This window comes from Streptomyces sp. NPDC037271, assembly GCF_055603605.1.
The window spans coordinates 122,796-180,466 of sequence record NZ_JBVJVN010000013.1 but is presented as its reverse complement, the minus strand read 5'-3'; the positions used below and the strand labels follow the sequence as shown (position 1 = coordinate 180,466).

The 57,671-nt window shown below is 72.0% G+C and carries 41 protein-coding genes, 1 tRNA gene and 2 pseudogenes (2 of these 44 cut by a window edge); 28 read left to right on the top strand and 16 right to left on the bottom strand.

Going from position 1 to position 57,671, the window contains the following annotated elements; all coding sequences use genetic code 11:
- A protein-coding gene (locus ACZ7G3_RS22685) for a class I SAM-dependent methyltransferase (protein ID WP_470927896.1) crosses the window boundary here: on the top strand, window positions 1-133 show its 3' end. Its footprint begins 791 nt before the window's first position; the window shows 133 of its 924 coding nt (coding positions 792-924); its start codon lies off the left edge, out of view; its stop codon occupies window positions 131-133.
- A 279-nt stretch (window positions 134-412) separates the two neighbouring features.
- Here the strand turns inward: ACZ7G3_RS22685 and ACZ7G3_RS22680 are convergent, their stop codons facing one another.
- The 3 genes from ACZ7G3_RS22680 to ACZ7G3_RS22670 all read right to left on the bottom strand — a co-directional run bounded on the left by ACZ7G3_RS22680 (window position 413) and on the right by ACZ7G3_RS22670 (window position 4,336).
- The gene (locus ACZ7G3_RS22680; protein WP_426597436.1) at window positions 413-1,249 is read right to left on the bottom strand and encodes an aldo/keto reductase; all 837 of its coding nucleotides are present in this window, start codon (window positions 1,247-1,249) and stop codon (window positions 413-415) included.
- Window positions 1,250-1,332: 83 nt separating this feature from the next.
- On the bottom strand, window positions 1,333-3,159 hold the full coding sequence (locus ACZ7G3_RS22675) for an AMP-dependent synthetase/ligase (RefSeq protein WP_470927894.1): 1,827 nt from the start codon (window positions 3,157-3,159) through the stop codon (window positions 1,333-1,335).
- 295 nt (window positions 3,160-3,454) lie between these two features.
- Complete coding sequence (locus ACZ7G3_RS22670; protein ID WP_470927892.1) at window positions 3,455-4,336, bottom strand: LysR substrate-binding domain-containing protein; 882 nt, start codon at window positions 4,334-4,336, stop codon at window positions 3,455-3,457.
- 180 nt (window positions 4,337-4,516) lie between these two features.
- Here ACZ7G3_RS22670 and ACZ7G3_RS22665 point away from each other — a divergent pair, with 180 nt between their 5' ends.
- Entirely contained in the window at window positions 4,517-5,668 is a 1,152-nt protein-coding gene (locus ACZ7G3_RS22665; protein ID WP_470927890.1) for a bile acid:sodium symporter family protein, read from the top strand.
- Window positions 5,669-5,684: 16 nt separating this feature from the next.
- On the opposite strand, the gene ACZ7G3_RS22660 is transcribed toward ACZ7G3_RS22665, so the two are convergent.
- The 3 genes and pseudogenes from ACZ7G3_RS22660 to ACZ7G3_RS22650 all read right to left on the bottom strand — a co-directional run.
- On the bottom strand, window positions 5,685-7,559 hold the full coding sequence (locus ACZ7G3_RS22660; RefSeq protein ID WP_470927888.1) for an exo-alpha-sialidase: 1,875 nt from the start codon (window positions 7,557-7,559) through the stop codon (window positions 5,685-5,687).
- Between the two features lie 335 nt (window positions 7,560-7,894).
- A complete protein-coding gene (fdhD, locus tag ACZ7G3_RS22655) occupies window positions 7,895-8,743 on the bottom strand; it encodes a formate dehydrogenase accessory sulfurtransferase FdhD (protein ID WP_470927952.1) in 849 nt (282 codons plus the stop codon).
- Between the two features lie 66 nt (window positions 8,744-8,809).
- Window positions 8,810-9,020 (bottom strand): annotated as a pseudogene (locus tag ACZ7G3_RS22650) (2Fe-2S iron-sulfur cluster-binding protein); the annotation flags it as partial.
- A gap of 108 nt (window positions 9,021-9,128) precedes the next feature.
- On the opposite strand from ACZ7G3_RS22650, the gene ACZ7G3_RS22645 reads away from it, so the two are divergent.
- From ACZ7G3_RS22645 to ACZ7G3_RS22550, 20 genes are all read left to right on the top strand, one after another.
- A complete protein-coding gene (locus ACZ7G3_RS22645) occupies window positions 9,129-10,472 on the top strand; it encodes an OFA family MFS transporter (protein WP_426597426.1) in 1,344 nt (447 codons plus the stop codon).
- Window positions 10,441-10,584 (top strand): MFS transporter small subunit, encoded by a 144-nt coding sequence (locus ACZ7G3_RS22640; protein ID WP_398131410.1) that lies wholly within the window; start codon window positions 10,441-10,443, stop codon window positions 10,582-10,584. The genes ACZ7G3_RS22645 and ACZ7G3_RS22640 overlap by 32 nt, the downstream gene beginning before the upstream one ends.
- A 218-nt stretch (window positions 10,585-10,802) precedes the next feature.
- Window positions 10,803-11,750 (top strand): beta-ketoacyl-ACP synthase III, encoded by a 948-nt coding sequence (locus ACZ7G3_RS22635; protein WP_426517615.1) that lies wholly within the window; start codon window positions 10,803-10,805, stop codon window positions 11,748-11,750.
- A gap of 280 nt (window positions 11,751-12,030) precedes the next feature.
- Window positions 12,031-13,212, top strand: coding sequence for an ROK family protein (locus tag ACZ7G3_RS22630; protein WP_426597425.1), 1,182 nt, complete (start codon window positions 12,031-12,033; stop codon window positions 13,210-13,212).
- A 148-nt stretch (window positions 13,213-13,360) separates the two neighbouring features.
- Window positions 13,361-14,878, top strand: coding sequence for a sugar ABC transporter ATP-binding protein (locus tag ACZ7G3_RS22625; RefSeq protein ID WP_470927885.1), 1,518 nt, complete (start codon window positions 13,361-13,363; stop codon window positions 14,876-14,878).
- Window positions 14,875-15,894, top strand: coding sequence for an ABC transporter permease (locus tag ACZ7G3_RS22620; RefSeq protein ID WP_426597423.1), 1,020 nt, complete (start codon window positions 14,875-14,877; stop codon window positions 15,892-15,894). Before ACZ7G3_RS22625 ends, ACZ7G3_RS22620 begins: the two co-directional genes overlap by 4 nt.
- Window positions 15,895-15,911: 17 nt before the next feature.
- The gene (locus ACZ7G3_RS22615) at window positions 15,912-16,958 is read left to right on the top strand and encodes a substrate-binding domain-containing protein (RefSeq protein ID WP_470927883.1); all 1,047 of its coding nucleotides are present in this window, start codon (window positions 15,912-15,914) and stop codon (window positions 16,956-16,958) included.
- Window positions 16,959-17,043: 85 nt separating this feature from the next.
- Entirely contained in the window at window positions 17,044-18,321 is a 1,278-nt protein-coding gene (locus tag ACZ7G3_RS22610; protein WP_426597421.1) for a Gfo/Idh/MocA family protein, read from the top strand.
- A gap of 16 nt (window positions 18,322-18,337) precedes the next feature.
- The gene (locus ACZ7G3_RS22605) at window positions 18,338-19,336 is read left to right on the top strand and encodes a sugar phosphate isomerase/epimerase family protein (RefSeq protein WP_426597420.1); all 999 of its coding nucleotides are present in this window, start codon (window positions 18,338-18,340) and stop codon (window positions 19,334-19,336) included.
- 264 nt (window positions 19,337-19,600) lie between these two features.
- A complete protein-coding gene (locus ACZ7G3_RS22600) occupies window positions 19,601-23,314 on the top strand; it encodes a ThuA domain-containing protein (protein WP_470927881.1) in 3,714 nt (1,237 codons plus the stop codon).
- A gap of 131 nt (window positions 23,315-23,445) precedes the next feature.
- Window positions 23,446-24,654: an inositol-3-phosphate synthase gene (locus ACZ7G3_RS22595; RefSeq protein ID WP_470927879.1), complete on the top strand. Its 1,209-nt coding sequence runs from the start codon at window positions 23,446-23,448 to the stop codon at window positions 24,652-24,654.
- Window positions 24,651-25,772, top strand: coding sequence for an SCO3242 family prenyltransferase (locus ACZ7G3_RS22590; RefSeq protein WP_470927877.1), 1,122 nt, complete (start codon window positions 24,651-24,653; stop codon window positions 25,770-25,772). Before ACZ7G3_RS22595 ends, ACZ7G3_RS22590 begins: the two co-directional genes overlap by 4 nt.
- Complete coding sequence (locus ACZ7G3_RS22585; RefSeq protein WP_470927875.1) at window positions 25,769-26,683, top strand: sugar phosphate isomerase/epimerase family protein; 915 nt, start codon at window positions 25,769-25,771, stop codon at window positions 26,681-26,683. The genes ACZ7G3_RS22590 and ACZ7G3_RS22585 overlap by 4 nt, the downstream gene beginning before the upstream one ends.
- A 14-nt stretch (window positions 26,684-26,697) precedes the next feature.
- Window positions 26,698-27,468, top strand: a complete 771-nt coding sequence (locus ACZ7G3_RS22580; protein WP_470927873.1) for an EboA domain-containing protein — start codon at window positions 26,698-26,700, stop codon at window positions 27,466-27,468.
- On the top strand, window positions 27,468-28,316 hold the full coding sequence (locus ACZ7G3_RS22575) for a TatD family hydrolase (protein ID WP_470927871.1): 849 nt from the start codon (window positions 27,468-27,470) through the stop codon (window positions 28,314-28,316). Before ACZ7G3_RS22580 ends, ACZ7G3_RS22575 begins: the two co-directional genes overlap by 1 nt.
- 3 nt (window positions 28,317-28,319) lie before the next feature.
- Window positions 28,320-29,546 carry a metabolite traffic protein EboE gene (eboE, locus tag ACZ7G3_RS22570; RefSeq protein ID WP_470927869.1) on the top strand — a complete coding sequence of 409 codons (1,227 nt, stop codon included), beginning with the start codon at window positions 28,320-28,322 and terminating at the stop codon, window positions 29,544-29,546.
- A 167-nt stretch (window positions 29,547-29,713) separates the two neighbouring features.
- Window positions 29,714-31,066: a nucleotide pyrophosphatase/phosphodiesterase family protein gene (locus ACZ7G3_RS22565; protein ID WP_470927950.1), complete on the top strand. Its 1,353-nt coding sequence runs from the start codon at window positions 29,714-29,716 to the stop codon at window positions 31,064-31,066.
- 114 nt (window positions 31,067-31,180) lie between these two features.
- Window positions 31,181-32,398, top strand: a complete 1,218-nt coding sequence (locus ACZ7G3_RS22560; protein WP_470927867.1) for a sugar phosphate isomerase/epimerase family protein — start codon at window positions 31,181-31,183, stop codon at window positions 32,396-32,398.
- A gap of 344 nt (window positions 32,399-32,742) precedes the next feature.
- Window positions 32,743-32,827, top strand: a tRNA-Leu gene (locus ACZ7G3_RS22555).
- 795 nt (window positions 32,828-33,622) lie between these two features.
- Window positions 33,623-34,567 (top strand): serine/threonine-protein kinase, encoded by a 945-nt coding sequence (locus ACZ7G3_RS22550; protein WP_470927865.1) that lies wholly within the window; start codon window positions 33,623-33,625, stop codon window positions 34,565-34,567.
- Window positions 34,568-34,600: 33 nt separating this feature from the next.
- Here ACZ7G3_RS22550 and ACZ7G3_RS22545 read toward each other — a convergent pair whose 3' ends face one another.
- Window positions 34,601-36,868 carry a UvrD-helicase domain-containing protein gene (locus ACZ7G3_RS22545; RefSeq protein ID WP_470927863.1) on the bottom strand — a complete coding sequence of 756 codons (2,268 nt, stop codon included), beginning with the start codon at window positions 36,866-36,868 and terminating at the stop codon, window positions 34,601-34,603.
- Complete coding sequence (locus ACZ7G3_RS22540) at window positions 36,865-43,707, bottom strand: DEAD/DEAH box helicase (protein WP_470927861.1); 6,843 nt, start codon at window positions 43,705-43,707, stop codon at window positions 36,865-36,867. The genes ACZ7G3_RS22545 and ACZ7G3_RS22540 overlap by 4 nt, the downstream gene beginning before the upstream one ends.
- A gap of 351 nt (window positions 43,708-44,058) precedes the next feature.
- Between ACZ7G3_RS22540 and ACZ7G3_RS22535 the strand changes: the two genes are divergently transcribed.
- On the top strand, window positions 44,059-44,352 hold the full coding sequence (locus tag ACZ7G3_RS22535) for a WXG100 family type VII secretion target (RefSeq protein ID WP_470927859.1): 294 nt from the start codon (window positions 44,059-44,061) through the stop codon (window positions 44,350-44,352).
- A 2-nt stretch (window positions 44,353-44,354) separates the two neighbouring features.
- Window positions 44,355-44,663, top strand: a pseudogene (locus ACZ7G3_RS22530) (contact-dependent growth inhibition system immunity protein); the annotation flags it as partial.
- 101 nt (window positions 44,664-44,764) lie between these two features.
- Here ACZ7G3_RS22530 and ACZ7G3_RS22525 read toward each other — a convergent pair.
- Together ACZ7G3_RS22525 and ACZ7G3_RS22520 are read right to left on the bottom strand one after the other, a co-directional pair.
- Window positions 44,765-45,361 carry an ATP-binding protein gene (locus ACZ7G3_RS22525; protein WP_470927857.1) on the bottom strand — a complete coding sequence of 199 codons (597 nt, stop codon included), beginning with the start codon at window positions 45,359-45,361 and terminating at the stop codon, window positions 44,765-44,767.
- A gap of 536 nt (window positions 45,362-45,897) precedes the next feature.
- On the bottom strand, window positions 45,898-47,016 hold the full coding sequence (locus ACZ7G3_RS22520) for a serine hydrolase domain-containing protein (protein ID WP_470927856.1): 1,119 nt from the start codon (window positions 47,014-47,016) through the stop codon (window positions 45,898-45,900).
- A gap of 171 nt (window positions 47,017-47,187) precedes the next feature.
- On the opposite strand from ACZ7G3_RS22520, the gene ACZ7G3_RS22515 reads away from it, so the two are divergent.
- Window positions 47,188-47,847: a TetR/AcrR family transcriptional regulator gene (locus tag ACZ7G3_RS22515; RefSeq protein ID WP_470927854.1), complete on the top strand. Its 660-nt coding sequence runs from the start codon at window positions 47,188-47,190 to the stop codon at window positions 47,845-47,847.
- A gap of 45 nt (window positions 47,848-47,892) precedes the next feature.
- Here ACZ7G3_RS22515 and ACZ7G3_RS22510 read toward each other — a convergent pair whose 3' ends face one another.
- The 3 genes from ACZ7G3_RS22510 to ACZ7G3_RS22500 all read right to left on the bottom strand — a co-directional run bounded on the left by ACZ7G3_RS22510 (window position 47,893) and on the right by ACZ7G3_RS22500 (window position 50,428).
- Window positions 47,893-48,723, bottom strand: a complete 831-nt coding sequence (locus ACZ7G3_RS22510) for an SAM-dependent methyltransferase (protein ID WP_470927853.1) — start codon at window positions 48,721-48,723, stop codon at window positions 47,893-47,895.
- A gap of 619 nt (window positions 48,724-49,342) precedes the next feature.
- Window positions 49,343-49,810, bottom strand: a complete 468-nt coding sequence (locus ACZ7G3_RS22505; RefSeq protein WP_470927852.1) for a hypothetical protein — start codon at window positions 49,808-49,810, stop codon at window positions 49,343-49,345.
- A gap of 177 nt (window positions 49,811-49,987) precedes the next feature.
- On the bottom strand, window positions 49,988-50,428 hold the full coding sequence (locus tag ACZ7G3_RS22500; RefSeq protein ID WP_470927850.1) for a nuclear transport factor 2 family protein: 441 nt from the start codon (window positions 50,426-50,428) through the stop codon (window positions 49,988-49,990).
- 194 nt (window positions 50,429-50,622) lie between these two features.
- On the opposite strand from ACZ7G3_RS22500, the gene ACZ7G3_RS22495 reads away from it, so the two are divergent.
- On the top strand, window positions 50,623-52,149 hold the full coding sequence (locus ACZ7G3_RS22495; RefSeq protein WP_470927848.1) for a hypothetical protein: 1,527 nt from the start codon (window positions 50,623-50,625) through the stop codon (window positions 52,147-52,149).
- 234 nt (window positions 52,150-52,383) lie between these two features.
- Here the strand turns inward: ACZ7G3_RS22495 and ACZ7G3_RS22490 are convergent, their stop codons facing one another.
- Window positions 52,384-55,179: a tetratricopeptide repeat protein gene (locus ACZ7G3_RS22490; protein WP_470927847.1), complete on the bottom strand. Its 2,796-nt coding sequence runs from the start codon at window positions 55,177-55,179 to the stop codon at window positions 52,384-52,386.
- Window positions 55,176-55,601, bottom strand: coding sequence for a hypothetical protein (locus ACZ7G3_RS22485; protein WP_470927846.1), 426 nt, complete (start codon window positions 55,599-55,601; stop codon window positions 55,176-55,178). The genes ACZ7G3_RS22490 and ACZ7G3_RS22485 overlap by 4 nt, the downstream gene beginning before the upstream one ends.
- Before the next feature lie 460 nt (window positions 55,602-56,061).
- On the opposite strand from ACZ7G3_RS22485, the gene ACZ7G3_RS22480 reads away from it, so the two are divergent.
- Together ACZ7G3_RS22480 and ACZ7G3_RS22475 are read left to right on the top strand one after the other, a co-directional pair.
- On the top strand, window positions 56,062-56,880 hold the full coding sequence (locus tag ACZ7G3_RS22480; RefSeq protein WP_470927844.1) for a helix-turn-helix domain-containing protein: 819 nt from the start codon (window positions 56,062-56,064) through the stop codon (window positions 56,878-56,880).
- On the top strand, window positions 56,877-57,083 hold the full coding sequence (locus tag ACZ7G3_RS22475) for a DUF397 domain-containing protein (RefSeq protein ID WP_470927842.1): 207 nt from the start codon (window positions 56,877-56,879) through the stop codon (window positions 57,081-57,083). The genes ACZ7G3_RS22480 and ACZ7G3_RS22475 overlap by 4 nt, the downstream gene beginning before the upstream one ends.
- Window positions 57,084-57,155: 72 nt before the next feature.
- On the opposite strand, the gene ACZ7G3_RS22470 is transcribed toward ACZ7G3_RS22475, so the two are convergent.
- Window positions 57,156-57,671: the 3' portion of a class I SAM-dependent DNA methyltransferase gene (locus tag ACZ7G3_RS22470; protein ID WP_470927840.1), read on the bottom strand. Its footprint extends 4,551 nt past the window's final position; only the last 516 of its 5,067 coding nucleotides appear in the window; its start codon lies off the right edge, out of view — the gene reads right to left on this strand; the stop codon is at window positions 57,156-57,158.

Here is a 57,671-nt window from a genome sequence, read left to right as displayed (position 1 = left end):
CGGCCTCGACGCCGTCGACCGGACCACGCTCGACCGGCTGCTCGACCCCGGGGACGAGGCGAGCGCGCACCGGCGTCAGGACCTTTTCCTGCTGGTGGCGCACACGGTCTACACGGCCCAGCGGCCTTCCTGAGCCGCCCCGCCGCCCCGACCCGGGTACTGACTTCGAGAGCGCTCCAGGTGACGGACTCCCCACCGCCGGGGGGCCGTCACCGGGTTCTGGGACGCCACCGGCGGCATGCCGCCCGGCGATTCACCGCCGACGAGATCGCCGACCCGGTCGTCCGGGCCATGGCGCGGCCCGCCGGTGCCGACGTCGACACCGTGGCCGTACGGCCGCCGGGGCAGCCCGACCGGGACACGCGAAGGGGTCCGGTCGCACCGACCGGGCCCCTTCGCGCGGGGCTGAAGGTCATTCCCCGTTGAACTCCGCCGGGTCGGGGCCCAGCCGCCGGTCCTCGTTCAGCGCGCTGATCGCCGCGAGGTCCTCGTTGTCCAGGGTGAAGCCGAACACGTCGATGTTCTCCTTGATCCGGGACGGCGTCACGGACTTCGGGATCACCACGTTGCCGGTCTGGAGGTGCCAGCGCAGCACGACCTGGGCCGGGGTGCGGCCGTGCTTCTGGGCGATCGCCACGATCGCCGGGATCTCCAGGATGCCCTTGCCCTGGCCGAGCGGGGACCAGGCCTCGGTGGCGATGCCCTGCTCCGCGTGGTACTCGCGGGCGGCGTGCTGCTGGAGGTGCGGGTGCAGCTCGATCTGGTTGACGGCCGGGATGACCGACGTCTCGCCGATCAGCCGTTCCAGGTGCTCCGGCAGGAAGTTGGAGACGCCGATGGCGCGGACGCGGCCGTCGGCGTGCAGCTTCTCGAACGCCTTGTACGTGTCGACGTACCGCTCCTTGGCGGGCATGGGCCAGTGGATCAGGTACAGGTCCACGTACTCCAGGCCCAGCTTCGCCATCGACGTGTCGAAGGCGCGGAGGGTGGAGTCGTACCCCTGGTCCGTGTTCCAGAGCTTGGTGGTGACGAAGAGGTCCTCACGGGCGACGCCGGAGGCGGCGAGCGCCTTGCCGGTGCCCTCTTCATTGCCGTAGATCGCCGCTGTGTCGATGCTGCGGTACCCGGCCTCCAGCGCCTGGGCGACGGCCGTCTCGGCCTCGTCGTCCGGCACCTGCCAGACGCCGTAGCCCAGCTGGGGCATCTCGACGCCGTTGTTCAGGATGATCGGGGGGACCTTGCTGCTCACGAGCTCTTGATCCTTCGGTTGTGGTCAGGTGGTACTCATATCGTCAACGATCACGGCGCCCGCCGCATTCCTGACCGGCGAATTCATGCCGAGTACAGTGCTTCGACCTCGCCGCGGTAGGCCTTCTCGATGGCCTTGCGCTTCAGTTTCAGCGAAGGTGTCAGCAGCCCGTGCTCCTCGGTGAACGGCTGTGCGAGGATGCGGAACGTGCGGATGGACTCGGCCTGTGACACCAGCGTGTTGGCCGCGACGACCGCGCGCCGCACCTCCGTCTCCAGGTCGGCGTCGTGCACCAGCTCGGCCGCAGGGAGCCGGGGCTTGTTGCGCATCGTCAGCCAGTGGTCGACGGCCTCCTGGTCGAGGGTGATGAGGGCGGCGACGTAGGGCCGGTCGTTGCCGACGACGATGCACTGGCTGACCAGCGGGTGGTCCCGGACGCGCTCCTCCAGCAGCCCCGGGGAGAGGCTCTTGCCGCCGGAGGTCACCAGGATCTCCTTCTTGCGGCCGGTGATGGTGAGGTAGCCGTCCTCGTCCAGTGCGCCGAGGTCTCCGGTGGCCAGCCAGCCGCCCCGCAGGGTCTCGCCGGTGGCCTCCGGGTTGTTGAGATAGCCCTGGAAGACGTTGTCGCCGTTCAGCCAGATCTCGCCGTCGTCGGCGATGCGCACGGTGACGCCGGGCACGGGCACCCCGACGGTGCCGAAGCGGGTGCGTTCGGGCGGGTTGGCGGTGGCCGCCGCCGTGGACTCGGTCAGGCCGTACCCCTCGTAGATCCGCACACCCGCGCCCGCGAAGAACAGGCCGAGCCGCCGGTCCATCGCCGAGCCGCCCGACATGGCGTTGCGGATGCGTCCGCCCATCGCCGCCCGCACCTTGGCGTAGACGAGCTTGTCGAAGAGCTGGTGCTGCACGCGCAGCCCCGCCGACGGGCCGGGGCCGCTGCCCCAGGCCTTCGCCTCCACCGCCTCCGCGTACCTCACCGCCACGTCGACGGCCTTCTCGAAGGGACCGGCCTTACCCTCCTGCTCGGCCTTGCGCCGGGCCGCGTTGAACACCTTCTCGAAGATGTACGGCACGGCCAGGATGAACGTCGGCCGGAAGGCGGCCAGATCGGGCAGCAGCGCGGCGGCGTTCAGCTGCGGCTGGTGGCCGAAGCGGACCCGGCCGCGGATCGCCGCGACCTCCACCATGCGGCCGAAGACGTGGGCGAGCGGCAGGAACAGCAGGGTCGCCGCCTCGTCGCCCTTCCGGGAGTGGAACACCGGCTCCCAGCGCTCGATGACGGTGTCCGCCTCGTACATGAAGTTGCCGTGCGAGATGACGCAGCCCTTGGGCCGGCCGGTGGTGCCCGAGGTGTAGATGACGGTGGCGGGCGTGTCGGGTGTGACCGCCTTCCGGTGCCGGTGCACCACCTCGTCGTCCAGGTGGGCGCCCGCGTCGTACAGCTCCTGGACGGCGCCGGAGTCGAGCTGCCACAGGCCCCGCAGGTGCGGCAGCCGGTCGATGACGGTGGCGATCGTCATCGCGTGGTCCTCGTGCTCGACGACCGCCGCGGTCACCTCGGCGTCGTGCAGCATCCACAGGCACTGCTCGGCCGACGAGGTCGGGTAGACGGGCACCACCTGGGCGCCGATCGTCCACAGGGCGAAGTCGAGGAGGGTCCACTCGTAGCGGGTGCGGGACATGACGGCGACCCGGTCGCCGAAGCGGATGCCCTGGGCGAGGAGCCCTTTGGCGAGGGCCAGCACCTCGTCGCGGAACGCGCCGGCGGTCACGTCCCGCCACCGCCCGGCGTCGTCCTTGCGGCCGAGCGCGATGTGGTCCGGGTCCTCCTGGGCATGCCGGAAGACCACGTCGGCCAGACCGCCCACCGGTGGTGGCAACGTCGACGGAGGACTGGTGAACTCGCGCAAACCCCGCTCCCCGCTTCTGGTGGCCCCCCGCACAGCGCGGTGAAAGCTACCCCACGCGGGGCCGGGGCGGGAGGGCCGCAAAAATCGAACAGCGCTCATGTTCGCGCTGGTCAGCGAGAGGAAATGCGCTCACATGGGGAAGGGTCGGGCACGTTCCCGGCCGTTGGGCGGGTTTCGGCTCCGCAATCTCCACCGAATCTGTACGACACACTTACCGTCGGTACGCGGCCGCGGTCGCCCACTCCTCCTTCAGCGCGGGCGCCGCGGATTCCGTCACACCCGCACCCCGGCCCGCCTATCCGAGGCCCGTGCGCCGAGGCCGCTGCAACCGGTCGCCGCCCGCCAGGACCGCCGACGCGAGGGCGTCCGCCGCGCCCTGCGCCGAGGGGCGGCGCCGGCCGTGCACCAGCACGAAGTCGACCCGGCCGAGCTCCGGCAGCCCGGCCCGGTCCGGCACCCGTACCAGGCCGGGCGGGATCAGTCCGCGTGAGTGCGCCATCACGCCGAGGCCCGCGCGGGCCGCCGCGATCAGCCCGTTGAGGCTGCCGCTGGTGCACGCGACGCGCCACTCGCGGCCCTGGCGCTGCAGGGCGTCGAGAGCGAGCGCGCGGGTGATGCCCGGCGGCGGATAGACGATGAGCGGCACCGGGCGGTCCGGGTCGAGGCGCAGCCGCTCCGCGCCGATCCACACCAGACGGTCGCGCCAGACCGGCTCGCCCCGCGGGTCCTCGGGCCGCCGCTTGGCCAGCACCAGGTCGAGCTTCCCGGCGGCCAGCCGCTCGTGCAGCGTCCCCGACAGCTCCACCGTCAGCTCCAGGTCGACCTCGGGGTGATCGTGCCGGAAACCCTCCAGGATCTCCGGCAGCCGGGTCAGCACGAAGTCCTCGGAGGCCCCGAACCGCAGCCTTCCGCGCAGCCGGGTGCCCGTGAAGAAGGCCGTCGCCTGCTCGTGCACCTCCAGGATCCGGCGCGCGAACCCGAGCATCGCCTCGCCGTCCTCCGTCAGCTCCACGGAGTGCGTGTCGCGGCTGAAGAGCTGCCGGCCGGTGGCGTCCTCCAGCCGCCGCACGTGCTGGCTCACGGTGGACTGGCGCAGTCCGAGCCGCCGGGCGGCCTGCGTGAAGCTCAGCGTCTGGGCCACCGACAGGAACGTACGCAGGTGAGAGGGGTCGTACACCCTCCCACGCTATCGCGGTACGTGATGACAGTCAGAGCGGTATACCGGTTTCCCGATCGCTGAGCGAGGGAGCAGGATGATGGAGCCGGGGCCTGGGAGCCCCGCGAACGCGATGAAAGCACGACGAGCAAGACGAATGAGCACGACGAGCAAGACGAATGAGCACGACGAGCAAGACGAATGAGCACGACGAGTAAGTGGAGCACCGTGAGACGCCTGCGACGGCCGCGTCGGCTGCCGATCGACCCGTACATCCTGCTGCTGCTCGGGACGGTGGGCCTCGCGGCGCTGCTGCCGGCCCGCGGCACGGGCGCGGACATCGCCTCCGGTGCCTCCACCGCCGCGATCGCGTTCCTCTTCTTCCTCTACGGCGCCCGGCTCTCCACCCGTGAGGCGATGGACGGAGTGCGCCACTGGCGGCTCCACGTCACCGTGCTGGCCTGCACCTTCGTCGTCTTCCCGCTGCTCGGCCTCGCGTCCCGCGGCCTCGTCCCGGTCTTCCTGACCGACCCCCTCTACCAGGGCCTGCTCTTCCTCACCCTGGTCCCGTCGACCATCCAGTCCTCGATCGCCTTCACCTCCATCGCGCGCGGCAACGTGCCCGCCGCGATCTGCGCCGGGTCCTTCTCCTCCCTGGTGGGCATCGTCGTGACGCCGCTGCTGGCGGCAGCCCTGCTCGGCGGCGCGGGCGGGGGCGGGTTCTCGGCCGACTCGGTGGTCGAGATCGTGCTGCAGCTGCTGGTGCCGTTCGTCGCCGGGCAGGCGCTGCGCCGCTGGATCGGTGGCTTCGTCGCCCGGCACAGGAAGGCCCTCGGGCTCGTCGACCGCGGCTCGATCCTCCTCGTCGTCTACACCGCGTTCAGCGAGGGCATGGTTCAGGGCATCTGGCACCAGGTCAGCCCGGTCCGGCTGGCCGGGCTGCTGGCGGTGGAGGCCGTGCTGCTGGCCGTGATGCTGCTGCTCACCTGGTACGGGGCGAAGACGCTGCGCTTCGGCCGCGAGGACCGGATCGCGATCCAGTTCGCCGGGTCGAAGAAGTCGCTCGCCGCCGGACTGCCGATGGCGAGCGTCCTGTTCGGCGCCCAGGCCTCGCTGGCCGTGCTGCCGCTGATGCTCTTCCACCAGATCCAGCTGATGGTGTGCGCGGTCATCGCCAAGCGCCGGTCACGCGATCCGGAGGCGATCGCCTCCGAGGAGGCGGAGGAGGCGGAGGAGGCGGAGGAGTCGGAAGGGGCGGAGAAGTCAGTGGGGTCAGTGGGGGTGGAGGGGGCAGAGGGGTCAGAGGGGTCCGCCGCCCCGGCGCGCACCACGGTTCGCACCAGGAGGCGGTGAGCGGGCGGTGGCACCCTCAGCCGCCCGCCTGCACTCCGTCCATGGGCAGGTACAGGACGGTGTTCCCGATGGCCGACCGCGGGTTCCCGGCGGCGATCTCCTCGTCGGTCAGCGCCCGGTCCCAGACGTGCACCTCGTCGATCGCGCCGGTCAGCCGGGCCCGGCCGTCCACGCGCTCCCCGATGTGCACCCCGAAGGGTGAGTTCCGGCTGACCGAGCCGGGCACGTCCGCCGCGCCGACCGCCGTACCGTCGACGAACAGCGTGAGCCGCCCCCCGCCGCGGCGCAGCGCCAGATGATGCCACTGCCCGTCGTTGTGGGCGCGGTCGGTGCGCACCCACGCCGAGCGCGGGGCCGCCCCGCCGTCGCGCGTGGTGATCAGCCCCTGGATCCGGCCGTTGCCGGGCTCGGCGCGCAGCCACACCTGGGGTTGTGCGGTGCCGACCCCGCCCATCCACAGCAGCGGCTGCTCCCCGCCGTCCGCCGTGTACCGGAACCACAGCGACGCCGTGAAGTCCCCGGCCCCGAGCGGAAGCCGCTCGTCGTACGGCAGCCGTACGGCGTCGTCGGCGCCGTCGAAGGAGAGGGCGCCATCCACCGCGCCGTCGGTCGTCCCGGCGCCGCCGAGCACGGCCGCGGGCGCGGCACCCGCGGCGAGGTCCGGGGTGGTGGGATCGGCGCCCCGGCGCGGTTGGAGCCAGTCCTCGGTGAAGCGGGCGAAGCGGATCTCGTCGCGGGCGTCCACCGCCCCGGCCTCGTACAGCAGGCCCACCGCCGCGTCGTCGACGGCCACCAGGTCGGAGTAGCCGGACCAGTCCCGGGTGACGACCGTGCCGCGGTCCACGCTGTCCCAGGTCGCGCCGCCGTCGTAGGAGGAGCGGATGGTCATCGTCCGGCGCCGGTCGGGATCGGCGGGCGCGGACAGCAGCATCCGGTCGCCGCGGCGGAGCACGGCCCCCTGTACCTGCGGCGTATACAGGTCCGGGAGGGCCCGGAAGGGCCCTGCGAAGCTGTCGCCGCCGTCGCGGCTGACGGCCTGGGTGCGGTGGCCGAGGTCGGTGCCGTGCTCCTCCCGGCCGCTGACCAGGAGCGTGCCGTCGGCGCGTTCGGTGAGGGTGACCTCGGACGGCTTCTGCCGGAAGGTGCCGTCGGCGGCGACGGGCCAGGTGTCGGTGGCACCCACCCTCCAGTGCTCGCCGCCGTCGTCGCTGACCACCAGCGCCGCGTGGTTGGCGGTGACCCTCTCGCCGTCCCAGGTCTCGGCGTTGACGCCGGCCACGAGCCGCCCGGCGTGGCTGCCGCCGGTGAGCTGGACGCCGTGCACGGGGCCGGTGGCGTACCAGGAGTTCCAGCCGGGCGGCTGGATGTCGGCACTCAGGTCGCGGGGCGTGGACCAGGTGCGGCCGTCGTCGTCGCTGTACTGGAGGTGCGGGGTGCGGGCACAGGGCACCGCGCAGCCGGCGGCGTCCGTACGGCCGGCGTTGTACGTCTCGAGCAGCAGGATCCGGCCGGTGGTGCGGTCCACGACCGGGGCCGGGTTGCCGTGGGTGTCGCCGCCGCCGGCGTTGACGACCTGGAGCGGGCCCCAGGTGCGCCCGCCGTCGGTGGAGCGTTTGACGACGATGTCGATGTCACCGGCGTCTCCGCAGTTCAGGACGCGGCCCTCGGCGAAGGCCAGCAGGGTGTCGTCCGTCGTCCGCACGATCGCCGGAATGCGGAAGCAGGCGTAGCCGCCGGGGTCCCGGTCCGCTCGGAAGAGGACCTGCTGCTCGAACTCGGGCGCCCGGGTCCTGGCTTCGGCGTGGGCGGGGAGCGAGGCGGCGGCCAGGGCGAACAGTGAGGCGAGGGCGAGCAGGGGGGAGCGCGGACACGTGCGGGAGGGTGACGGCATGGAACGGTCTGCCCTTCGGGCGGCTGGTCGGGAGGGAGCCGATCATCAGGACATCACTACATCAGGACATGCCGTGCCTGGTACGTCCCCTACAGTTTGCGCGCGTGTCGCCCGACGGAGCCGAGGAGGACACGCGGGAACCCGGCGTCGCAGGGGCCCGGGAGCGGGGGGCATGGGATCGAGGAGGCCCCGGTACTGAGGAGGCCCCGGGATCGAGCAGGCCCCGGGATCCAGGAGGCCCCGGGATCCGCCCGGGATCGAGCCGGAGCCCGCTGCGGCGCAGGGAGGCGCTCCCCGCCGGTCGGGCCCGGCCGCCGTGTCCGCGGAGGGCCGGGTCAGCCCTGGGCGGCCTCGGCCCGCAGGGCGACGCGGTCCTCACCCGCGTACACGTTCATGGAGCTGCCCCGCAGGAAGCCCACCAGCGTCAGCCCCGTCTCGGCGGCCAGGTCCACCGCGAGCGAGGACGGCGCCGACACCGCGGCCAGCACCGGGATGCCCGCCATCACGGCCTTCTGCGCCAGCTCGAAGGAGGCCCGGCCCGACACCAGCAGGACCGACCGGGACAACGGCAGGTCCCCGTTCTGCAGGGCGCGGCCGATCAGCTTGTCGACCGCGTTGTGCCGGCCCACGTCCTCCCGTACGTCCACCAGCTCACCGTCCTCCCGGAACAGGGCCGCCGCGTGCAGGCCGCCGGTCCGGTCGAAGACCCGCTGGGCGGCGCGCAGCCGGTCGGGCAGGCCCGCCAGGAACTCCGGGGTGACGCGGACCGGGGGAGTGTCGGCGATGGGCCAGCGGGCCGTCGTACGCACCGCGTCCAGGCTGGCCTTGCCGCACAGACCGCAGGACGAGGTCGTGTAGACGTTCCGCTCCAGCGTGATGTCGGGGACCGGCACGCCCGGGGTCGTCCGCACGTCGACGACGTTGTACGTGTTGGCACCGTCGGCCGTCGCGCCCGCGCAGTAGACGATGTTCTGCAGGTCTCCCTGCTCGGCGAGCACGCCCTCGCTGACCAGGAAACCGGCGGCGAGCGCGAAGTCGTCGCCCGGAGTGCGCATCGTGATCGCGAGGGGTTTGCCGTTCAGCCGGATCTCCAGCGGTTCCTCGGCGACGAGGGTGTCCGGGCGGGTGGAGACCGCGCCGTCCCGTATCCGGATCACCTTGCGTCGTTCCGTGACTCGTCCCATGTCGCGTGTCCCGATTCCCGTGTGGCGTGTGGCGTGTGGCGTGTGCCGTTTTCCGTGTGCCGGTCGGTCCCGGTTCTGTACGTGCCGGTAGCCGAAGCGGCCCTCGATTGCACAGGTTGCCGCGGGTCACCGGGTTGTCGTGCGGCGAGGCGACCTTCACGGTCTCATTGTCCTGCACGTATGGGGTGAGGTCGCAGCCCGCTCCGCGGTACGCGCACGCCGTGGTCGTCTCGCTCCGCCACTCCTCGTCCCAGGTGCCGGCCGCGCGCACGTCGAACCGCGGCGGCTCCCGTGCGGTTGCCTCGGCAAGGCTTTGTGCACGCTCGGTGGTTGTCTGCTCAACCATCTTCTCAATCGCGTCCCCGCTCCCTACGGTTGGGGACCCATGAGTAGTCCCCCCGTCGCGCCCCCGGGCTGGAGCCGCTGGCTCGTTCCCCCCGCCGCCCTCTCGGTCCACCTCTCCATCGGCCAGGCCTACGCCTGGTCCGTGTTCAAACCGCCCCTGGAGTCCGCGCTCGGCCTCAGCGGCACACAGAGCGCGCTGCCCTTCCAGCTCGGCATCGTCATGCTCGGGCTGTCGGCCGCGTTCGGCGGCACCCTCGTCGAACGCCACGGGCCGCGCTGGGCGATGACCGTCGCCCTGGTCTGCTTCTCGTCCGGCTTCCTGCTCTCCGCGCTGGGCGCGGCGGCGGAGCAGTACTGGCTGATCGTCCTCGGTTACGGCTTCGTCGGCGGGATCGGCCTCGGCATCGGCTACATCTCACCCGTCTCCACGCTGATCAAGTGGTTCCCGGACCGGCCCGGCATGGCCACCGGCATCGCCATCATGGGCTTCGGCGGCGGCGCGCTCATCGCCTCGCCCTGGTCGGCGCAGATGCTGAAGTCCTTCGGCACCGACAACTCCGGGATCGCCCTCGCCTTCCTCGTGCACGGACTCGCGTACGCCGTCTTCATGCTGCTGGGCGTGCTGCTGGTCCGGGTGCCGCGCCCGAGACAACGGGCGGACGGCGGCCCGGTCGCCCTCGAAGGCGTCCAGGTCTCGGCGCGCAGCGCCGTGCGCACCCCGCAGTTCTGGCTGCTGTGGGTCGTGCTCTGCATGAACGTCACCGCCGGCATCGGCATCCTGGAGAAGGCCGCGCCGATGATCACCGACTTCTTCGCCGACACCTCCACGCCGGTGTCGGTGACCGCCGCCGCGGGATTCGTGGCCCTGCTGTCGGCGGCCAACATGGCGGGCCGGATCGGCTGGTCCACGACCTCCGACCTGATCGGACGCAAGAACATCTACCGCCTCTACCTCGGCGTCGGCGCGCTGATGTACACACTGATCGCCCTGTTCGGCGACTCCTCCAAGCCGCTGTTCGTCCTGTGCGCCCTCGTCGTCCTCTCCTTCTACGGCGGCGGCTTCGCCACGGCCCCCGCCTACCTCAAGGACCTCTTCGGCACCTACCAGGTCGGTGCGATCCACGGGCGGCTGCTCACCGCCTGGTCGACGGCCGGTGTCCTCGGTCCGCTGATCGTGAACTGGGTCGCCGACCGGCAGGAGGAGGCCGGCCGGCACGGCGCGTCCCTGTACGGGACGTCGTTCGTCATCATGATCGGCTTGCTGGTCGTCGGTTTCGTCGCCAACGAACTCGTCCGTCCGGTCCACGCCCGCCACCACGTATCCGCCGCCCCGGCACCGAAGGAGGCCACCGATGTCCGACGACAGCAGCCAGAGTCCGCCTGACCTTCCCGGCCGGCGGCCGCTGATCACCTTCACCTGGCTGTGGGTGGGCGCACCGCTCGCCTACGGGCTGTACGAACTCGTCCGGAAGGCGACCCAGCTGTTCACCGGGTGAGGGGCGGCCGTTCACCGAGTGGGCGTGGGCCGGGGCGGGGAGGACGCGGGCGGGGGCGGGGGCGGGGGCGGGGGCGGGGACGCGGGCAAGGGCACCGGGGATGCTGACCGAAGCCGACAAGGCGTGCGGCCGTTTCCTGTCGCATCACCTGCCGTCGTACCCGTCGGTCACTCATCACACTGGTGGATCCCGTACCCGAGGCAGCGAGGTCTCCACCCATGCACGGCTCCCGCATCACCGCCGTCGGTCATTACCAGCCCGCCAAGGTCCTTACCAACGAGGACCTGGCGGGCATGGTCGACACCAGCGACGAGTGGATCAGGAGCCGGGTGGGCATTCACTCCCGCCGTATCGCCGGCCCCGACGAGCCGGTCGACGAGCTGGCCGGCCACGCCGCGGCGAAGGCGCTCGCGGCGGCCGGACTGACCCCCGCCGACGTGGACTTGGTCGTGGTCGCCACCTCCACCGCGATCGACCGCTCCCCGAACACCGCCGCCCGCGTCGCGGCCCGCCTCGGCATGCCGGAACCCGCCGTGCTGGACGTCAACGTCGTGTGCGCGGGGTTCCCGCACGCCCTGGCCACCGTCGACCACGCCGTGCGGGCCGGCTCGGCGAGCCGCGCACTGGTCATCGGCGCGGACAAGATGTCCGAGGTCGCCGACTGGACCGACCGCACCACCTGCGTGCTCGTCGGCGACGGGGCGGGAGCCGCCGTCGTGGAGGCCTGCGCGCCGGGTGAGGAGGCGGGGATCGGCCCCGTGCTGTGGGGGTCGGTGCCCGAGATGGGCAACGCGGTCCGCATCGAGGGCACGCCGCCCCGCTTCGCGCAGGAGGGGCAGAGCGTCTACCGCTGGGCGACCACGCGGCTGCCCGCCATCGCACGCCGGGCCTGCGAGCGGTCGGGACTGGAACCGGCCGATCTGGCCGCGGTCGTGCTGCACCAGGCGAACCTGCGCATCATCGAACCCCTCGCCGCGAAGATCGGCGCCGTCAACGCCGTCGTCGCCCGCGATGTCGTCGAGTCCGGCAACACCTCGGCCGCGAGCATCCCCCTCGCGCTCTCCAAGCTGGTGGAGCGGGGCGAGATCACCACCGGCGACCCGGTGCTGCTCTTCGGCTTCGGCGGGAACCTCTCCTACGCCGGACAGGTCGTCCGCTGCCCCTGAACCGCCGCACCACGCACGAGAGGAATCCGGAGGTCGGAGCCCTTCGGAGGCGTTCCGCAGGCCGCCCGGCGCGTTGGCCGGGCGGCCTCGTCGCGTTCCGTGCCACTGAGCACTCCGCGCCTCTTTGTCCACTCAGTGGAGAAAGTTCGCAGCAATTCGTGCGTGACTTCTTCCCACGCCCGGCGCCCACTGCTACGTTCCCTCCGAAAGCAAGCCACGGACGTGGCCGGAAACCGGCACACCCAAGGCCGATCGAGGCGGGGAGGGGCTCGTGAGACGCATGACGGCACGACCCGCCAACGCCCACCAGGCGCGACTGCTCCAGCTGTTGCGTGACGGAGGGCCCAACTCCCGCGCTCAGCTCGGTGATCAGGTGGACCTCTCGCGGTCGAAGCTCGCCGTGGAGGTGGACCGGCTGCTGGAGACGGAGCTGGTCGTGGCCGACGGACTCGCCGCCTCGCGCGGCGGGCGCCGCAGCCACAACATCCGCCTCAACCCCGAGCTGCGCTTCCTCGGCGTCGACATCGGCGCGACCTCGGTCGACGTCGCCGTCACCAACGCCGAGCTGGAGATCCTCGGGCACATCAACCAGCCCATGGACGTACGCGAGGGACCCGTCGCGGTCTTCGAGCAAGTGCTGTCCATGTCCGCCAAGTTGCGGGCGTCGGGGCTCGCGGACGGTTTCGACGGCGCCGGTATCGGCGTCCCGGGGCCGGTCCGCTTCCCCGAGGGTGTGCCGGTGGCTCCGCCGATCATGCCGGGCTGGGACGGCTTCCCCGTGCGGGAGGCGCTCAGCCAGGAACTCGGCTGCCCGGTCATGGTCGACAACGACGTGAACCTGATGGCGCTGGGGGAGCAGCACGCGGGCGTCGCCCGCACCGTGCACGACTTCCTCGTCGTCAAGATCGGTACCGGCATCGGCTGCGGCATCGTGGTGGGCGGCGACGTCTACCGGGGGACGACCGGCAGCGCGGGCGACATCGGGCACATCCAGGCCGTGCCCGACGGACGCCCGTGCGCCTGCGGCAACCGGGGCTGTCTGGAGGCCCACTTCAGCGGCGCGGCACTGGCCCGCGACGCCACGGAGGCCGCCCAGCAGGGCCTGTCGGCCGAGCTCGCGAGCCGTCTGGAGGCGAACGGGGGCCTCAGCGCCGCCGACGTCGCCGCCGCGGCCGCCGCGGGCGACGCCACCGCACTCGATCTGATCCGGGAGGGCGGCCGGAGCACCGGCCAGGTCATCGCAGGCCTGGTCAGCTTCTTCAACCCGGGCCTGGTGGTGATCGGCGGCGGGGTGACCGGCCTCGGCCACAACCTGCTCGCCGCGATCCGCACCCAGGTCTACCGCCAGTCGCTGCCGCTGGCGACCGGCAACCTGCCCATCGTCCTGGGGGAGCTGGGCCCCACCGCCGGAGTCATCGGCGCGGCCCGGCTGATCAGCGACCACCTGTTCTCACCCGCGTAGGCACCACTCGGTACCCGAGCTCCACCAGCACAGCGCTCCGCCCTGTCCTGCCCTGCTTGCCCCGTCCTGCCAAGTCAAGCCCTGTCCTGCCCTGCCCAGCTCTGCTCTGCCCTGACACCGGCCCGCACGCCCGCCGAGGGGACCTCACATGGCACCAGAACCACCGCTGCTCAGCATGTCCGGCATCACCAAGTCGTTCCCCGGAGTCCGGGCCCTGGACGGCGTCGACCTCGACGTCCAGGCCGGCGAGGTGCACTGCCTGCTCGGCCAGAACGGCGCCGGGAAGTCCACCCTCATCAAGGTGCTCGCCGGTGCCCACCAGCCCGACACCGGCACCATCCGCTGGCGCGGCGAGGACGTCACCCTGCGCTCGCCCATCGCGGCCATGCGGCTCGGCATCGCCACCATCTACCAGGAACTCGACCTGGTGGAACACCTGTCGGTCGCCGAGAACGTCCACCTCGGTCACGAGCCGACCACCGCCGGCTTCGTCGTACGGGGAAGGGCGGCCAAGGCGTCTACGGCCGAGCTCCTCAAGCGCCTCGGCCACCCGGAGGTCGATCCCGGGCGGCTGGTCGGCGAGCTCTCCGCGGCACAGCAGCAGATCGTCTCGATGGCGCGCGCTCTCTCGCACGACGTACGGCTGATCGTGATGGACGAGCCGTCCGCCGCGCTCGACCCGGACGAGGTCGACAACCTCTTCCGCATCGTCGCCGACCTCACCGCCGACGGTGTCGCCGTCGTCTACATCTCGCACCGCCTGGAGGAGATCCGCCGCATCGGCGACCGGGTCACCGTCCTCAAGGACGGCCGGGCCGTCGCCGGCGGGCTGCCCGCCGAGTCGACGCCGACCAGTGAAGTGGTGGCGCTGATGACCGGCCGCAACGTCGCGTACGTCTTCCCGGAGCGGCCCACCGCCCCGCCTCCCGCCGAGCCGGTGCTGAGCGTGCGGGGACTGTCCCGGGAGGGTGAGTTCGCCCCCCTCGACCTGGAGGTCCGCCCCGGGGAGATCGTCGGTCTCGCGGGTCTCGTCGGCTCCGGCCGCTCCGAGATCCTGGAGACGGTCTACGGGGCGCGCAGGGCGAGTACGGGTCAGGTACTCGTCGACGGCCGTCCGCTGCGTCCCGGCAGCGTGCGCGCCGCGGTGCGCGCCGGCCTCGGGCTCGCCCCCGAGGAACGCAAGGCGCAGGCCCTGCTGATGCTGGAGTCCGTCACCCGCAACGTGTCGGTCTCCGCCATGTCCCGCTTCTCACGCGGCGGCTGGCTCGACCGCGGCGCCGAACTGGACGCGGCCCGCGCGGCGACCCGCGAGCTGTCCCTGCGGCCCGACAACCCCTCCGTGCCCGTACGCACGCTGTCCGGCGGCAACCAGCAGAAGGCGGTCCTGGCCCGCTGGCTGCTGCGCGGCTGCAAGGTCCTGCTGCTCGACGAACCCACCCGCGGCGTCGACGTCGGCGCCCGCGCCGAGCTCTACGCGGTCATCCGCCGCCTCGCCGACGACGGCCTCGCTGTGCTGCTGGTCTCCAGCGAGGTGCCCGAGGTACTGGGCCTCGCCGACCGCGTGCTGGTGCTGCGCGAGGGCCGTGTCGTGCACGAGGCCCCCGCCCGCGAACTCGACGAACACCGCGTACTCGACCTCGTGATGGAAGGAAGCCCGGCGTCATGACGCAGCACGTGTCCCCGCCACGGGGCGGCACCGGCAAGGCGGCACCGGTGGACGGTCCGCCCGCCTGGCGGGTCCAGTTGGGCCGCGCCGACATCCGCACCCTCACCCTGCTCGGCGTGCTCGCCGTACTGGTCCTCATCGGCGGCATCACCCAGCCCGACGCGTTCCTCGACACCCGCAACCTCCAGCTGGTGCTCACCCAGGCGTCCGTGATCGGCGTCGTCACCGTCGGCATGACCTTCGTCATCGTCTCCGGCGGCATCGACCTGTCCGTCGGCGCGATCGTCGCCCTGGCCTCGGTGTGGGCGACCACGGTCGCCACCCAGGAGTACGGGTTCGCCGGCATCCTCTTCACGGCGGTCGTGGTCGGCGTGGGCTGCGGACTGGTGAACGGGGTACTCATCGCGTTCGGCCAGATGGTGCCGTTCATCGCCACCCTCGCCATGCTGGCCTCGGCGCGCGGCCTCGCGCTGCAGATCACCGACGGCCGGACCCAGGTCGTCACGGTCCCCAGCGTCCTGGACCTCGGCGAGCGCGACGCGTACGTCCTCGGCATCCCGCCCCTGGTGCTGGTGTTCGCGGCCGTCACCGTCATCGGCTGGCTGGTGCTCAACCGGACCACCTTCGGACGCCGCACGGTCGCCGTCGGCGGCAACGCGGAGGCCGCCCGGCTCGCCGGCATCGACGTCCGCCGCCAGCGGCTCTACCTCTACCTGCTGTCCGGGCTGTGCTGCGGCATCGCCGCCTTCCTGCTGATCGTCCTGGCCGGCTCCGGTCAGAACACCAACGGCAACCTCTACGAACTCGACGCCATCGCCGCCGCGATCATCGGCGGAACGCTCCTGACCGGCGGGCGCGGCCACATCCTCGGCTCCGTGCTCGGCGTCCTGATCTTCACCACCATCACCAACATCTTCGCCCTGAACAACCTGCAGAGCGACGTCCAGCAGATCGCCAAGGGCGCGATCATCGTCGCCGCCGTGCTGGTCCAGCGCCGTACCGCAAGCACGCACTGAGGAAAGGGTTCACCGTCATGACGAAGCTCACGAGTCGCAGAGGACTGCTCTTCGGAGCCGCCGCCGTGTCCGCCGGTGCCGTCCTCACCGGGTGCACCAGCAACGACCCCGACGACGGCGACGACAAGGCGTCCGCGAACGACCAGCCGGCCGCCGACGACAAGCCGGGCAAGCAGGTCACCATCGGCTACGCCGGCCCGCAGGCCGACCACGGCTGGCTCAACGCCGTCAACGACAACGCCCAGAAGCGCGCCGAGAAGTACTCGGACGTCACCCTGGAGGTCACCGAGGGCTCCAACGACACCGCCCAGCAGATCGGCCAGATCGAGACCCTCATCAACAAGAAGGTCGACGTCCTGGTGGTGCTGCCCGCCGACGGCAAGGCACTCACCCAGGTCGGGCTGCAGGCCATGCGCGCCGGCATCCCGGTCGTGAACCTCGACCGCATCTTCAACAGCCCCCAGGCCTACCGCTGCTGGGTCGGCGGCGACAACTACGGCATGGGCCTCAACGCCGCCCACTACATCGGCGAGAAGCTCAAGGACACCCCGGACGCCAAGGTCATCGAGCTGGCCGGCCTGGACAACCTGGAACTGACCAAGCAGCGCACCCAGGGCTTCGACGACGGCCTGAAGAACTACCCGAACATCAAGAAGGTGGCCCGTCAGGCCGCCGAGTTCACGGTCGAGTCCGGCCAGGCCAAGATGGCCCAGCTGCTCCAGGCCCAGTCGGACTTCGACGCGATGTGGAACCACGACGACGACCAGGGCGTGGGCGCGCTGCGCGCCATCGAGCAGGCCGGCCGCGACGACTTCCTCATGGTCGGCGGCGCGGGCGCGCTCTCCGCCTTCCAGGCCATCAAGGCGGACAGCGGTGTCCTGAAGGCGACCGTGCTCTACCCGCCGACCATGGCCGCCTCCGCGATCGACCTTGCCCGGGCCCTCGGCCAGGGCAAGGGAATCAGCGGCCTCGCCGAGTTCGAGATCCCCTCGACCGTCACCTGCTACTCGGCCGTCGTCGACAAGGAGAACGTGGACCAGTACATGCCCACCGGCTTCAAGTGAGGGCGCCCGCCCGGGACCGGCCTGACCAGCCGGCCGGGGCGGGGCCCACCCCCCACCGCGCCACCACGACGAGGAGGACATCCGCATGGGACAGCCGCAGCAGCCCGAGGGGGCCGGGGCGGAGCCATCAGCCACCGGCACCGGCACCGACAGCGGGACCGGGACCAGGGCGACGGGGGCGTCGGCGACCAGACCGCCGCTGCGTGTCGGCATGGTCGGCTACGCCTTCATGGGTGCCGCACACTCCCAGGGCTGGCGCACCGCCGGCCGGGTCTTCGACCTGCCGCTGAACCCGGTACTGGCCGCGATCTGCGGCCGGGACGCCGACGCCGTCCGCACGGCGGCCGACCGGCACGGCTGGGCGAGCACCGAGACCGACTGGCGGTCCCTGGTGGAACGGGACGACATCGACCTCGTCGACATCTGCACGCCGGGCGACAGCCACGCCGAGATCGCGCTGGCCGCGCTCGCCGCCGGCAAGCACGTCCTGTGCGAGAAGCCGCTGGCCAACACGGTCGCGGAGGCGGAGGCGATGACCCGGGCCGCCGACGAGGCGCACGCCCGGGGCCAGTTGGCGATGGTCGGGTTCAACTACCGCCGGGTGCCGGCCACCGCGCTGGCCCGGCGGATGGTGGCCGAGGGCCGCATCGGCAGGCTGCGGCACGTGCGGGTGACGTACCTCCAGGACTGGCTGGTGGACCCGAAGGCGCCGCTGACCTGGCGGCTGCGCAAGGAGCTGGCCGGCTCGGGAGCCCTCGGCGACCTGGGCGCCCACATCGTCGACCTCGCGCAGTACCTGACCGGGGAGAGCATCGCGGGCGTCTCCGCCCTCACCGAGACCTTCGTACGGGAACGCCCGCTGCCCGAAGGCGCCCCGCGGGGCCTGTCGGCGGGATCGGCGGACGGTGCCACCGGACAGGTCACCGTGGACGACGCCGCCGTCTTCACCGGCCGCCTCACCTCCGGAGCCCTGGTCTCCTTCGAGGCCACCCGGTACGCCACCGGCCGCAAGAACGCCCTGCGCATCGAACTCAACGGCGAGCGCGGTTCGCTCGCCTTCGACCTGGAGCGGCTCAACGAGCTGGAGTACCACGACGGTACGGAGCCGGGGGAGCACGCCGGTTTCCGCCGCATCCTCGTCACCGAGCCCGAGCACCCCTACCTCGACGCCTGGTGGCCGCCGGGCCACGGACTCGGCTACGAGCACACCTTCGTCCACCAGGTGCGCGACCTCGTCCACGCCGTGGCCGAGGGCCGCCGTCCCGAACCCTCCTTCGCCGACGGGCTGCGGGTGCAGCGCGTGCTCGCGGCCGTGGAGGAGAGCGCCGAGAAGAACTCCGTCTACACCCCGATCGCCCCCTGAGGAGGCTGGCAGCGACATGCCGCGCAACTTCACTCTCTTCACCGGTCAGTGGGCGGACCTGCCCTTGGAGGAGGTCTGCCGCCTGGCCCGCGACTTCGGCTACGACGGCCTGGAACTCGCCTGCTGGGGCGACCACTTCGAGGTCGACAAGGCCCTCGCGGATCCGTCCTACGTGGACTCCCGCCACGAGCTGCTCGACAAGTACGGCCTCAAGTGCTGGGCCGTCTCCAACCACCTGGTCGGGCAGGCCGTCTGCGACGCCATCATCGACGAACGCCACCAGGCCATCCTGCCCGCACGCATCTGGGGCGACGGCGACGCGGAGGGCGTCCGGCAGCGGGCCGCCGCCGAGATCAAGGACACCGCGCGTGCCGCCGCCCGGCTCGGCGTCGACACCGTCATCGGTTTCACCGGGTCGGCGATCTGGCACCTGGTCGCCATGTTCCCGCCCGCCCCCGAGTCGATGATCGAGCGGGGCTACCAGGACTTCGCCGACCGCTGGAACCCGATCCTCGACGTCTTCGACGCCGAGGGCGTGCGGTTCGCGCACGAGGTCCATCCCAGTGAGATCGCCTACGACTACTGGACCACCCAGCGCGCCCTGGAGGCGGTCGGCCACCGGCCCGCCTTCGGTCTCAACTTCGACCCCTCGCACTTCGTGTGGCAGGACCTCGACCCGGTCGGCTTCCTGTGGGACTTCCGGGACCGGATCTACCACGTCGACTGCAAGGAGGCCCGCAAGCGCCTCGACGGCCGCAACGGGCGGCTCGGCTCCCACCTGCCCTGGGGTGACCCGCGCCGCGGCTGGGACTTCGTGTCGGCCGGCCACGGCGACGTCCCCTGGGAGGACGTCTTCCGCATGCTGCGCTCCATCGACTACCGGGGTCCGGTCTCCGTCGAGTGGGAGGACGCCGGCATGGACCGCCTCCAGGGCGCCCCCGAAGCCCTCACCCGCCTCAAGGCGTTCGACTTCGAGCCGCCCAGCGCCTCCTTCGACGCCGCGTTCAACAGCTGAGGAGCGCACCCGGAACCGCACGTCGGGACGGGGGCCGGAAATCCGCCGGTCCCCGGTTCGACCTGCCCGAATCCTGCTTTGTCCTGTATTGGGGAAAAGTTCAACCGGTTCTGATCCAAGGGGTGTTCGCCCCGGAAGAACGCGGTTACCGTCCCTGATGTGTTCAGGACACCCATACCTCCGGGGTGACGGCGCACCCCGGCGTCCCGCACCGCACGTTCTCGCACCCACCCGTACGGCCCACCCCGTTCCCGGAGGGATTTCGTGCACAGAAGCAGACTCAAAAGCACCAGAACCACGAGGCGTCCCAGGCTTCGCACCACCCTCGCCCTGTTCACCGGCCTGATGCTGGCGGTGGGCACCCCGGCGACCGTCGCCGGCGCCGCCCCCGCAGAGGCCGAACCGGCAGCCGCCGAGGGGCAGTTCCAGCAGGTACCGCTCGCCAAGGGCGAGCCCGAGACGGGCGAGCCGATGTCGCTCGCCGTGCTCCCCGACCGCAGCGTCCTGCACACCGCTCGCGACGGCACGCTGCGCCTGACCGACCAGGGCGGCGTCACCAAGGTCGCCGGCAAGCTCGACGTCTACAGCCACGACGAGGAGGGCCTGCAGGGCGTCGGCATCGACCCGGACTTCGAGAACAACCGGGCGATCTACCTCTACTACGCCCCGCCGCTCGACACCCCCGCGGGCGACGCCCCCGAGACCGGCACCGCCGAGGACTTCAAGAAGTTCGACGGCGTCAACCGCCTCTCCCGCTTCGTCCTCAACCCCAACGGCACGCTCGACCTGGCCAGCGAGAAGAAGGTCCTGGACGTCGCGGCCTCCCGCGGCACCTGCTGCCACGTCGGCGGCGACATCGACTTCGACGCCGAGGGCAACCTCTACCTGTCCACCGGCGACGACACCAACCCGTTCGCCTCCGACGGCTACACGCCGATCGACGAGCGGGCCGACCGCAACCCGGCCTTCGACGCCCGCCGCAGCTCCGGCAACACCAACGACCTGCGCGGCAAGATCCTGCGCATCAAGGTCGCCGAGGACGGCTCGTACACCGTCCCGGAGGGCAACCTCTTCCCGCCGGGCACCGACAAGACCCGTCCCGAGATCTACGCGATGGGCTTCCGCAACCCGTTCCGGATGAGCGTCGACGACAAGACCGGCACCATCTACGTCGGCGACTACGGCCCCGACGCCGGCTCCGCCGACCCGAACCGGGGTCCGGCGGGCCAGGTCGAGTTCGCGAAGGTCACCGAGCCCGCCAACTTCGGCTGGCCGTTCTGCACCGGTGACAACGACGCGTACGTCGACTACGACTTCGCCACCAAGACCTCCGGTGAGAAGTTCGACTGCGCCGCCCCGAAGAACACCTCGCCGCACAACACGGGCCTGGTCGACCTGCCGCCCGCGCAGCCCGCCTGGATCCCGTACGACGACGGCAGCGTGCCCGAGTTCGGCACCGGATCCGAGTCCCCGATGGCCGGCCCGGTCTACCGCTACGACCCCGAGCTCGACTCCTCCGTCAAGTTCCCCGAGGAGTTCGACGGCGACTTCTTCGCGGGTGAGTTCGGCCGCCGCTGGATCAAGCGGATCGAGCAGACCGAAGACGGACCGGACGGCACGGTCGCGAAGATCAACGACTTCCCGTGGACCGGCACCCAGATCATGGACATGGAGTTCGGCCCCGACGGCGCGCTCTACGTCCTCGACTACGGCGTCTCCTGGTTCCAGGGCGACGAGAACTCCGCGCTGTACCGGATCGAGAACGCCGAGGACGGCTTCTCCCCGATCGCCGAGGTCAGCGCGAACAAGACGTCCGGGGCGGCCGGGCTGAAGGTCAAGTTCACCGCCACCGCCAAGGACGCCGACTCCCCGGACCTCACCTACAGCTGGGACTTCGGCGACGGCACCAAGGGCGAGGGGCTCACGCCCACCCACAAGTACAAGAAGATCGGTACCTACACCGCGACCTTCACCGCGAAGGACCCCGAGGGCAACACCGGCAACGCCAGCGTCCGCATCGTGGTCGGCAACACCGAGCCCAAGGTGAAGATCGAGGTACCGGGCAACGGCAGCCTGGCCGCCATGGGCGAGCCCGTTCCCTTCAAGGTGACCGTCACCGACCCCGACGAGACCGTCGACTGCTCCAGGGTCAAGGTCGCCTACAGCCTCGGCCACGACTCCCACGCCCACGAGCTGACCAGCGAGACGGGCTGTGAGGGCACCCTCAACCCGCCGCCGGGCGACGGCGGCCACGACCCCAACGCCAACATCTACGGCGTCGTCGGCGCCAGCTACACGGACGGCGGGTCGAACGGCCAGGAGGCCCTCACCGGCACCGCGCGCACCGTGATCCAGCCGCTGCACCGCCAGGCCGAGCACTTCACCACCCAGCAGGGCGTCTCGGTCATCGACAAGACCGGCGCCAACGGCGGCAAGACCGTCGGCGACATCCACGACGGCGACTGGATTTCCTTCAGCCCCTACAAGTTCGACGGGCAGAAGAAGCTGACCGTGCGGGCCTCCTCCGGCGGCTCCGGCGGTTTCGTCGAACTGCGCACCGGCTCGCCCACCGGCAAGCTGCACGGTTCGGCGTACATTCCGCCGACCGGCAGCTGGGAGACGTTCCAGAACGTCGACGTGCCGCTGCGCTCGCTGCCGAAGCGCACCACGGAGATCTACCTGGTCTTCAGGGGCGGCGACGGCGCGCTGTACGACGTGGACGACTTCGAGTTCTCCAAGGAGCCCTTCAAGAAGGGCAAGAAGGTCCTGGTCTTCTCCAAGACGGCCGGCTTCCGCCACGACTCCATCCCGGAGGGCATCGCCGCGCTGAAGGAGCTCGGCACCCCGGCCGGCATCTCGGTCACCGCGACCGAGGAGGCCCGGCAGTTCACCACGGCCAACCTCGCCAAGTACGACGCGGTCGCCTTCCTCTCCACCACCGGTGACGTCCTCAACACCGACCAGCAGAAGGCGTTCGAGAACTACGTCGCGAACGGCGGCGGCTACATGGGCATCCACGCCGCCGCCGACACCGAGTACGACTGGGAGTTCTACGGCGGTCTCGTCGGCGCCCACTTCGACTCGCACCCGGCCATCCAGAAGGCCACCGTGCGCGTCCACGACCACGACCACCCGTCCACCGCGCACCTCGGCGACACCTGGGAGCGCACCGACGAGTGGTACAACTACCGCACCAACCCGCGCGACCAGGCCAAGATCCTCGCCACCCTCGACGAGACCACCTACGACGGCGGCACCATGAAGGGCGACCACCCGATCGCCTGGTGCCAGAACTACGGCGGCGGCCGCTCCTTCTACACCGGCGGCGGTCACACCAAGGAGTCCTACGCGGACGAGGCCTTCCGCGCCCACCTGCTCGGCGGCATGCAGTACGCCACCGGCCAGGTCAAGGCGGACTGCAAGCCGAGCAAGGGCTACCGGGACATCTTCAACGGCGAGACCCTGGACGGCTGGAAGCAGGCCGGCCCCGGCAAGTTCGTCGTCAAGGACGGCACCATGGAGTCCGAGGGCGGCATGGGGCTGCTCTGGTACCAGGCCAAGGAGCTGAAGTCGTACTCCCTCAAGCTCGACTGGAAGATGCAGGGTGACGACAACTCCGGGATCTTCGTGGGCTTCCCGGCCTCCGACGACCCCTGGTCCGCGGTGAACAAGGGCTACGAGATCCAGATCGACGCCACCGACGCGCCCGACCGCACGACGGGCTCCGTCTACTCGTTCAAGTCGGCGAACATCAAGGCCCGTGACCAGGTCCTGCGCCCGCCGGGCCAGTGGAACTCCTACGAGATCAAGGTCCAGGGCGAACGCCTCCAGGTGTTCCTCAACGGAGTCAAGATCAACGACTTCACCAACAAGGACCCCGAGCGGAGCCTGACCGACGGTCACATCGGCCTCCAGAACCACGGCGCCGACGACCAGGTCTCCTTCCGCAACATCCAGCTGAAGGAACTGCCCTCCTAGGGCTACCGGAACGGCGGCGGGCGGGGGACGCCGGACCTCCGCCCGCCGTCCCGCCGGGCCCCGCACCCGGCACCCCGCTCGTCCCCCTTCCGGCGCTCGCACCCGGTTCGCGTACGACAAGGAGGCTGCCCATGTCCGCCGAACCGTCCCTGCCCTCCCCCTCCCCTTCCCCGGCTCCGCGCCTCGGCGTCTGGTTCATCGGGGCACGCGGATCCGTGGCCACGACCGCCATCGCGGGCTGCGCCGCCGTCGCCGCCGGGCTCCACCCGCCGACCGGCATGGTCACCGAGACCCCTCCCTTCACCTCGTGCGGACTGCCGGCGCTGTCGTCCTTCGTCTTCGGCGGCCACGACACCGTCGACTGCCCGCTGCCCAAACGCGCCGAACACCTCGCCGCCGGCGGCGTCCTGCCGCACGGCCTGCCGTCCGCCGTGCACGCCGAACTGGTCGCCGCCGACCGGGAGATCAGGCCCGGCGGCCCCCTGCCCGCGGACACGGACGAGGGCCCGGGCCGCACGCAGGACGAATGGATCGACGTGTTCGCGGCCGACATCCGTGACTTCGTGCGCCGCCAGGACCTCGCGGGCGCCGTCGTGGTGAACGTCGCCTCCACCGAACCCGCCCCCACCGACGGCACACTGCCGCCCAGCTCCCTCTACGCGGCGGCCGCCCTGCGCGCCGGCTGCCCCTACGTCAACTTCACCCCCTCCACGGGTCTGCACCACCCGGCGCTGGCCCCGCTCGCCGAGTCGTCCGGCCTGCCGTACGCCGGGCGCGACGGAAAGACCGGGCAGACCCTGCTGCGCTCCGTACTCGGCCCGATGTTCCCGCAGCGCGCCCTCGCCGTGCGCGCCTGGTCCGGCACCAACCTCCTGGGCGGCGGCGACGGTGCCGCCCTCGCCGATCCCGCGGCCGCCGCCGCCAAGAACGCCGGCAAGGAACGCGTCCTCGCCGACACCCTCGGGGCCGCGCCCCAGGGCGAGGTCCACATCGACGACGTGCCCGCCCTGGGCGACTGGAAGACCGCCTGGGACCACATCGCCTTCGACGGCTTCCTCGGCTCCCGCATGATCCTGCAGACCATCTGGCAGGGCTGCGACTCGGCGCTCGCCGCCCCCCTCGTCCTCGACCTGGTCCGGCTGGTCGCCCGCGCCCGGGAGAGGGGCCTGTCCGGCCCGCTGGGTGAACTGGGTTTCTACTTCAAGGACCCGGTGGGCGACGGTCCGCCGGGCCTCGCGGAACAGTACGCCGAGCTGACGCGGTTCGCGGCGGGCCTGCGGGGCACGGACCCCGGGGACCGGCCGGACGCAGGCGCCCGCGGTGCCGGGGAGCAGCGGTGAGCCGCGCGGCGGATCCGGTGCGTGACGCCCATCCGGCTGAGACACCGGCCACGTCGGCCACACCAGCCACGTCGGCCACACCAGCCACGGCAGCCACGGCAGTCACGGAGGTCACGGCGGCGTCCGGCGGCGGCCAGGACCCGGACCGGGGCGGCCCGGGCGCGGACGGACACAGTCCCGCCGCCCGCGTCGCCGCCTGGACCGAACTACTGCGCCTGCCCGCGCTGTTCACCGTCCCCGGCGACGTACTCGCCGGAGCCGCGACCACCGGTGTCCGGGCCGGTCCCCGCACGCTGCTCGCCATCGGCTCCTCCCTGTGCCTGTACCAAGCAGGCATGGCCCTCAACGACTGGGCGGACCGTGCGGAGGACGCCGCCGAACGCCCGCACCGGCCCATCCCGTCCGGTCGTGTCCACCCGGCCGCCGCCCTCACCGCGGCCTGCGGGCTGACCGCGACCGGCCTGGTCCTCGCTGCCCGCGCCGGCCGGCCCGCCGCGGCCGTGGCCGTCCCCCTGGCGGCGACCGTATGGGCATACGACCTCGTTCTGAAGCACACGCCCGCCGGACCGACGGCCATGGCCGCCGCCCGCGGCCTCGACCTGCTGCTGGGCGCCGCGGCGACCGGCGGCGACGTCCGCGTCGCCGTGCCCTCCGCCGCGTTGCTCGGCACCCACACCCTCGCGGTCACCGCGGTCTCCCGCGAGGAGACCCGGGGCGGCTCCTCCCTGGCCCCCCTGGCGGCCCTCGCCACGACCGGCCTCCTGGCCCGGCTGGTGGCCCACCGCCCCACCCGACTCCCGGCAGACCGACGGGAAGCAGCCTCCCCCGGCCTGCCGGGCCCGACCGACCGCCGCGGGGACGGGTGCGGCCCGTCCGCGGGCCGGGCCACCGCGGCGCTCGCCGCCGGCTACGCCGCCACGGCCGCCCGCCCCTACTTCCACGCCGCCCTCAACCCCTCACCCCAGCTCACCCAACGCGCCGTCGGCGGCGGTATCCGCGCCACGATCCCCCTCCAGGCCGCGCTCACCGCCCGCGCCGGCCGGCCGGCCACCGCGCTGCTGATCGCGGCGCTCGCCCCGCTGGGCCGGAAGTTCGCGAGGAAGGTGAGCATCACGTGACCCACGAGACCACCGCGTCCGTCCGCAGCCCCCTCCGTTTCGGCTACGGCACCAACGGCCTGGCCGACCTCCGTCTCGACGACGCCCTCGCCCTCCTCGCCGACCTCGGCTACGACGGCGTCGGACTGACCCTCGACCACATGCACCTCGACCCGCTCGCCCCCGACCTGGCCGCCCGTACCCGCAAGGTGGCGCACCGGCTGGACGCGCTCGGTCTGGGCGTCACGGTGGAGACGGGCGCCCGCTATGTGCTCGACCCGCGCCGCAAACACGGCCCCTCCCTCCTCGACCCGGACCCGGACGACCGCGCCCGCCGCGCCGACCTCCTCCTCCGCGCCGTCCGCGTCGCCGCCGACCTGGGCGCCCACGCCGTGCACTGCTTCAGCGGCATCACCCCGGCCGGCACGGACGAGGACACGGCGTGGAAGCGGCTGGCCGAGTCCCTCGCCCCGGTCCTGGACACCGCCGCCTCCGCGGACGTCCCCCTGGCCGTCGAACCCGAGCCGGGCCACCTCCTCGCCACCCTCGCCGACTTCCACCGGCTGCGCCGCGCCCTCGGTGACCCCGAGAACCTCGGCCTCACCCTGGACATCGGCCACTGCCAGTGCCTCGAACCGCTCCCTCCCGCCGACTGCGTGCGCGCCGCCGCTCCCTGGCTGCGCCACGTACAGGTCGAGGACATGCGCCGCGGCGTCCACGAACACCTCCCCTTCGGTGACGGCGAGATCGACTTCCCGCCCGTCCTCGAGGCCCTCGCCGCCACCGGCTACCAGGGCCTGACCGTCGTCGAACTGCCCCGCCACTCCCACGCGGGCCCCCACTTCGCCGAACGCTCCCTCCCGTTCCTCCGCCGGGCCGCGGCGGCGTCCCCCCTCACCAACCGCTCGGGCGAGCCCTCCGCCACCCACTGAAGGGAGCCACCCCCATGACGCAGCCGCACGCCGCCCACATCACCACCACCCACGACGCGGACGGCACCCCCGTCACCCACGACGCGGACGGCACCCCCGCCGGGCAGGAGCCCCAGTCCCAGGGCATCACCCCCGCCCACATCCCGCCCGCCGAACTGCGCGCCGCCCTCACCGCCGAACTCGGCGGAGCCGCCCGCGCCTGGCTGGACCAGGCCCTGGACGAGGCCGCCGCCGCCCACCCCGACGCCCACGGCCCCATCTCCGTGTGGGAGCTACGCCTCGCCGAGGCCGGCCGCCGCTGCGGTCCCGCCCACGCCGACGCCGCCCGCGTCCTCGTCCTGCACGCGGCCCGCCCCGGCATCGACGCCCTGACCCGGGTCTACTCCCAGGGCACCGCCGACGAACGCCGCGCCGTCCTGCACGCGCTGCCCCACCTGGTGCCCGGCCCCGATGCCCTCCCGCTCGTCGAGGACGCCCTGCGCACCAACGACACCCGTCTGGTCGCCGCCGCCCTGGGCCCGTACGCCGCCGGGCACCTGGACCCGCACCAGTGGCGGCACGCCGTACTGAAGTGCCTGTTCACCGGCGTCCCCGTCGACCGGGTGGCAGACCTCGACCGGCGGGCCCGCGCCGACGGGGAACTCGCCCGCATGCTCGCCGACTACGCCGCCGAACGCACCGCCGCCGGCCGCCCGGTCCCCGAAGACCTGCACCGCGTCCTGGCCCTGACCGAAGCCGCGCGTCCCTCGCGCGGCGCGGTCGGCCCCCACGGCAAGGAGTCCTGATGCGCATCTTCGACCCCCACATCCACATGACCTCCCGGACCACCGACGACTACGAGGCGATGCACGCCGCCGGTGTCCGCGCCGTCGTCGAGCCCTCCTTCTGGCTCGGCCAGCCCCGTACCTCTCCCGCCTCCTTCCGCGACTACTTCGACGCCCTGCTCGGCTGGGAGCCCTTCCGCGCCGCCCAGTACGGCATCGCCCACCACTGCACGATCGCGCTCAACCCCAAGGAGGCGAACGACCCACGGTGCCTCCCCGTCCTCGACGAACTGCCCCGCTATCTCGTCAAGGACCGGGTCGTGGCGGTCGGTGAGATCGGCTACGACTCGATGACGCCCGCCGAGGACACCGCCCTGTCCGCCCAGCTCCAGCTCGCCGCCGACCACGGTCTGCCGGCGATGGTGCACACCCCGCACCGGGACAAGCTCGCCGGCCTGCGCCGCACCCTGGACGTGGTCCGCGAATCCGCGCTGCCCACGGAGCGGGTACTGGTCGACCATCTCAACGAGACCACCGTCAAGGAGGCCAAGGACAGCGGCGCCTGGCTCGGCTTCTCCGTCTATCCGGACACCAAGATGGACGAGGCACGCATGGTCGCCCTGCTGCGCGAGTACGGCCCGGAACGGGTCCTGGTGAACTCCGCCGCCGACTGGGGCAAGAGCGACCCGCTCAAGACCCGCAAGGTCGGCGACCTGATGCTCGCCGAGGGCTTCACCGACGACGACGTGGACCTGGTCCTGTGGCGCAACCCCGTCGCCTTCTACGGACTCAGCGGACGCCTGAGCCTCGAGGTGACCTCGGCCGACGCCACGCACGAGGGCAACTCCATCCTGCGCGGCGGGGAGTGAGCCATGCGCTTCCGGCACCCCGACGGCTCCACCGTCCACCTCGCCTACTGCACCAACGTCCACCCCGCCGAGACCCTCGACGGCGTCCTCGCCCAGCTCCGCGACCACTGCGAGCCGGTCCGGCGCCGGCTCGGCCGCGACCGCCTGGGCATCGGGCTGTGGCTCGCCCGGGACGCCGCCCACGCCCTGGGCACCGATCCCTCCGCGCTGCGCGGCCTGCGCACCGAACTCGACCGGCGCGGCCTGGAGGTCGTCACCCTCAACGGCTTCCCGTACGAGGGATTCGGCGCCGAAGAGGTCAAGTACCGCGTCTACAAGCCGGACTGGGCCGACCCCGAACGCCTCGACCACACCACCTTCCTGGCCCGGCTCCTGGCCGGCCTCCTGCCCGACGACGTCATCGAGGGCACCATCTCCACCCTGCCGCTCGCCTGGCGCACCGCCTACGACGAGACACGCGCCGACAAGGCCCGGACCGCCCTGGTCACCCTCGGTGAACGCCTCGACGCCCTTCAGGACCTGACCGGCCGCTCCATCCGCATCGGCCTGGAACCGGAACCCGGCTGCATCGTGGAGACCACCCACGACGCCATCGCCCCGCTGACCGCGATCGCCCACGACCGCATCGGCATCTGCGTCGACACCTGTCACCTCGCCACCTCCTTCGAAGACCCGCACACCGCCCTGGACGCCGTCGCCGCGGCCGGTGTGCCCATCGTCAAGTCCCAGCTGTCGGCCGCCCTGCACGCCGAACAGCCCCACCTTCCCGAGGTCCGCGAGGCCCTCGCCGCCTTCGCCGAACCCCGCTTCCTGCACCAGACCCGGACCTCCGGCACCGCCGACGCCTCCCGCACCGCCGATGCCTCCGAAACCGCCGACACCACCCGCACCGCCGTCCTGCACGGCACCGACGACCTCGACGAGGCCCTGGCGGACGGCGGTTCCCTGCCCGACACCGCGCCATGGCGCGCCCATTTCCACGTCCCGCTGCACGCGGCCCCCGCCGCGCCCCTCACCTCCACGCTTCCCGTGCTCAAGGCCGCGCTGACCCGGTTGGTCGGCGGTCCGCACCCCCTCACCCGCCATCTGGAGGTCGAGACCTACACGTGGCAGGCCCTCCCGCCCGAGTTGCGGCCCCGCGCCCGAGCCCAGCTCACCGACGGCATCGCCGCGGAGCTGACCCTCGCCCGCGATCTGTTGACGGACCTCGGACTGAAGGAACTGCCATGACCCGACCGATCCCCTCCGACACACCGGTCCCCTCCGGCGGTCCGGTCCCCTCCGGCGGTCCGGCTCCCTCCGGCGGTCCGGCTCCCTCCGGCGGTCCGGCTCCCTCCGATGGGCCGGTCCCCTCCGGCGCCCCGGCTCCCTCCGGCGGCCCGACCCCCCTCCTCGTCCTGGACGTCGTAGGCCTCACCCCCCGTCTCCTCGATCACATGCCCCACCTCAAGAAGCTCGGCCAGTCCGGCTCCCGCGCCCCTCTGGGCACCGTCCTGCCCGCCGTCACCTGCGCCGCGCAGTCCACCTTCCTCACCGGCACCCACCCGTCCGAGCACGGCATCGTCGGCAACGGCTGGTACTTCCGCGAGCTCGGCGACGTCCTGCTCTGGCGCCAGCACAACGGACTCGTCGCCGGCGACAAGCTCTGGGACGCCGCCCGCCGCGCCCACCCCGGCTACACCGTGGCCAACATCTGCTGGTGGTACGCCATGGGCGCCGACACCGACATCACCGTCACCCCCCGTCCCGTCTACTACGCCGACGGCCGCAAGGAACCCGACTGCTACACGAGGCCCCCGGCCCTGCACGACGAACTCACCGGCAAGCTCGGCACCTTTCCGCTCTTCCACTTCTGGGGACCCGGAGCGGACCTGGTCTCCAGCCAGTGGATCATCGACGCCACCCGGCACATCATGGCCACGCGCCACCCGGACCTGACGCTCTGCTACCTCCCTCACCTCGACTACGACCTGCAGCGCTTCGGCCCCGACGACCCCCGCTCCCTGAAGGCCGCCGCAGACCTGGACGCGGCGCTGGCTCCGCTCCTGGACGACGCCCGCGCAGAGGGCCGCACCGTCGTCGCGCTGTCCGAGTACGGCATCACCCCCGTGAACCGGCCCGTCGACATCAACCGCGCCCTGCGCCGCGCCGGACTGCTGGAGGTGCACACCCAGGACGGCATGGAGTACCTCGACCCGATGGCTTCCCGCGCCTTCGCGGTCGCGGACCATCAGATCGCCCATGTCTACGTCCGCCGCCCCGAGGACATCGACGCCACCCGTGCCGCCCTCGACGGACTGCCCGGCATCGAGCGACTCCTCGACGACGAGGGCAAGAAGGCCCAGCACCTCGACCATCCCCGCGCCGGCGAACTCGTCGCCGTCGCGGAGCCCGACGCCTGGTTCACGTACTACTACTGGCTCGACGACGACCGCGCGCCCGACTTCGCGCAGCTCGTCGAGATCCACCGCAAACCCGGCTACGACCCGGTCGAGCTGTTCATGGACCCCCTCGATCCCTACGTCAAGGTCAAGGCGGCCACCGCCCTGGCCCGCAAGAAGCTGGGCATGCGCTACCGCATGGCGGTCGTGCCCCTGGACCCCTCACCTATTCGGGGCAGCCACGGCCGCCTCCCCGCGAGCGACGACGACGGTCCGCTCCTCATCTGCTCCACCCCCCGCGCTGTCGGAGACCGCGTCGCGGCCACCGATGTGAAACAACTCCTGCTCCGGCTCGCCGGACTCGGCTGACGCACCACCAGGCACAGCCTGCCGAGATCCAGCTACTGAGAGTGAAACACACGGCACTGACAACGGCCTGTCCCAGCCGCATCAGGGCAGGCCACGACACAGAAGGCAGGCACCGTGACTCCGTTCTCCGACCCCTCCCGCACCGACGCCACCACGGACCCGGCCGCTGTCGGCGGCCCGGGCGAAGGCCTGCGCCGCACCCTCGGCGTGGACCGGCGCCGCTTCCTCAGCACGTGCACCGCCGTGGCGGCCGGAGCCGTCGCCGCCCCCGTCTTCGGCGCCGCCCCCGCCCTCGCCCACGACCGGGGCAGAGACCACGACCGCGACCGCGACCACGGGGGTCACGGCCGGCACGTCCTCGTCCCGGCGCACAAGCGCGGCATCATCCTCTACACCGTCCGTGACGCCACCGGCCGCGACCCCCTCACCACCGACCTGCCCTCCGGTTTCCGCGAGGTGTTCAAGCAGCTGGCCCGTCACGGCTACCGCCAGGTCGAGTTCGCGGGCTACCGCCAGCACGCCAACGCCCCCGGCGGCGCCGACCTGGGCACCATCGAGGGTGCCAGGCTGCTGCGCCGCTGGCTCGACGCATACGGTCTGCGCGCCCAGGGCAACCACGGCTTCATCCCGTCCTCCTGGCCGCTGACCACGGCGGACAAGGACACCTTCAAGAAGCAACTGGAGATCGCCAACATCCTGGGCCTGGACCACATGGGCACCGGTGGTGACCCCACCGGCAGCTCGTACCGCGCCGACTGGGACGTGGCCGCAGACAAGTGGAACGCCCTCGGTGCGATAGCCCGCCGTGAGGGCGTCAAGCTCTACACCCACAACCACGACAGCGCCTACGGCTTCCTGCTCGACGGCGGCCCGCTGGACGACCAGGGCCGGCCGACCCGCAGCTCGGGCATCCGGAAGCTGGAGTACTTCCTGAAGGTCACCGACCCGAAGGCCGTCTGGCTGGAGATGGACATCTTCTGGGCCCACGTCGCCCAGTACAAGTTCCACACGTACACCGCCCACGACGGCTCCACCCGGAAGAACGTCTTCGACCCGGCCGGCCTGGTCGCCCGCAACAACAAGCGCTACCCGCTGTTCCACGCCAAGGACGGCGTCGTCAGCACGACCAACGGCATGGGATACGACATGGTGCCCTTCGGGACCGGCGTCATCGACTACACGACGTTCTTCTCACGGGTCGGACAGCGCAACTACCACAACCCGATGATCGAGGACGACAACTCCCCGAGCGCCACCGACCCCGCGCAGTCGCTGCGGGAGGCCAAGATCAGCTACGACAACCTGGCGGCCCTGCGCAAGCGTCGCCGCTGACCCGGCACACGGACCGGGCGGCTTCTCCCGTGAGCTGAGGGAAGGGCCGCCCGGTCCGTGCGAGGAAGCCGCGTCAGGTCAGCCCCTCGCTCAAGAGGCGGGGGGCCGGGCGTGCTGCTCTTGTTCTCCGACGCCCAGGCGGGCTGTGGGTGACCGTTCGGCTGCTCCCGGTGCGGCCCTGGGGGTGGCGGGTCCGCCGGTCCCCGACCGCCGCCCAGAGGGAGGGCCAGCGAGGGGGCGGGGTCGGGGTGGGGGAAGGAAACGCAGGTGAAAGGCACTGCGAAAGCTTGGTATGGTTGTCCATGTCGCCGCGGGGAACAGCCCGCACAGGCGGCAAACACCTAGTCCGGGTGGCGGAATGGCAGACGCGCTAGCTTGAGGTGCTAGTGCCCTTTATCGGGCGTGGGGGTTCAAGTCCCCCCTCGGACACAAGAGCATCGCTCAATCGATGGCCCCGACCGTAGCGGTCGGGGCCATCGGTCGTTTTTCGTGTCACCGAGGGTGATTGGTGATGTGTGACGCCTCGGGGAGGGGGTGTGGCCGGCGAGCGAGTGGTGTGACTCGCTCCTGGGCACAGCCCCTCCGAGCGGACTGGTCGGTACACACCCCTGCACCGGCTCCTCGGCCTGCAGGGTGTCGCCGCGCAGGGCCTTGTCCGTGGCCCGCCCGATGGCAGCGGTCGCTCCCGCGTCCCCGGCCCCTCCGACAAGGCCTCCCAAGACCGGGAATCCCCTGGCGAGCGTGATCGCAGCGCGCTGGGTTCCTTAGGTCGAGAAGAGGAAGAATGCGAAGGTCGCCAGGGCGTGCTGCGCTCATCCCGATCGCGAGCAGCACGGCGGTCCGCACGGGCGGATCGCGGATGTCCCATTCCCGGAGATGCGCGATGGCATCGGCCCTCCTCATGTTGACGGTGAAGGACGCGGCCACCTTCGCGGGGATCGTCACGCCTGCGGTGATCAGCCTCCAAGCCCGGTGACGAACCCCTGGGCTCCGGCCGCAGCCACGGACGCCTTGGTGAGGCGGGCGACGACCGCGTCGATGGCGTCGTCCTTCATGTCTGCATGGCGTCACGTCCGTGGGGCCCGTACGGGGTCCGTCGCTCCTGGGTTTTCCGGTCCGCGCACGGGGCTGGTTGACTTCTTCCGTGCGGGCCGACGGCTCCGGGCCTTCGGCCGGGCGGTCCAGGCGCCGACACACCGCTGGGGACTCACGAGGGAAGTGCACGTGGAGCAGTTCGCTGCCGGCAAGGTACTGCGAGGCAGGTACCGGCTGGACCGGATTCTGGGCAGAGGGGCGATGGGGCACGTCTGGCAAGGGACGGACGTGTATCTGGAGCGTCCCGTCGCGGTCAAGACCGTCGCCGCGGATCTGCTCGCCCTGCCGGACTGGCGCCGCACCGCCCTGGCGCGTTTCGAGAGGGAGGCCAAGACCGCCGCCCGTCTGGACCACGCCAACCTCACCACCGTGTACGACGCGGCCGTGACCGAGGACGTCTGCTGCCTGGTGATGCAGCTCGTCGACGGAACGACCCTCGACAACGTCGTCGACGGCGCCGACGACGGGCGCCTGCCGGTGCCCGCCGCGGTCTCCGTGGCCGCGCAACTGTGCTCGGGCCTCTCCGCCGCGCACGCCGCCGGCCTCGTCCACCGCGACCTCAAGCCCCAGAACGTCATGGTCCGCACCAGCGGCCTGGTGAAGATCCTCGACTTCGGTCTCGTGAAGGTCCTCTCGGACACCGACCCACAGCTCACCATGACCGGCGAAACGCTCGGCAACGTCGCCTACGCCTCGCCCGAACTGCTGGCCGGCGAGAGGTCGTTGGACGGTCGCAGCGACCTGTACGCGGTGGGGTGCCTGCTGCACCACATGCTCACCGGCCACCCTCCCTTCCGTGGCCGCGGCCCCGCCGAGACGGTGACCCAGCACCTCACCGCGCCCCCGCCCCGCCTCGACGACGGCGGCGTCGACGCCCCGGCCGCCCTGCAGGACCTGGTGCACGCCCTGCTCGCCAAGCGTGCCGAGGACCGTCCCGGCGGTGCGGCGGACGTGTACGCGGCCCTCGCCCCGTACCTGCCGCCTCCCGAACCGGCGCTCGCGACCCGCAGGATGCCGCCGGAGGACCCCCGGCGGCCGTTCCTCGTGCCGCAAGCGCCCGTCATGCCGCGTTAGCCGAGGCCGACCGCGGCACGATCCCGGAGCGGGTCACGCCGCGACCGGCGGCCGAACCTCCATCAGTTCCTGGAGGAACGGGCTCGGTTCCCCGTGCCAGAAGACGTCCAGGCTGTCCCGGGCGCGCGTGGCCGCCACGAAGAGCAGGGACCGGGCCCGCAGCATCTCCGTCCGGTGGCGCGCCGGGTCCGTGGCGCGCCGCCGCTGGACGTCCGCGCGCGGCACGAGCCCGTCGGTCACCCCGGCGATGATCATGCGCTGGTACTCCAGCCCCTTGAACCGGAACATCGTGCCGATGTGGACGCCGCTGTCGCCGAGGGGCCCGTCCGGACCGATCTCCAGCGCCATGACGCCGTGCTCCCGCAGCGTGTACGCGACCTCGCGCGCCATGTCGTTGGTCGGCACGGCGATGCCGATCTGCTCGTACGGCACCTCCCCCCAGGACTCGATCAGCGCGGCGATCGCCTCACGCTCCTCCGCCCAGTCGGCCAGCCGGTGCAGGTCCGGGACGGCGCCGCTGAGCACGGACCGGTACCCGGCCAGCGTCTCGGCGCTGCCGTCGAGGTCGTCGTACTTCTCCTCGCCGAGCACGTTCAGCGCCGAGCGCAGGATCTGCCGGGTGGTGCGGTAGCTCAGCGACAGCTTCGACGACCGGCCGCGGATGTTGACGCCGAGGCTGCCGAGGGTCACCTGGTTCTTGTAGATGCGCTGGTGGGTGTCGCCGACCAGGAAGAGGTCGTTGCGGTCCGGGGCGGTCATCGCGCGCAGCATCTTCCAGTGCGCGGGCCGCAGGTCCTGGGCCTCGTCGACCACGATGTGCCGGTACCGGTAGCGCAGCCAGCCCCCCGAACCGTCGGCCACGTGGACGTTGTCGAGGCCGCCCCCCTCCTCCCGTCGGCGTTCGACGTCCTGGATGCGCCGGGCGCGTCCCGCCTCCAGCTGCGCCGCCCGCTCCGCGATCTGGTCCCACGTCTGCACTCCGAGCCGGTCCAGGCGCTGGGCGAACCGCTCGGCGAGCTGCCAGATCTCGGCGCGCTCGGCACGGCTGACCGTGCGCCCGCGTCCGGCGCGGCGGGCACGGAAGTAGTCCGTGCGGGAGGTGACCGCCTGGCCGAGGATCACCTGGGTCCACTCGTCGTGCAGGAACTCCGCGTCCCAGCCGTCCTCGCCGAGTTCGTCGAGGAGCGAGCGCCATTCGCGGACCGCCTGCGCCTCGTCGACGATCCGCTTGCGGTTGCCCGGCTCCGCCTCCCGGACGGTGCGCAGCGCCAGCTGGTCGACATGGCTGATCTCGACGCGCGACAGCAGCGTCTCGCCGCCCAGGGCGAGCAGCCGCGAACGCAGGTCCGCCGCGAGGTTCTTGTTGTACGTGGTCAGCAGGACGGGCTTGGTCCGGCCGGCCGGGAGCCGCTCCACCAGGTGCTTGACCCGGTGCAGCGCCACGATCGTCTTGCCGGTGCCGGGCCCGCCGCCCACCCGCGCCGGACCGCTGTAGTCCCGCGTGACCAGCTTGGCCTGGGTGGGGTGCAGGAACACCTTCCAGCGCCCGAAGTCCTCGCCCTCCAGCGCCTCGCGCAGCGCGTCGTCGGTCGTCGTGACGATGGTGGCGGGACGTTCGGCGGCGGCCCGGAAGTCCTCGGGGTCGACGGGGTCGGACGCCGCGACGGGCGCGGTGACCTGCTCCAGGACGTCGTCGTACGCCTTGCCGTCGTACAGCGCCAGCAGCACCTCGCCGGTGAGCTGCGGCGCGTACTCGACGAGGCCGAGGAGCTGGTCCTCGGTGGTCAGCGCGGCGGCGACCGGCACCAGGGACGGGGCCACGCCCAGGTCGGTGAGCTGCTGCTCCGACCACTTGGTGAACAGCGGCTCCGGAGCGGCCGGTTCGGCGGGACGGGCGGGCTCGGCGGGCTCGGCGGGCGGGGCGGCCTGGGGGGCCGCGGGGCTGAGCACCTCCTCCTGCACGACCTGCAGGTCCACGTACTCGATGCCGCCGGTGACGCGGTTGACCGAGTAGGTGAGCCGGTCCAGGTGCGCGTACACGTCCTTGCGGTGCTTGACCGAGACGATCAGCCAGTCGTCGTCGGCCAGCCGCAGCAGCAGCGCGCGGTACTCGTCGTTGACGCGCGCCGAGTGCAGCTTGTCGTGCCCCTGCAACTGCCTGAGACGCAGGCCCGCGGAGTCGGGGTTGGTCTTGAACTTGTGCTGGAAGTCGTAGATCGCGCCCTTGACCGGGCGGGGGAGCTTGAGGATCTCCCGGTCCGCCTTGTCGAGCAGGCGCAGTGTGACGTTCTTGCCGGTCACGGCTTGTCGTTCCCCCCGTTGTCCGTGGTGGTGTCGTCTGACGGGTGGTGGCCGAGGCGGCCCGCGAGGGCGTCGGCCGTCCAGTCGGCGGCGGTCCGTACCTCCCAGCCGGCCGCGGCGAAGTCGCGGTCCCGGTCGGCGGCCTCCGCGTCGAAGTCCTCGCCCTCCGGTGGGTTCGGGGCTCGGACGACTCCGACGCGTGCGTCCGGCCAGGCCAGTTCGGCCTGCCAGCCGGTGTGCGCGTCGAGTTCGTAGCCGTCCCGGGGCACCGGAACGCCCCGCGCGGCGAGGGTCTCGGCGAGCGCGAGCAGGCCGGGCTCGTCCGGGTCGAGGTATTCGATGACCTTGTCCCAGGCCGTGTCCCGGACGGGAGGGACGGACACCTCGGCCACAGCCGGGGGAGCCTGCGGGGTGGTCTCGGCCGGCGCGAGCATGAGGCGGACGCTCTCCAGGACGCCGCTGCCGCCCGTGACCGCCAGCGTCTCCACCGGGAACCCGTCGAGACGGCCGGTCGTCAGCTGGACGGCGTCGCCGCCCCCGGTGTCCAGGAACTGCAGCAGGTTGGACCAGTACAGCCAGGCCCGCCAGCGCCGCTTGTGCGCTTCCTCCCGGGCGTGGACGCCGGGCGCGTCGTCGAGGAGGATGATGCCTGTCCACGCGGGGGGCTTGGCCCGGCCGTCGGCGGCGAAGACCAGTGGCAGCTCCGAGCGGTCGGTCACCGTGAAGAGCTGCACCGGGCCACGCGGGCCCGCCGGTGTCCCGCCGCGGAGCGCCGCCGTGAGCTGTCCGCCCAGCACCTCGGGGGTGAGGGCGACCGGGCGGGTCCGGGTGCCCATGAAGCCCGCCAGGGCGGCCTCCGCCCGCCACTGCCAGCGCTGCGCGTCCGGCCTGCGCAGGTACTCGACGAGCTGCACGGCCGGGTTGACCCACACCGTCTCCGCGAGTTCCCCGGGCAGCCCGCCCCGCACGGTGGAGTAGTAGCCGCGTGCCTTGTCGCGGGCCGCGTCGCCGTACGGCTCCCACACCGGGTCGGCCGGTCCCGCGCCCGAGGAGCCGGTGTCCCGGACGCGGCGCCGCCAGTCGCTCACGTCGCCGTAGGTGAGCTGGAAGACCCTGAGGCCTTCCGCGCGCAGCCGGGTGCGCTTGTCGGCGTCGTCGCCCACCCGGTTGTGTTCCCGGCCGGCGTGGAACTCGTAGCCGTCCAGGTAGAGCGCCACGCGCGGGCCGGGCGCGTCGACCCGTTCGAAGAGGACGTCGGGGCGGGTGCCGTCGAGGACCCGCTGCTGCGACACCCGCCAGCTCAGCGTGGTGCCGTCGGCGGCGGTCAGCCGCAGGTCCAGGGCGTGGGTGCCGGCCGGGGTGATGTAGGCGTCGCCGCTGGCGCGGCTCTCGGGCAGTGCGGCCCACTCCCGCAGCGTGTCGATGAACAGCACCTCGAGGTCGCTCTCGGCCTGCTGGTGCATCGGGATGTGCTGGGTGGTGGCGACGGGGGAGGTGGACCAGCGCTCGCCGTCCGCGCCGAGCAGTTCGTCCAGCATCTGCCGGACCTCGTTGCGGCTGACCCTGTCGTAGTCGGCGGGCGGGACGCGGCGCAGCAGGCAGCGGTGGCAGCCGTCGAGGCCCTTCTCCAGGCAGCCGCAGTTCTCGATCACCTCGCGGGCCTTCAGCAGGACCTCGCGGAAGCCGTCGGAGGTCGCCAGGCGGTGCAGGTAGCCGGTGCCGCCGGGCAGCCGGTCGTACACCACGAGGAACCGGCGCGGCCAGTCGCGGTCCTCGCCGTCCGGCATGGACGCGGCGGTGATGTCGATGTGGTCGGGGTCGCCGCCGTAGCGGGCCGCTATGCCCGCGAACAGCGCGGCGGTGAACGAGGCGAGCCGCTCCTTGGCCCGCGCCACGGACGCCGGCAGCAGGATGCGCACGGCCTCCGTGGTCAGCTCGTGCGCCAGCAGCAGCGGTACGTCCTCTCCGGCGCCCTGCGCCTCCCCGCTGCCACGCACCCGTCGGCGCGGGCACCACAGCTGGTGGTGGGCGCTGGCCCGGGTGGAGTGGGCGAGGGAGGCGGTGAGCGCGTGCTGGGACTGGTCGACGACCGGCCGCCCGTCGGCCGTGGCGCCGCCGCAACTCGTGCACACGTAGAACGGGTTGAGGCGTACGTCGTCCCCGGCCAGCGGAACCGTGCTGCTGCCGTCCTGCCGGTCGATGCCCAGGTTCAGGGTGCGCACGACGGCCCTGCGGGTGAAGTCGGCGCCGAAGACCGCGCTGTCGTGCCGCCACGATCCGGCCGCCAGGTGCGCCGGGTCGACGTCGACGGTGGTGAGCACCGCGTACCGCCTGCGGTCCCGCTCGTCGCGGTCGTCCCGCACCCGGGCGTCGTCCCGCTTGTCCCGGGACGTCACGCGCCGGGGCTCCAGCACGTGGTGCACGCACCCCGCGTCGGCGATCTCCCGGGAGCCGCACCGCGGGCACGGCGAGGTGTCGTTCTTCGGGTCGCCGTGCGTGCGCGCGTACCCGCACGCCGGGCACAGCCGCCACACCGCCCAGGCGCGCCGCTCCGGGCTGCCGATGTCGAGGGCGCGCACGACGTGCCGGTAGCCGTTGACGTAGAAGCTGTTGCCGGGCGCGAGTTCGGTCAGGGCCAGTTTGCGGGACCGCTCGTAGTCGCGCGTCTCGCTGCGGTACACCCATTCCCGGCGCTCGTCGTCGCCCTCCGGTGCCTGAGCGCCCTCGTCGCTCCCCGCGGCCTCCTTCCAGTAGAGCGTGGCCTCCAGGGACGTCGTGGTGTCGGTGAGGCTGTAGTTGGGCAGCAGGCCGAGCTCGACGAGGGAGCCGTGGGCACCGGTCTGGCTCAGCTGGCGCAGCAGTTCGCCGGTGGCACGCCGTTCCGCGAGCAGCTCGCGCCGCTCGGCGCCCTGTTCGCGGTCCTCGGCGAGCAGCCCGTCCACCGCGGTGTCGATGGCGGCGATGCGGCGGCGCAGTTCCTCGCGGCGTGCCGTCCACTCCTCCTCGGCCTCGGCCAGCGTGCGCGCGATGCCGCCGGTGGCGTACGCGCGCAGCTCGTCCGCGGCGTGCGCGGACACCCCCCGGTCGTCGTCCGGGCCACCGTCCGGCGCCTGCGGGAACAGCGCCAGGAACTCCTCCACCAGCCGTGCCCCGTGGGTGAGCGCCGCGTCCGACAGGTCCTGGCACCAGCCGGACGTGCCGAACAGCGCCGACGACAGGCGCGGCACCGGCATCAGCGGCTCGCCGTCCGCCGTGGTGAGTTCGCCGCGCGCCGCCCGGTCCAGCAGGTGCGCCGTGTACTGGCGGCGCAGGATCTCCACGGCCGACAGGTAGCAGCCCGGCGGCACGATGTCACCGGCGATCATCTCGGTCGGGTCGTCCAGGTAGTACCGGTCGCGGGCCCGCCGCCCGCCGAAGGCGACCACCAGGGCGTTGCCGGTCCGGCGCCCGGCGCGCCCGGCACGCTGCACGTAGTTGGCGGGGCCGCCCGGGAGCGAGCCGAGCAGCACGGCCGACAGGTCGCCGATGTCGATGCCCAGTTCCAGGGTGGGCGTGCAGGACAGCACGTTGGGGTCGGTGTAGTGGGTGCCCTGCCGGAACGTCCGCTCCACGCGCTCCCGTTCGGGCCGGGTCAGCATGCCGGTGTGCTCGGCCGTGACGACCCGGTAGGTGCCGCCGGTCAGGTACAGGCGCCGGTAGTAGTCCTCCCGGTAGTCGCGCTCCAGTTTCCCGCCGAAGCCGCCGCTGCCCGCCCCCGTCGACGACATGCCGTTCTGGGGAGGGGTGAGGACGCCGGTGCAGCGCCAGCGCGGGCAGGGGTGCCCGTACCAGCGGGTGCGCCGCTCGGGCGGCACCACCTGCTGCCAGCCGCACTCCTCACAGGCCACGAACGCCTTGTTGACCAGGTCGTCCGCCAGCAGCCGCACGTGGATGTGGCCCGGCTGGAGCCCGTACACGCGGGTGGTGCGGTCCTTGGCGGTGCGCGCCGACAGCACGCCCTCGTCCGCGAGGACGGGCAGCAGCCGGCGCAGGTACTCGGTCGCCTGCGCCGCGTCCAGGCCGAGGCAGCGCCGCGTCCAGTCCTGGTACCAGTTGCCCCGCCCGGTGATCGTGTCGAACTTCGTCTTCTCCTTGGGTCCGGCGAGCAGGAACCTCGGCGGTGCCACGTACCCCTCGGGGAAGGCCGGCATCCCCTCCGGTCGCTGCCCGGAGATCAGGTACTGGTTGACGCCGGCTTCCCTGATCCAGGTGTCCAGCCACCGGTGCCGGACGCCGCCGCGCAGCCGCATCCGCTCCAGCAGCCCCCGCACGTAGGCCAGGTACCGGTCGGGTGTGGGCAGGCCGCCGTCCAGGCCCAGTTGGCCCGGCAGGGTGAGGTGCAGGTCGCGGGCGAGCGCGACGACACGGTCCGGCTCGGCGATCACGACTTCCGCGGCCGTGGTCCGGGTCAGTTCCAGGGTGCGTCCGAGGCGGGAGCGCAGCCCGAACTCCATGACGGTCGCGAACGCGAGCCGCTCCCCGATGAGCTTCCAGGTCCGCGCGTCCCCGGTGCCGCGTCCCGACAGCAGCCGGTCCACGCCCGGTTCGTCGTGCAGGTCCGGCGGGACGACCGCGGCCAGCGTCTGCGGGTCGTCCACGGAGTCCAGCACGTCGCCTATCAGGTCGTTCAGCGGCAGCGGCGTACCGGAGTCGTCCAGCCGGTGCGCCAGCAGCGAGCGCAGCGAGAACTTGTACGAGGCGTTGGCGACGTACCCGGCGCGGTGCGCCGCGTCCTGCGTGGAGTCGTTGAACAGCAGCGTCTTGCGCTCCTCCGGCGCCAGCGCGATCTCCTGGCCGCCGGTGAACAGCTGGGTGACCGTCGCGGAGGCCAGCGCGGCGAGCGCGGTGCCGAGGAACCGGATGCCGTTCTCGGTGTTGCACGCCGGGCAGGTGTCGTCCTTGGCGGCCCGGTCGGCGGTCTTCTTGTCCAGGACGGCCCGCGCGAACCAGGCGTCCTGCAGCCCTTCCGCGTCCTCGGCGACGGGCATCCGGTAGGTGCCCTGCGCCCCGTCCAGCACCACCACCGACTGCGGGTCCACGTCGCCCGCCGCCTTCGGCGCGCTGCCGGTGAGCGCCGCGAGGGCGTCCCGCGCCTCGGCCGGCGTCGCCGAGACGAAGTACCGCAGCCGCCGCTTGTCCCGCCCGACGGCGGCCTGCCAGATCTTCGGCGGGCTGCTCTCCAGCTTCTGCGGATCGGCCTCCGGGGACAGCGCCGCCCACCCCGAACGGCCGCACACGCGGCAGTAGACCGCGGGCAGGTGGGCCTGGGCGGGCCGCTGCACGGTGTCCGAACCGGGCAGCGCCTCGGGCCGCCGCGAGTCCGCCGACGGCCACTCGTCGCCGTCGGACGACTCCTCGGACGCGGACGCCGCGGTCAGCGCGGAGCGCCGTGCGAGCGTCCGCTCGTCCTCGTACCAGCGGAACTCCGGCCGGGCACCCACCCCGCTCAGCACCCGCCCCACCGGTCGCACCCACAGGTGCGCCTCGATGTGCAGCAGCGGACGCGGCCGGCGTTCGTCGGACTCCGGGTCCCGCGCGGACGACAGCAGCGCCACGAACCGCGACAGCGCCTCCAGCGCGAGGCGGGGGTTCTCCCGCGCGGTGCGCGCCCACGCGTACCCGAAGCGGGCCATGCGGTCCCGCAGCCCCCACTCGTCGAGCGGATCGCCGTTCAGCAGCGCGAGCACCCCGTGGGTGAAGTCGTGCTTCTTCAGCAGCCGCCCGAGCCGGAACGCGTCCAGGCCGCGCCGCCCCAGCAGCCGCTCGGCGAGCCCGTCCAGGTCGAGCCGGTCCGGGTCGGACTGCACGCCCGGCCCGCCGGAGACCTCGATGACCTCCTTGGGGTCGGGAGGTTCGGGCAGCTCGTAGTCGATGTCGCCGGTGAAGTCGTCGGCGCTCAGCCGCTCCTCGCCGATCACGGCGTCCGGACCGAACGGCACACCGAACACCTGCTCGGCGACGGCGAGGATGCCACTGCCGTCGCCCCCGCCCTCGCCGAGGGTCGCCGAGGTCGCCACCGGGCAGACCGACCCGAGCGGCCGCTCCGGTTTCGAGACGCCCACGGCCGACGCCAGCCGCCGCAGCAGCATCGCCACGTCCGTGCCCTGCGCGCCGTCGTAGGTGTGGAACTCGTCCAGCACGACGTACGCCGGGTCCGCGCCCTCCCACAGCGGCCGGTCCTCGGCCCGCTGCAGCAGCAGGTCCAGCATCTTGTAGTTGGTGATCAGCACGTCCGGCGGCGCCTGGCGCATCTCCTCGCGCCGCGTCATCACCCGCCGGAAGTCCGTGTCCGGTCTGTCGCCGATGTAGAGACCGGCCGTCACCTGCGCCAGCTCCGGCTGCGCCAGGTACTCGCCGATACGGCCGGCCTGGTCGGTGGCGAGCGCGTTCATCGGATACAGCAGCACGGCCTTCACCCCGCGCCGCCCCAGCGCCTTCTGCCGCCGGCAGTGGTCGAGTACGGGGATCAGGAACGACTCCGTCTTGCCCGACCCGGTGCCGGTCGTCACGAGCGTCGGCTCGGCCGCCTTTCGGTACGTGCTCAGTCGCTCCCAGGCCTTCGCCTGGTGCCGCCACGGCGTGAACGACGGCCGCCACTCCAGCGCGTCCTGCCACCCCTCCCCGGCCGGGTGGAACGGCGTCCTGATCCGCAGGTACGGCCCCCGGAAGATGCCCGTCTCCGGATCCCCCAGGAACCGCTCCAGCGCGCGCCGCGTGTCCTCGTCGGCCAGCGCGTACGTCGTCGTGAGGTACTGCGTCAGACTGCCGCGGAGCTGCGCGGCGGCCAGGGTGGGCTTCACGAGGACCTTTCCGGGCAGGACGGTTACCGCGACCACCGGGCACGCGACGCCGTGACAGCCGGCGAAGGCACCGTGACGATCAGCGTCAAAAATACCGCCCACCTCGGACATCGATATCCACCTGGTCGGATCCCGGACTCCGGCCCCGGCAAAGCGCGTGGTTAGGATCACTGCATATACGCGGCATTGTCATGCTGAGGTCACGGGGGCGGAGGTACAGGGCATGGGCGTGCAGGGGGACGGCGCGGGCCGGGAGGACGGTGTCGACCTGGCGGTGTCGAGCCGGGACCTCACCAAACTGGCCGATGACCTCGACGACATGCAGGACTACCTGAACAAGCAGGCAAGCGCATGGACGCGATCGTCGACAGCATCGAGGCGGGCTGGCGGGGACCGGCGGCGACGGCGTACCGGGAGTTCCACCGGGCGGCGGCCGAGGACGCCGTGCGCATCCGTGAGGTGATCCGGCACCTCGAGCAGGCCGTACGCCTGAGCCGGGACGGATTCACGGAGCGGGAACTGGACGTGATGGCCCGGCTGCGGAGCATTCCGGTGGACATCCACAGCGAGGTCGACAAGCTGTCGACACCGAACCCGGAGACGACCGCCCCCGCCCACCCGCGCAGCAGCCTCGACTCGTTCTGATTCCGCAGACGCACTGGGAGTGGCACGCCCGCTTCCCGGAAACGGCGCAACTGCTGGGCGGCTGGTTCTCGCAGGACGTCGTCGACGAGTTCCCTGACCACGAAGCAGCCGTCGCCGACTACGCCGCCACCACCGACCCCCACCTGGTCGCACGCCTCGTGGGCGAACTCCACGAGCTGCTCGCCCTCCCCTTGGACGAGGGGGACTACGCCTTGGCAGCCGCGGAACTCGGCATGGAGGTCGGACCGCCGGAGCCGTTTTCCTACGGAGCCTGGTTCCAGTCGGTGGCGACAACCCTGTCCGGCGTCTGATCCGGCCCGGGCCTCCCCGTCCCCTCCGTGAGCGGCCCGAGCGGCGGTGAGCGTGCGGTCCGGTGCGGGGCGGCCCGGCACGGGGAGCGGATCAGGCCGGGTCACCGACGACGCGTCCACGGTTCGCCACCGCCGGTCCGGTGAGCTGTTCCCGTCGACGCGCGGCTGGTCGTCGCGGGTTCGGTGGCAGGTCGGTGGGGCGTTCCGGCCGGTGCCTGCCGAAGGACGCCGGAGCGGCTCTTCGGCGCGGTGCCCACCGCCGCCCACACGGTCTTGCCGGGGCCGCCACGGCGGTCGGTGACGCCCCAGGCGTCGGCGAAGGCGGTGACGAGGAGGAGGCCGCGGCCGGACTCGGACTCGGCGCCGGGGTCCGCGGGCGTGGTGGCGGGCCGGCGTTCCGCGCGGGTGTCGGAGACCTCCACGCGCAGCCGCCCGCCGTCCGCCTCGGCGGCCAGCCGGACGTGGAAGTCCCGGCCGGGGATGCGTCCGTGCCGGACGGCGTTGGCGCACAGCTCGGCGGTGATCAGGCTCAGTGTCTCGTTGACGTGACTGTCGTACGGGTGCCCCCAGGCGTCCAGGCAGTGCGAGACGAACAGCCGGGCCAGCCGAGCGCCTCTCGGGGTGGAGGTGAAGGCCATCGCGAACTCGGCGGTGTCCGCGGGGCGGGCGGGAGGGAGCGGGGAAGGGAAGCTGTGCATGGGCTCAGCGTTGTGGCTGCACCGGTCCCGCCACCAGCGGCGACGCTTGTACGACGGGGTGCTGTACGCCGGTGGGGCGCCGGTACGGGGCGCGGGGGAAGAGGTGCCGAGTCGGGGTGGAGACGGTACGTGTCATTTCGGACGGGCGGAAAGCGAGGGGCGTGTTCCGTACGGACGGATTCTGTACGGGCGCGTCCGAGAGAGGTCTGCAACACGGCTGACGTCGGCGCCGGGGGTCGGTGCGGATGCGGGCGGCCGGGCCGTCCGAGCAGGAGACCGGGCCGTCGGAGGCCGCGTGGCGCCCGCCGGCGACCCGCTCCAGCACGGCCCGTCCCTTCCCGCCGCCGCTCGGACAGCCGCCGGCGTTCCCTCGCTCGAGCACGCGCACCTCACCGTGCCCGGCCGTTACGGCTTCCGCGCCTCCACTCCGGCCGGCGACGGCCTGCGCCCCCTGCGCGACCCGGATGCGGGCGGTCTCGACGAGGACGAGGAGGAAGAGGAAGGGGAGCAGCCGGCGGGTTCGGCGGGCGGCCCGGTCAGCCGTACATCGCCACGCGGTACAGAGCCGCGAGCGCGTCGTCGATGGGATGGGGCTGCGGCTTGCCGGAGGAGTCGAGCCTGTTCCACCTCTGCAGGTTCACCGCGACCGCCATCTGCCGCTTGCCGTCGGCACGGATCATGGCCAGCGCTCCACCGCCCCAGACCGTGCCGCCGTGGCCCCAGAAGGTGCCCTGACCGGGACCCTCCATCGGGTGCAGCCCGAGGCCGTAGTCGATCGTCCTTCCCTCTTGGGAGACGACCGGGACGGTGCGCCGCATCTGCGCCAGCGACGACGGGCTGACGATCTCCCCGGCCAGCAGCATGCCGAAGAAGCGGTTGAGGTCCGAGACGGTCGATATCAGCGAGGCCGACGGCCCCACCCAGGACATGTCGTAGACGCTGTAGTCGCGCGGTGGGTCGATCATGCCGAACCACGCCTCGTAGAGCTGCGAGTGCGGCCCGTCGACGTACGGTCCGGTGGGCAGCTCGGTGTCCTGGAGCCCGGCGCGCTCGATGACGTTCCGGGTGATGCAGTGCTCGGCGGTGGTGCCGGTCCCCCGTTCCAGGAGTTGGACCAGGAGCAGGTAGTTGGTGTTCGAGTACACGCCCGGAGTGCCGCCCGGGGCGCCGACGGCGGGTGCGGTGACCCCCATCTCGATCAGTTCGGTGGGGTCGAACCGCGTGAACCGGTGGTCGTCCAGGCTCTGGGGTCCGGTGTCCGCGAGGACGGGGTACGCCTTGAGGGAGGGGTAGGCGTACGGGAGGTACTCGGCGAGGCCGCTGGTGTGGTTGATCAGCATCCGGACCGTGATCGCGTCACCGCGTTCTCCGGGAACCAGCGTCGGAAGGTAGCGGCCGATCGGTGTGTCGAGCCCGATCCGACCGCTCTCGACCTGCTGCAGCACCGCGGCGGCGGTGAAGGTCTTGGTGATGCTGCCGACGCGGTGCCGCATGCCGGCGGTGACGGGGCGGCCGGTGGCGACATCGGCGACCCCGGCGGCTCCGCGCCAGACCCGGTCGCCGTCGCGCACCTCGGCGAACAGGCCCGGCATCCCGGCGCGGTGGACGTTTTCGATGGCGGCGTCCAGCGCCGCGGAATCCAGTGGGTTCTTCACGTCATGCGTCCTTTCGTGTTGCCCGGGGTGAGCTCCGCGTCGGTCGCCTGACCCGGACAACCGGGCACGAGTGGTATGCCGACCCGCCCGGCATACTCATGTCCTCATTATGCACGCGGTGCGTGCATCACCAAGTGCACAGATAGGCTGAGATCCGGTGAGAGGAGCGAGATGGCAGGTCGAAGGCGTTGGACGACCGAAGAGATCCTGGAAGCGGCGGCAGAGCTGCTGCGCACGAGCGACGCGGATTCGTTCAGCGTGCGCAAGCTGGCCGCGGCCCTCGGGACGGATTCCTCCAGCCTCTACCGGCACTTCCGCAGCAAGACCGAACTGCTGCGCGCGGTCGCCGACCGGATCCTCCTGGCCGCGATGGACGGCCACCGCCCCGAGGGCGACTGGAAGCAGCGCATCACCGCCCTGGCCCTGCGCCTCAGAGAGGCCTTCGGCCGGCAGCCCCAGCTCGCCGCGGTCTGGGGGCGCTACGCCTCATCCGGCACCGGTTCCCGGCTGGTCATGGAAGAGGTCCTGCTGGCCCTGCGCGCGTCGGGACTGCCCGACGAGGAGATCCCGGTGCGCTACCACCGGTTGGCGGTCCTCATCGCCGCGCTGATCGCCTCCGAGGCCGGGGTCAGCACCGTCGCGCCCGGAGAGTACGAACAGGCCATGGAACTGTTCCGCGTCGCGGTTCTGGGCGCCGACCCCGAACGCTTCCCGGCCCTGGCCCACTTCGCCCGCGACGTCCGTCCCCTCGGGGCGGATCGCCGTGCCGCGTTCGAGGAGATCCTCGCCGCCCAGCTCGACCACATCGAGGCGGCGATCCGCAAGGACTGAAGGCGCGGGGAGGTGTTCACCGGGCCCTCGTCGCCTGCCGGGGCACTACGCCTTCCGGGCCAGCCCGGCGACGATGAGGCGTTCCCAGACGCTGAGTTCCCGTTCCGTGCCGCCGGCGTTCCACGGGTTGGGGGCCGTGTCGGGACGCCACAGGGGCGCGGGGACGATCCCGGGGTCGAGGGTCTCCAGGCCGTCCAGCAGGGAGGCGATCTCCTCGTCGGTGCGCCACCGGCCGCGGCCGAAGGTCTGCTGGAGGACCCGCTCGGCCTCCGCGGTCTCCGGGTTGTCGCCGGAACGGAAGTGGCTGACGAAGAAGTGACTCCCGGAGCGCACGTGGTCGCGCCAGTGGCGGACGATCCCGGCCGGGTCCTCCTCGTCGTTGACGTGGTGGAGGATGGCGCTGAGGACGACGGCGACGGGGCGGTCGAAGTCGATCAGATCCAGGGTGTCCGGGTGGGTGCGGACGCCTTCGGGGTCGCGTACGTCGGCCCGGACGACCCGGGTCCGGTCGTTCTGCTCCAGCAGCGCACAGCCGTGGACCAGCACCTGGGGGTCGTTGTCGACGTACACGATCCGGGACTCCGGGGCGTGCCGCTGCGCGACCTGGTGGACGTTGTCGGCGGTCGGCAGACCACTGCCCAGGTCGATGAACTGCCGTATGCCGGTGGTCGTCACGATCTGCGCGATCGCCCGCGTCAGGGCCGCGCGGTTGGCGAAGGCGATGGCCACCGAACCGGGGAGGTCCCGGAAGAACACGTCGCCGACCTCCCGGTCCACGGCGTAGTTGTCCTTGCCGCCGAGCAGGTAGTCGTAGACGCGGGCGATGCTGGGCCTGGTGGAGTCGATGGAGGAGCCTTCAACCGTCATGCCCGCCATCCTCCCCCGCGACGCCGCCCGCCCACCGGCGTTCCGGGATCCCCGGACGGACGGATCCCGAGGCCGCGTCGGCCCCGGTCCTCGGCCGCGCGGAGACGGCCGCCCTGGCCGCCGGTACGGTCGGCTGCGACGAGGGTGCTGTGGACGTCGAGAACCCGGAAGCGCGCCGGTTCGCCACGGGTGGGGCGGCGGGGTGACCCGGCGGATGCCGGGCGGGAACCGCTGCGGCCGTCCCCGGTCGGCCGGCAGCGGGCGTCGTGGCCTGTGGCGGGATCAGCGGCGGTGATCGACGAAGACAGGTACGGGAAACGCAACACCGCCGGGCGCGCGGTCGATCGGTGGCTATCGCGGTGCCGTCCTCGTCCTCAACGGATTCCGGAAGTGATCACAGCCGAGGAGACGGCCGGGCCGCGAGGCGGAGGGCTTCGGCGGCAACCTCGGCCGAGTCACGGTTTCAGAGGCATCCGGGCGGTCGCCCGCGTGACCCTCCGGTGCCTCGCCGAGGACGCCGCCGGACTGTCCCAGAAACTCATCGCCCGTTCGACGTAGCCCTTCACGGCGTGAGCACGGGCAGCCCGGACCCGTGCCGTAGACGTGAGCCGCGACGGTCCAGCGCGGTTCAGAAGTAGTGGGCCGCAATGCCGTGGTCGCCGCGGGAACCCTTGCGGATCGTGTACTCGGGAACCGCCTTGGTGTACACGCCGTAGGGGTCTTCCAGCCCCTCTTGGCGGGCGACTGGACGGATGCTGAAGCGCAGGCTGTGAATCCTGTCGGGTGTGGTGTTGTTCAACTCGGCGAGGCGAGCGCGGATGTGGGGCTCGGCCTCGGCGTGTGCCTCGGAGAGGGTTCCGCGTAGGGCGTAGGTGCCCTCATCTGCGTAGTAGGGGATGCGTGAGTGGTCACGTCCATCCACGCGGTACTTCGCGGCCCAGGCGCAGCCGAGGGGGTCGGGACCGAGAGGGTGGTGATCGGAGCCGTCGCAGGCTCCGAGGGGGGCGAGCTCGTGGTGCACGACCGTGCCGTCTTCCGTGAGTACGCGCTCCTGGTGACAGCCTCGGCATGTGCCCGTCTGCTTCCTGGTGGTCATGGCGCCTCCTGATGTCTGCCGGCTGCCGCTCCGGGCGTCGTCACTCGCTCATGATTCCCTCCACGGTGCGTCCCGGTCGATCGGTTTCGACGAAGACGTTGTTCAGCGGCGTGTTCCAGCGGAGCTTGTGCTGAGTCCGCGTAACGCGTCGCGGTCCTCTCCACGGCGAGGACGTGGTCACGTCGGCGGGGCGCAGGCGTCGGCAATGGCCCGTGTGTCCCAGTAGAACGGACGGACCTCGGTGATCCGCCCGTCCTTGACCGTGATCGTCTGCAGGATGGGGAAGCCGAGTTCACGGCCGGTCGCGCGAGCGCGGGCACGGACCTGGGTGAGCACGACCGCGGTCTCACCGGTGGCCAGGAACTCCTGCTCCACCATGTCGAACGACTCCCACACCTCTCCCATCCTGAGGAAGAACCGCGCCAAGCCGTCGTGCCCGCGCCACGTGCCTCCGTAGGGCAAGGCATCTGCCTGGTGCAGTTCGACGTCCTGCGCGAAGAAGGGCGCGAGCAGATCGAACGAGGCCTCGCCGGGGCCTCCCGCCGCCAGGTACTCCGCCTCAGCCGCGTACATGCCGGTGAGAACCGTCGCTGACTCCGTGGTGGATGGCATCGTCATAGCACCAGCCTGCGCACCGCGACAGGATCGTGCTGGCGGCAATCGGACATCGTTGTGCGGCGGCGGCCGGCACTTCCGCAACCCGCCCCACGCGCCGGTTCGGTGGAGGACGGTCGGTGCCGCCGGGGACAGGACGGTGACCCCGTGGCCTCCTCCAGAGGCTGCGGTCAGTGGAAGGTGTTACTTTCCGTGACATGACCGATCACGCGCTATGGCTGCTGCGGCAGGAGCGCCGCCTGGCCGAACTGGCCGCCTTCCCCTTCGACTTCGACCTCGACCGCGCCGCCCACGGCCACGTCGAGGAGGTCCGCCTCGCCTCGGGCGGACCGCTGGAGACGGTGGCCGGGGACGACACCGGCGGCACGTACTTCGCGTGCGCGGACGGCTCGGTGCTCTACGCCGACTCGGAGGGCGCCGCGGGGATCATCGGCTCCAGTGTCGACGAGGCCCTGGAGCTCGTGATCGGCCTGCCCGGCTGGCGCGGCTACACGCGTCTGTCACCGGACGACGGCGAGGAGAAGATCCTGGCGTGCGTCGCGGAGACCGAGGACGAGATCCGTGAGTACTACGGAATCGACGAGGAGCGGTCCGAACTCCGTGCGGCACTGGGCTTCCCCGAACGCTCCCCGGTCGAACTGGTGGGCAGACTGCGTGCCGCCCTGCTGCGCACCGAGCCCGACTTCGTCCTGCTCAACGCGGATGAGGGGTGCGCCTACGACCGGTTGGGCCCGGACGGTCCCCCGCTGTGGGAGACAGTGCTCGCGGCGGGCCGCGCCGATCTCGCCCGCCTGCGGGAGGGGGACCCCACGGCATGGCGTGAGGTCGCCGAGGACCCGGTCCGGCGCCGGATCACCCTGCGGGCCGCGCAGTTCGACCGCGCCCAGGGCGATCTGGAGCTGCTGCGGCACCTGCTGCGGCACGAGACACGGTCCTCGATGACGGACGAACTGCGGCTCGCGGCCGTGCTGGTCGGGCTCCACGGAGACACCGGGGATCTGCCGCTGCTGCTCGACGTACGGGAGACGGACTTCGACACGGCGTGCGGCCTGGGCGGCATGCCGGAACCGGGTGCGAGCGCGGACGAGTTGCGACAGTGGGCGCGGGAGCTCGACGAGTCGATGTTCGGAACCGACCCGTCGGACGAGCCGGTCTCCACCTGGACCGACCTGGCGCGGGACCAGGGGATGACGGACCTCGCGCGGGTGGCGCTGATCCGCGAACTCGACAGCATCTTCATGGACCAGAGCAGACTCAGCCGCCCCGAGGCGCCCCGCGCCCTGGCCACGGCTCCGCTGAGCGGGCTCGCCCGGGACTTCGAGGAACTCGGCGACCTTCCCCAGGCGCTGCGCGCCCAACGCCTGTACGCCGCTCTTCAGGAGACGGCGTGGGACCGGGCCTCGGCCCGGCACACCCTCGCCCGTCTGGAGCGGGAGGCGGGCCGGCTGCCGCAGGCGGCTGACAGCCTGGCCGCCGTGCGCGACGCCCTGGCCACCCCGGGCGACGACTCACTGCGCCACTGGCAGCGGGTCAACCTCGGCCGCTACATCGCCGAGGAGCACTACCGGCTCACCCTCGCCCTGGCCGACGCGGGCCGCCCCGAGGAGGCCCGTGCCCTCCTCACCGCCGCCGACGCCGTACTCGGCGAACTCTCGGGCAACGCCGCCAAGGGCGTCCGCGAGCTCGCCGAGCGGACCGCCGCGAAAGTGCGGGAGGCCGATTGAGGACGGGCACGGTGGGCGGCCGGCCCACCAGGAAGCAGGGGCTGCCGAAGCAGTCAGTCTCCTCGCCCGCTACCCCGCGCGGCGCCCGGGGAAGCGCACGGCCGTCGCCGCTCGCTTCTCAGGGCTCTCCGCGCCACAGCGTCGCGCGAGTGCCTTGAGGCGTTCGAGTTCCTGTCGCGCCGCTGTCGGGTGGGCGAGGGCGAGGGCCATGCCGGCGCGGGCCGGGATTCGGAGTCACAGGTCCTCGTCGAGGTCGTCGTCACCGTAGTCGGACTCGCCGCTCCCTCCGCTGCCGGAAGCCGAGCCGGCGCCGTCCGAGGAACTGTGACCCCCGCCGGACGAGGATGCATACGACGACGCGTACGAGGAGTCGTAGCCGCTGGACCCGCTTGAGGAGGAGCTGTCCTCATGGGCGGTGCTGGACGAGCCGTGGCCGCCGGGGCCCGTGTGGTGGTCGCGTGATCCGCCGATGACATAGCCATGTGGGGCATTCGGGGAGGGGCGCTCCTCTGCCCCGTCGAGGGGGAGGGGAGAGGCGGGGGGCTCTGCCGCGTCCGTCGCGGTGCCCGGAGGGAGGGCCGTGAGCTCGGTGTCGTCCGGGAGGGACGGTTCACGCAGGCCGTGTGAGGCCGCGTAGGCGTCCGGGAACCGGTCCGCGAAGGCCGCCGGGTCGGAACCGTCGGGGGCGTCCGGGGACATATCGGGCAGAAGGAGTGCGCCCACCGGTGGCAGGACGGCGAGCGGGCTGAGCGGCTTCACCGGGATGCGCCGCAGGGAGGCGCGACGGAAGAAGAGACGCCGGATGCCCCGGTGGGCCTCGCGTGCCTGCTGCTCCAGTGTCCGCGCCTCGTGCCGTGTCGCAGCCGGGGAGACCTCGGAGAAGTGCCGGATCGCGGTCTCCAGCCAGTCACGCGTCTCGCGGACGTCACCCGACGCCGCCCAGGCGAGCCCCAGGTTGTACGCGGCCTGCCCCCGGCCGAACCGGTCCTCCTCCGGAAAGGCGTGGAACGCCCGCTGGTAGGAGTTCCGGGCGGACGGCTGATCGCCGGTCCGCAGTTGGACGTTGCCCAGGTGCAGGAGCGACCGGCCCTCGTCGCGTCCGTCCCCGCTCCCTCTGCTGCGGTCGACGGCCTGCTCGTGATGGGCGAGGGCCCGACGGTCGTCTCCGCGACGGGCCTCGATGACGCCGAGGTGGTTGAGGACCGCGGCGATCCCGCCCGCGGACTCCAGGGCGGCCAGGACGGGGCGCCGCCCGCACGCCCCGAGCACGCTCTCCAGGGCGGCGACGACCTCGTCCCCGGGCGGCGAGGGATCGTCGAGCTCACTCAGCGCCCGGTACATGAGGGGGAGCGCCGCGTCCGGGTGGCCGTTGGAGAAGGTTCCGACGTCCATCGATGCCCGGTAGCGGGCCAACGCATCGTGCAGCAGCCCCTGCTGGTGGTACGCCCGGCCGGTCTCCAGCAGCAGGTGGCTCTGTTCTTCCCGGAGGTCGAGGTGTCGCGCCGAGCGGGCCGCCGCTTCATGGGTGAGCACCCAGTCGTCCCAGTGTTTGCGCAGGTCGAAGAAGGGCGTCAGGCTGAGGGTCAGGGACACGGCGTGTGCCCGAGTGTGCCGGTGCTCCTGGGCGCGGACCACCGCGGCCACCAGGTTAGGCCGCTCCGCGTCCAGCCAGGCGAGCGCGGACCCGGTGCCGCGCATGCCCGCCAGGGCGCGGGCCGCGGAGTGCGGCGCCCGTTCCTCCCACGGATTCCCGTGGGCCGGGGTCCGGAGGCGGTGGGCGGCACCGGGCAGCCACCCGGTGGCATGTCCGGCCGTCACCACGTAATGGTCCATGAGCCGGACGAACGCGGCCTCCCGCTCCTCGCCGGCGACCTCCTGACAGCGCTCCCGGGCGTACAGCAGCACCAGGGACTCGAAGCGGTACCCGTCGTAGCCGGCGTTCCGTTCGACGAAGCGCAGCTCGTACAGTTCCCTCAGCCGCCTGGCGGCCACGAGCGGTGAGACCCCCGCGAGGGCGGCGGCGGCGTGGACGCCGATGTCGGGCCCGGGGTGGAGGGCCAGAAGCGGCAGCAGTCCCCGGGCGTGGGACGAGAGCATCTGGTACGACACGTCGAGCGTGGAGCGTACGCTCCGGTCCCCGGTGTCCAGTTCGGCGAGTCTCCTCGCGGAGTCGGTGAGTCTGTCGCGGAGCTTGCCGACGGACATGCCCGGCCAGGTGACGAGCTGGTGGGCCGCCCGCATGAGGGCGAACGGCAGGCCGTCGCAGAGCTCGGCCACCGCCCGCGCGCTGTCGGGGTCCTCGGCGACCCGCCGGTCCCTGCGGAGTGCGTGCCCGACGACGGCGTCCAGGAGGGCCACGGCGTCGGAGGGCGCGAGCCGGTCCAGCGCGTGGAACGCCGCGTGCTCGTCCAGCAGCGACGCCAACTGCCGGCGGCTGGTGACCAGGAGCCGGCCGGTCCCGGCGGGCGGCACGAACGGGGTGACCTGTTCGGCCGCGGTCGCGCCGTCCACGACGATCAGTATCGGCTTGCCGTGCGCCTCGGCATGGGCGAGCAGGTACCGGCCGAACAGCTCCCGCTGCTCGTCGGGCGTCCCCGGCCGGGGCAGAGTCAGGGGCATGTCCAGCGCCACGGCCAGCATGCGCAGCGCCCGGCCCATCGCGTCGCCGGCCGTCCCCGGGTCGCCGGGCCGGTTGTCCACGTCGACGAACAGCTCGCCGCTGAACCAGCGCCGCCCGGCACGTCTCGCCTCCTGCGCCACCGCCCGGGCCAGGAGGGTCTTGCCCACACCCGCCGGGCCGTGGACGACCACCGGGCCCGGGGTGCCGCGGCGCGGGTTCAGCCGGGCCAGTACCTGCCGGACCTCGTCCTCCCGGTCGACCCACCGGCCGACGTCGGGCATCCGTCCCACCACCTGGATGCCGCCCTCACGGGGCAGGTGCCAGGTGTTGACCTGAATGTTCCGGTCCCCGATCTGCTGGGGGCTGTTGCGGTACGTGTTCCCTGCCGGGCGCGCGGCGTCACGCTTCACGTGTCGGAGCCGTAGTGGATCTGCATGTGGTTGTGGTTGCCGTACTGCTGGGGGGACTTGTCATACGTGTTGCCGTGGACGTGCAGCGCCGGATACCGATCCGCCACTCCCGGAACCAAGGAGACCAGCCGCCTCAGCTCCGCCTCCGCCCGCTGCCGTACCTGCTGGTCCGCGTCGTCGAGCAGGGAGGTGAAACGCGCTTCCCACAGACTCGCCTGACGGCTGCTTTCCTCCGCGTCGTCCGACGCGCGGAGCAGCGCCGTCCGCTCCAGGTCGGGCTCCACCTCGACCTCACCGTCAGGACGGCCCCGGAACAACCGGACCACGCCGCCCCGGACGCCCTCCCACGCCTCCGTCCCGGCGGCCTGTACGACGGCGGTCCCTCCGGCAGCGGCCAGCGCTATGAGCGACTCGGTCAGCATCCCCGCACCCTTTCCCCCTGAGCATGAACGGCATCCGGCTCCTCCCCGCCCCCGTCTGCGGGTAAACGACGTCCCCGACGCGGAGGGTAGCAATCCGCTGTATGGGGGCGGGAGTTGCGGCCGCGTGGGCTCTTCACGTGGGCCGACGGGTCGGGGTGGTCCTGCCCGCGCCGGTCGTGGATGCTGCGGTTCGGGGTCGCGGGCCTGATCTCCGACGGGAGCCGGGGCAGTGGGTGGGCTGGGGAGAGGTTGGGGGTACGGACCGCTCTGAAGCCATCGCCGTTGTACAGGCACGTTCTGTACGGGACGAGGGTGGGCGTGCGTACCCGGTATGGGGGAAGCGGGGCCAAGTGGCGCGAAAGATGCGGTGCGTATCTCTACTGTGAACTGTGAGTGACGGACGGGTGTGGTGCCTGCGGCGGGCGGCGCCACTGTGCGGGTGGGTGAGGTGAGGTCGCCGGTGACTACGACTCACGGTGAGAGCGAGACGGGCATCCTGCGGTGCTTTGGGCAGATGCTGAGGTTGCTGAGGACGAGCAGGGGGCTGACGAGGGCGGAGCTGGGTGCCAAGCTCAGCTACGGCGAGGACATGGTCACGTCGGTGGAGTTGGGGCGGCGGATTCCGAAGCCGGAGTTCATCGAGCGGGCGGACGCGGTGCTGGAGGCCGGCGGGCTGTTGGCGGTGATGAAGGAGGAGGTGGCTCGGGCGCGGTATCCCGCGTTCTTCCGGGATGCGGCGAAGTTGGAGGCGGAGGCGGTTGAGCTGCACGTGTATGCCAACCAGGCCGTTCCGGGCTTGTTGCAGACGGAGGAATACGCACGGGCCGTGTTCAGGGTACTGCGACCCCCGCTGGATGAGGGGATCGTCAACGAGAGGGTCGCCGCGAGGCTGGCACGCCAGGAGATCTTCCACCGCACGCCACATCCACTGATGAGCTTCGTCATCGATGAGTCCGTGCTGCGCCGTCCCATCGGCGGACGTGACGTGCTGCGGGGGCAGTTGGAGCAGATGTTGCTCGTGAGCCACATGCGGCACGTCGAGGTGCAGGTCATGCCGCTGAACCGTGACGAGAACGCAGGGATGGCAGGTCCGTTCACCTTGATCGAGACGAAGGGAGAGCGCAGGATCGCGTACGTGGAGGTGCAGAGCGTCAGCCGGGTGCACAGTGATCGGGAGTCGGTACGGGCGCTGGAAGCCAAGTACGGAACCCTGCGTGCCCAGGCCCTGACGCCGCGCGAATCGCTGGCGTACGTCGAGAAGTTGTTGGGAGAACTGTGAGCATCTACAAGGAAGCGCCGGGAGCGGATATCCGCCTGCGCTGGTTTAAGAGCAGCTACAGCAGTGAGGAAGGCGGGGAGTGCGTCGAGGTTGCCATCGACGGCATCGCCGTCCATGTACGTGACTCGAAGCAGGTGCTGGAGTGCGGGCCTGTGCTGAAGATCGGCCCGGCGGCGTGGTCGGCGTTGCTTGAAACGATGTGAGCTTGTACGGCTGCTACGACGGCCGGTGCTCCCCCGAGGGGAAGCACCGGCCGTCGTCATGAGGAACGGTACTTAGGCCTCACGGTTCGCCGGCGGAGTCCAGCGACCGGCGGCGATCTCCTTGTCGAGGCGAGCCTGGAAGTGCGCGTGGGCGGCACGCATCTCGGCCTCGCGGTCCGCCTTGTAGAAGGGGGCGGTGTAGCCGGCCGGGGGCGGGGTGGTGCCCGGGTTCTCCAGGTGGGCCAAGAGGTCGATGTAGTCCTGCTTGGTCTGGCCGAAACCGTAAGTATTGTGGTTGCCCGCAATTTTGCGGCCGTTGGCATCGAAATAGGTATCGGACTCATAGTCGGACATAATCGGGTAACGCGACGTGTAGATCGCGACAAGCTGGTCGGCGGTTATGCCGAGCCAGACGGAGACGAGCGCGTCTAGTTCTACGAGTGCGGCACGGCGCTCATACTCGGAACGGAGCGGTGTGTCATATTGCCAGGTGGCGGTGAGCTCGGCGGCGAGCGGTTTTAGGTTTGGCCAAGCGGGATTAGCCCAGTCCTCATAGCCAGCCCAACAGAGGTCGAAGAGTTCTTCCCA

Bases quoted from the DNA above. Each gene is read 5' to 3' on its own strand.
- ACZ7G3_RS22665 (WP_470927890.1), top strand. From the start codon at position 4,517: ATGAGCACGACGAGTAAGTGGAGCACCGTGAGACGCCTGCGACGGCCG.
- ACZ7G3_RS22660 (WP_470927888.1), bottom strand. From the start codon at position 7,559: ATGCCGTCACCCTCCCGCACGTGTCCGCGCTCCCCCCTGCTCGCCCTC.
- fdhD (WP_470927952.1), bottom strand. From the start codon at position 8,743: ATGGGACGAGTCACGGAACGACGCAAGGTGATCCGGATACGGGACGGC.
- ACZ7G3_RS22645 (WP_426597426.1), top strand. From the start codon at position 9,129: ATGAGTAGTCCCCCCGTCGCGCCCCCGGGCTGGAGCCGCTGGCTCGTT.
- ACZ7G3_RS22640 (WP_398131410.1), top strand. From the start codon at position 10,441: ATGTCCGACGACAGCAGCCAGAGTCCGCCTGACCTTCCCGGCCGGCGG.
- ACZ7G3_RS22635 (WP_426517615.1), top strand. From the start codon at position 10,803: ATGCACGGCTCCCGCATCACCGCCGTCGGTCATTACCAGCCCGCCAAG.
- ACZ7G3_RS22630 (WP_426597425.1), top strand. From the start codon at position 12,031: ATGACGGCACGACCCGCCAACGCCCACCAGGCGCGACTGCTCCAGCTG.
- ACZ7G3_RS22625 (WP_470927885.1), top strand. From the start codon at position 13,361: ATGGCACCAGAACCACCGCTGCTCAGCATGTCCGGCATCACCAAGTCG.
- ACZ7G3_RS22620 (WP_426597423.1), top strand. From the start codon at position 14,875: ATGACGCAGCACGTGTCCCCGCCACGGGGCGGCACCGGCAAGGCGGCA.
- ACZ7G3_RS22615 (WP_470927883.1), top strand. From the start codon at position 15,912: ATGACGAAGCTCACGAGTCGCAGAGGACTGCTCTTCGGAGCCGCCGCC.
- ACZ7G3_RS22610 (WP_426597421.1), top strand. From the start codon at position 17,044: ATGGGACAGCCGCAGCAGCCCGAGGGGGCCGGGGCGGAGCCATCAGCC.
- ACZ7G3_RS22605 (WP_426597420.1), top strand. From the start codon at position 18,338: ATGCCGCGCAACTTCACTCTCTTCACCGGTCAGTGGGCGGACCTGCCC.
- ACZ7G3_RS22595 (WP_470927879.1), top strand. From the start codon at position 23,446: ATGTCCGCCGAACCGTCCCTGCCCTCCCCCTCCCCTTCCCCGGCTCCG.
- ACZ7G3_RS22580 (WP_470927873.1), top strand. From the start codon at position 26,698: ATGACGCAGCCGCACGCCGCCCACATCACCACCACCCACGACGCGGAC.
- ACZ7G3_RS22575 (WP_470927871.1), top strand. From the start codon at position 27,468: ATGCGCATCTTCGACCCCCACATCCACATGACCTCCCGGACCACCGAC.
- eboE (WP_470927869.1), top strand. From the start codon at position 28,320: ATGCGCTTCCGGCACCCCGACGGCTCCACCGTCCACCTCGCCTACTGC.
- ACZ7G3_RS22535 (WP_470927859.1), top strand. From the start codon at position 44,059: ATGGACGCGATCGTCGACAGCATCGAGGCGGGCTGGCGGGGACCGGCG.
- ACZ7G3_RS22525 (WP_470927857.1), bottom strand. From the start codon at position 45,361: ATGCACAGCTTCCCTTCCCCGCTCCCTCCCGCCCGCCCCGCGGACACC.
- ACZ7G3_RS22515 (WP_470927854.1), top strand. From the start codon at position 47,188: ATGGCAGGTCGAAGGCGTTGGACGACCGAAGAGATCCTGGAAGCGGCG.
- ACZ7G3_RS22510 (WP_470927853.1), bottom strand. From the start codon at position 48,723: ATGGCGGGCATGACGGTTGAAGGCTCCTCCATCGACTCCACCAGGCCC.
- ACZ7G3_RS22505 (WP_470927852.1), bottom strand. From the start codon at position 49,810: ATGACCACCAGGAAGCAGACGGGCACATGCCGAGGCTGTCACCAGGAG.
- ACZ7G3_RS22500 (WP_470927850.1), bottom strand. From the start codon at position 50,428: ATGACGATGCCATCCACCACGGAGTCAGCGACGGTTCTCACCGGCATG.
- ACZ7G3_RS22495 (WP_470927848.1), top strand. From the start codon at position 50,623: ATGACCGATCACGCGCTATGGCTGCTGCGGCAGGAGCGCCGCCTGGCC.
- ACZ7G3_RS22485 (WP_470927846.1), bottom strand. From the start codon at position 55,601: ATGCTGACCGAGTCGCTCATAGCGCTGGCCGCTGCCGGAGGGACCGCC.